The sequence below is a fragment of the Melioribacteraceae bacterium 4301-Me genome (assembly GCA_041538185.1).
Lineage (GTDB): Bacteria > Bacteroidota > Ignavibacteria > Ignavibacteriales > Melioribacteraceae > Pyranulibacter > Pyranulibacter aquaticus.
In genome coordinates, this window is sequence record JBGORM010000004.1 from 1 (window position 1) to 57671 (window position 57671).

The window sequence follows — 57671 nt, forward strand, 5'->3', positions numbered from 1 at the left end:
CAATAAAAAAATCTATAGAATATAAAAGAACATCGTAGATGTTCAATTATTGTAGTAGTAGAATGATAAAATCCATAAGGATTTGTACAAGATTTTAAGGGTATTTTTTTCACAATAATAAGACCTCTACAAGGTTAATAATAATAAAATTTGCAGAATGGTAAAAGAACATCGTAGATGTTCAATTATTGTAGAATGGTAATATCACCCAAAATTTACGAATCCTCGTAGAATAAATGATGTCATTTTATTATTAATGATTTAGGCGAGATTCAAAATAAATCCTCTACAAGGTCCATTAATACCTTGCAGAGGTTTCAGTTATTGCGGAATTTTCTGTATAGTTGCTATTGAATTGTCTTCTCTTTTTTAATGTGTTTTTCTATTTTTAAGTGTTAACAAATAATTTAACAAGAGTTAGACATGAATACAAAACTACTTTCTTTTCTATTATTACTTTTTTTTAGCAATAGTTTATTCTCACAAAAAGAACTGTCATTTGATTTTGACTATGCTAAATTTAATTACAATAGGGATACAGTTTATATGGAGTTTTACTACAGCTTAAATCCACGAGATATGGTTTTGAAAAAAGCGCAATCAGGTTATTTGTTCGATGCTATTGTACACATTGAAATTAAGAATTTAGGTACAAATGAATATTTATTAAATAAGGACTGGTCAATTAAATCAGTTGTGGAAGATACAACTACTAATTATTTGTCAAAAAATTTAATGGGTTTATTCGGGATATTAATTCCAAGGGGTAAGTATTCAGTAGTAGTTTCTGCTAAAGACAAGGAGAACGAGTCATTAAATAAAATTATAAATGAAGTTGTGGTTGTAGAACCATATAGTAGTGAAAAATATTCAATAAGTGATATTGAATTAGCAAGCAACATCAAAACAGATGGTGCTGATCCAAATTCGCTTTTTTATAAAAATACTTATGAAGTTATACCCAACCCAACTATGGTATTTACGAACCACTCACCTGTAATGTTTTATTATGATGAGCTGTACAATTTAAAGTTAACTAAGCCAGAGCAAAAGTTTAGATTGGATAAATTCTTAGTTAATAGTTTGGGCAAAACGATATATCAATCATTTAAATATGTTAATCAAAGTGATAAGTCAGTAGTTGATGTAGGTGTAATTAACCTTTCAAAATATCCTACTGATTCATATACATTATTATTAAGTTTAGTTGACACAGTTACAAATCAAGCCTTTGTTTCATCGAAAAGATTTTATTTATACAATCCTAATGTTGTTGATACAACACAAAGAATGTATGCTGGTGAATCCTACATATCAAGTGAATTTGCTGTTATGACTGCCCAAGAATGTGATAAGATGTTTGATGAGGCCAAATATATAGCTACAAAAAAAGAAATTGAACAGTACTCTAAAATCGATTCTCTTAACGGTAAAAGAGAGTTTTTATTTAAATTTTGGAAAGTTAGAGATACAAATCCAGAAACCCCTCAAAATGAATTTAAAGAAGAATATATGAGAAGAGTTGAATATGCAAATAAACATTTTGGTTACGCAAATAGAGAGGGTTATAAATCTGATAGAGGCAGAGTATATTTGTTATATGGAGAGCCTGACCAAAAAGATTTCTTCCCCAATGAACCTAATGTGAAACCTTATGAGACTTGGTATTATAACTCAATTGAAGGTGGTGTAATTTTCAATTTTGGTGATTTAACGGGATTTAATAATTATCAACTATTAAACTCTACAAAGAAAGGGGAAATCCAGGACCCAAACTGGATGCAACAATTAACCGTACATTAAATATTAAATGCATATTAGAGATAAAATTGAATTTTTTCTTTTCTTATCATTATCAAAATTTTTTTCAATTCTTAAGTTAAAAAGAACGAGAAAATTTGCTAAACTTTTTGCACTTTTTGTCTATTACTGTGTACCTATAAGAAAAAAGATAGTTTTTTCTAATCTTCAAAAAGCCTTTCCTTCCCTTTCAGCAAAAGAGATTAGCATGATTGCAAAAAAAAATTATTTTAACATAATATTAACTTTTTTTGAGTTGATGTACTTCCCGTACATGAAAAAAGAAGAGTTGCTCACCTTAGCAGAATGTGATGAACTTAAATTGGTAATAGAAAAATACAATGAAAGGAAAGGATTGATTTTAATTACTGGTCACTATGGCAGCTGGGAAATTGGGGCAGCTTGGGTCGGTGCAAAAACGAATATTCCAATGTACGTAATGGCAAAGCCTCAGAGAAATAGATATGTTACAGAATGGATAAATAAAGCTAGAGAAAAATTTGGGAATAAAGTAGTTCCTTTAGGGGTTTCGGTAAGAGAAATTTACTCTGTAATTAAAAACGGTGGTTTAATTGGCGTGGTGGGTGACCAAAGAGGACCGAAAGAAGGATTAAGAGTTAATTTCTTAGGCAATGAAACTGCGGTTTACTCCGGTACTGCTCAAATAGCAATTAAAACAAATTGTCCTATTTTAGTAGGTTTAATAGAACGAAAGGCAGATTTGAATTACAAAATCTTTTTATACGAGATAAATCCATTATCTTTGCAAGGTGAAAGAACTGACGATAAAGTTAAAATGCTAAATCAAAAGTATTTTAATTTGCTTGAAAAACATGTTAAGGAACACCCTGAGCAATGGTTCTGGATGCACAAAATTTGGAAATATTAAAATGATTAAAAGAATTTTGGTAATTCAGACTGCCTTTTTGGGTGATGCTATTTTAACTTTACCATTAATCCAAAAAATTGCAGAAAAATATCCAAATTCTAATATTGATGTTGTTGCTATCCCATCTACTGAAATTATTTTCAGAAGTAGTCCTTTTGTTAAATCTGTTATTGTGCTGGATAAAAAGGGAGAACATAAATCAATTTTTGGCATCATTAATTTTGCACACAAACTAAAAGCAGAGAAATACGAAATTGTCTACTCACCGCATAGGTCGTTTAGAACCTCTCTTATAGTATTTTTTTCCGGTATTAGAAATTCAGTTGGATTTGATACTGCATCTTTAAGCTTCGTTTATAAAAACAGAGTAAAGTATGATTACAATAGTCACGAAGTAAAAAGAAATTTGAATCTTCTTAATAATGAAAGTGATGATTGGAAAATTTTACCAATAGTTAACATAAGACAAGACGTTAAAGTAAAAATAAAAGAAATTATTTTATCAAAGACTAACAAACAAATTGCATGTGTGGCACCAGGTTCTGTCTGGAAAACAAAAATTTATCCCGAAAAATATTTTTATGAAATAATTAGTTTTTTAACCAACAAAAATTTTTTTGTTTTCCTGATAGGAAGTAATGAAGATGAGGTGCTGTGCAAAAATTTGGAAAGAAAATTTGACGAAAATGTTTTTTCTGTAGCCGGTTTACTTAATGTTGTAGAAACAATAGAACTTTTAAGAAATTCAAGAATATTGATTTGCAACGACAGCGCCCCAACTCATATGGGAGTTGCAGCGGATATTTCTGTACTTACATTATATTGCTCTACAATTAAAGAATTTGGTTTTTATCCATACAATCAAAAAGGTCAATGGCTTAGTTATGATAATTTGCAATGTAAACCTTGCGGCATACATGGAAGGGAAAAATGCCCGATCGAGACTTTTGATTGTGGTTATAATTTAAAACCTTCAGCCGTAATCGATAAAATTAGCATTATGCTCAATGTGTAATTTATTTTGTTAAATAGCTATATTTGTATTAAAACATATTTACTAAGTATGAGTATATTGAACCTAAGAGAAATTAAAAAGGCTGCTGTATATGTAACGCCTAATTTTTCTTCACTTACCACTAAAAGATATAAAGTGAGTTTATTGAGGCTGTTTGCTTATTTGGTCGTATATAGTTTATTAGTTATGTTCATTTTTTTTATGATACTGTTTTTGACCCCACTTAAAAATACCTTATATATGTTTGACAGCAGCCAATTGAAGACCGAAAAAGCTCGAATTGAAGAATTAGAAAAACAGATAACATTTCTTACGCGTCAATTAGAGTCAATGGCATCTGAAAATCAAAAGTTAAAATATGCAATTATGTTAGGGAAAGCCGATACGTTAGACTCTACTTCAGCAATTTATGATTCATTGCGAAGTTATCATAATCAAAAATTAAAAATAGGGGGTAATCTATACGAAGCTTTCATCACATTAATGAATAAAATTTTTCACAGCACAAACTTAGATAGTCAAGAAGTTTTTTTGAACCCAGCTACGGGAATAATTATTCAATATTTTGATCCTGATAAAGGTCATTTTGGAATTGATTATGGTTTGAAAATTGGAACGCCTATATATGCATCGATAGGCGGTTTGATTATTTTTGCTGATTATTTGACAACTGATGGTTATGTTATAATGATTCAACATAAAAACGGCTACATTACAATTTACAAACATTGTTCATTATTGCTAAAAAGAACACGAGAATTTGTTAATCAAGGGGAATTAATAGCTTTGAGTGGTAATTCTGGTAGCAATACTACTGGTCCCCATTTACATTTTGAAATTTGGAAAGACGGTAAACCAATTGACCCACTTTCAGTTATAACAAAGTAAGGAGAGCTTTAAATGGCACAAAAACATGAAATTAACTCACCTGAAGATGTTAGTATTTTAAGTCACGGAGTAAAAATTGAAGGTAATTTATCAAGCGAGGGAAATGTAAGGATTGATGGCGTTATCCTAGGTAATGTAACTGTAAACGGGAATTTAACAATTGGAGAAACATCCGAAATAAAAGGAGAAATTAAAGCAAAAAATATAACCAACAGTGGTAAACTTGAAGGTACGGTAAGTGCTTTAAATAAACTTAAGTTGGAATCTAAATCTGTTCTTAAAGGCGATATCATTTGTCGCACTCTTGTAATAGAAGAAGGTGCTTTCTTTTTCGGTAATAGTAAGATGAATCGTGATGAAAAAGCAGATGATGAAAAATAAATGTATGATGAGGAGAAACCGATTAAAAAATTTTCCGATGTTTATAAGCAATTGGGGCCTTATTTAGGCTTAGGGACTCAATTAGCCGCTACTATAATTTTAATGTTCTTTCTCGGCAGATGGCTTGATGAAAAGTTTAATACATCACCAATACTGATGATTGTATTTTCTTTTTTAGGTGGATTTGCAGGCATTTATAATTTTGTTAAAACCGTTCTAAAATTAAACGAAAAAAATAAGCTTGAGAAATGAAATTCTAAGTATTCTGCTTTTGAGCGGGATGTTATTAGTAGTAATTTTGTCACTCTTTGCTTTCAAATTAATTAATTCTATTCAATTATTTTCAATTCTACTGGCTTTATTTTACTGCATTATTAACTTTGTTATTGCATTCATTTTACTTAAGTATTTTTTCAAAAGCAATAACAAGTCCTTTTTAATAAGCAGCTTGACAGGTATGTTTTTTAGAATATTCTTAATGATTGTCTTAGTAGTTTTGTCAATAAAATTCTTGAAAATTGACGAATATGCCTTTATATTTGGGTTCTTTTTATTTTATATAATTTTTTTAGTCTTAGAAGTTGTTATTATACAAAGGCAAAGAAGAGCATTATAAGTATAATAAAATAAATGTATTACGAAGCAATAAATAAAACAGCTGAAGCTGTACAAAATACTGCGGAAAGTAGCCGTGGTGCTGGCTGGATAATGCATCATATTCTTGATGCAAGGGATCTGGATCTGTCGCCATTTGGAGTTGTTCATTTGCCTCAAATTAACTTACTTGGGCTTGATATCTCGATAACGAAGCATGTTGTTTTCATGTGGCTTGCAACAATTATTTTAATTATTGTTTTTATCATTACAGCTAAGTCATATAAGAAATCTTTAGTGCCTAAGGGGTTAACCAATTTATTAGAAGTTGTTGTTGTATTTGTGCGAGACGAAATAGCCAAACCAACTATTGGATCCGGGTATCAGAAATTTCTTCCTTATTTATTAAGCATCTTCTTTTTTATACTCACTTGTAATTTACTTGGGTTAATTCCATACGGTTCTACAGCCACAAGCAACATTGCAGTAACGGCCACGTTAGCAACAATTTCATTTCTATTTATTCAAATAGGTGGGATGATGAAAAATGGTGTGATTGGATATTTTAAAGGTCTTATCCCGCATGGTATACCATTTTGGCTTATACCAATAATGGCAGTGGTAGAGTTACTTGGATTGTTTACAAAGCCGTTTGCTTTGGCAGTACGTCTTTTTGCAAACATGACGGCTGGCCACACGGTTATTATGGCATTGATAGGTTTAATTTTTATTTTGCATACATACTTTGTTGCACCGGTATCGGTGTCTTTTGCTTTATTTATTAGTCTGCTTGAAATTTTAGTTGCGTTAATTCAAGCATATATTTTTACAATGCTGTCTTCCTTGTTTATAGGAATGGCAGTTCACCAAGAACATTAACTAACAAAATAACTATAGGAGGAATTAGATGGAATTTGCATATTTAGCAGCTGGCTTTGGAGCCGGATTAACAATTATTGGTGGTGCATATGGAATTGGCAAACTTGCAAGTTCTGCTATGGAAGCAAGTGGCCGCCAGCCAGAAGCAGCAGGTGATATTAGAACTTCGATGATTATCGCAGCAGCTTTAATCGAAGGTATTTCACTGTTTGCTCTTGTTATATGTATCCTTTTAGCTCTTAAATAATAATTTTTTTAAGGTAGCTTAAAAATGTACTTTATGAGTATTCTTACAGCGGTATATTTTTTTAGCGGGGGTGAGTCGATGGGCAGTCCCTTGGATATTAATCCTGGAGTAATATTTTGGACTACGGTAACATTTATTTTATTGTTTTTTGTCCTCAAAAAATTTGCTTGGAAACCTATCTTAAACTCACTTGAAGTAAGAGAAAAGTTCATTAAAGATTCTTTAGAAGCAGCTGAGAAAGCAAAGCAAGAAGCAGAAAAGCTTATAAAAGAAAATAAAGTAAATTTATCGAAGGCTGAACAAGAAGCACAAAAAATAATTGAGGAAAGTCGCGCTAATGCCGAGAAACTTCGTAATCAAATACTTGAGGAAAGCAAGCAGCATGCTAAGAAATTAGTGGCCGATGCACAAGCAGAAATTGAAAGGAAAAATCAAGAGGCTTTCGTAAGCTTAAAAAATCAAGTTGCTGAAATTGCTATAAATGCTGCAGAAAAAATTATCCGCGAAAATCTTGATAAGGAAAAGCAACTTAAAATTGTTCAAAAATATTTAGAGGAATTACCTAAAAATTAGTTATGGGCTCATTTAGAATTGCCGATAGGTATGCAAAATCGTTGATGAAACTTGCCGACGAAAAAAAATCGCTGGCTGTTATTTCTGACGACGCTGATTTGATTTATAATACATTAAAGAGTTCAAGGGATTTAAGAGTTGCACTAAAAAGCCCGGTTGTCAATCAAATAACAAAAGCTAATATCCTGTCTGAAATTTTTAAAGACAAAGTAAGTACCGATTCATTAAATTTTATGAGATTTATAGTAGATAAAAATAGGGAGGAATTTTTATTTGATATTTTTGCCAGGTTTACTGAATTAAGAGATGCAAGGATGGGTATTCTTAGGGCAAAAGTAACTTCTGCTGTAGAATTGTCAGAATCAATTAAAATGGAAATTAAAACAAGAATTGAAAATTTTACGAAAAAGGCAGTTAATTTAGATTTTGATGTGGATAAAAATTTAATCGGTGGTTTTTGGATTAAAATTAACGATACAATTTATGATGCTTCTATTATTCATAGATTAAGTTTGTTAAGAAAAGCTTTCCTTGAACAAATAATTGTGACAAATAATTAATCAAGAAAAAATTTAGGAACTAAAATGGCTGAAGTTAGACCAGACGAAATATCAGCAATATTAAGAAAACAATTGGCTGGTTTTGACAACGAAGTAGATATTTATGATGTCGGTACAGTTCTTCAAGTTGGAGATGGCATAGCAAGAGTTTATGGATTGTCGAAAGTAATGGCAAGTGAATTAGTGGAGTTTCCTAATAACGTTATGGGTATGGTCTTAAACCTTGAAGAAGATAGTGTTGGCTGCGTGCTTTTTGGAGAGAGTTCACTAATTAAAGAAGGAGATATAGTTAAAAGGACTAATAGAGTAGCCTCTTTTCCTGTAGGTGAGAAACTACTTGGGAGAGTTGTCAATCCTTTGGGTGAACCGGTAGACGGTAAAGGCCCAATTCTACACGAAAAATATATGCCCATTGAAAGAAAGGCTTTGGGTGTTATTTCACGTCAACCAGTAAAAGAACCATTGCAAACAGGAATTACTGCGATTGATGCTATGATACCAATCGGAAGAGGGCAAAGAGAATTAATAATTGGAGACCGCCAGACAGGAAAAACTGCAATCGCAGTTGATACAATTATAAATCAAAAATATACCCATAGTGAAGAAGCTAAAAAATATGGTATAAAGCCTGTTTATTGTATTTACGTTGCAATTGGTCAAAAGAATTCGACAGTAGCACAAGTAGTAGCAAAATTGGAAGAAAACGGAGCAATGGAATATACAACTGTTATTAGTGCACCGGCTTCTGTACCAGCACCTCTTCAATACATAGCGCCTTATGCTGGAGCAACTTTGGGAGAATACTTTAGAGATTCTGGCCGCCATGCATTAGTAATTTATGACGACCTTTCCAAACAAGCTGCTGCTTACAGAGAACTTTCGCTTTTATTGAGAAGGCCACCAGGTAGAGAAGCATATCCCGGTGATGTCTTTTATTTACATTCAAGATTACTTGAAAGAGCTTCCAAACTTAATGATGAATTAGGCGGTGGTAGTTTAACAGCATTGCCTATCATTGAAACACAGCAAGGTGATGTTTCAGCTTATATACCCACAAATGTAATCTCGATAACAGATGGGCAGATTTATCTGGAGCCGGGTTTGTTTAATGCCGGTGTTAGACCTGCTATTAACGTAGGGATTTCTGTTTCCCGTGTGGGTGGTAATGCCCAAATAAAAGCAATGAAAAAAGTCGCCGGCTCATTAAAATTAGATTTAGCTCAATACAGAGAATTAGAAGCATTTGCTAAGTTCGGTTCCGACCTTGACAAGGCAACTCAAAGAACCTTAGCCAAGGGTGCTAGACTGGTTGAATTGTTAAAGCAAGGTCAATATTCGCCAGTTCCGGTAGAAAAACAAGTTGTTAGCGTTTTTATTGGGACGAACAATTACCTTGAAACAATTGATGTAAAAGACGTAAAAAAATTTGAAAAAGAATTCTTAGAATACGTTGATTTGAAATATCCCGAAATCTTTGAGGATATTAGAACAACAAAAGCATTAAATGATAATACTATTGAAAAAATTAAAAAGGCAGTTGAAGAGTTTTTAGAAAGATTTAAAGGAACAAGTTAATTTTTATCCAAAGCTAATATGGCTACTTTAAGAGATATAAAAAGAAGAATAACAGGCGTGAGCAATATTCAACAAATTACTCGCGCGATGAAAATGATAGCTGCTGTTCAATTGCGCAAGGCTCAAGAAAATATTATTAATGCGCGTCCATATGCAAGAAAAATTAATGAGGTAATCAATCATCTTTTATCCGTCGAGAAAAATGTTAGTAATGAGTTACTTCAACAGAGAAAGTACGAAAGAGTTGCAATTGTAGTTATAACATCCGATAGAGGCATGTGCGGTGCTTTTAATATGAATGTTATTCGTACTGTTGAAGAATTAGTTTCAAAAGAATACAAAGAATTTTACAACAATAAAAATCTAGAACTTTACTGCGTGGGTAAAAAAGGCTTCGACTATTTTTCCAAAAGAAACTATCTAATTAGTGAATCTTATTTGGGGTTGTTTTCTCATCTAAATTTTGAATCAGCTGTGAAAATTGTTCATGATCTTAAATTAAAATATCTCAATCACCAATTTGATAATGTTATTCTAGTGTTCAATGAATTTAAGTCGGTAATACAACAAAACATTCTAATAGAACAATTGCTGCCTATAAAACCCGGTCATTCAATTAATAACCAAAAATTTGTCGATTATATTTATGAGCCTAATAAAATTGAGATTATCAATTCTTTACTGCCCAAAAAACTTAACATTCAACTTTGGCGTGCGTTGTTAGAATCTTTTGCTGCAGAATTAGGGGCAAGGATGACTGCAATGGATATGGCAACAGAAAATGCTAAAGAATTAATTAGAACTCTTAGACTCACATACAATAAAGAGCGTCAGGCTTCAATAACTAAAGAGATTATCGAGATTGTTTCGGGTGCAAATGCTATGAAAGAAAGTTAATAGTTTGTTTGAAATTTCAATTAATATCATTATCTTTCTCTCCATCTTATATGTTAGAAGAATTAACTGAAAAATTTGAAAAAGCGTTAAAAAAAATAACGGGACAAGGCAGATTAACCGAGTCCAACATTGCGGATACTTTACGCGAAATAAGACGTGTTCTTTTAGATGCTGATGTAAATTACAAAGTAGCTAAGCAGTTTATTGAAGATGTAAAATCAAAAGCACTTGGCACTGAAGTATTAACTTCTGTTACACCTGGTCAATTAATTACAAAAATAATTTATGATGAATTGACTCTTTTAATGGGCGGCAAAGGCAGTGAATTACTGTTAAACCCGTCTGGCATTACAATTATAATGGTGATTGGACTTCAGGGCTCAGGGAAAACAACTTTTTGCGGTAAACTTGCAAAATACTTAAAAGATAAAAAACGTAAAGTGCTTTTAACTGCAGCTGATATTTACAGACCAGCTGCAATTGAACAACTAAACTTGCTTGGCAAACAAGTTGACGTGCCTGTTTTTTCAATTGAAGGTGAAACTGATGCAGTTAAAATTGCAGCAGATTCGATTGCCCATGCTAAGGAAAATGGTTTGAACACTGTAATTATTGATACTGCAGGAAGACTTCATGTCGATGAAAATATGATGAATGAAGTAGCTGCTATTAAGGAAAAAGTTAAGCCTCACGAGACCTTATTTGTAGTTGATTCTATGACTGGGCAAGATGCTGTAAACTCTGCTAAAGCTTTTAACGAAAAAGTTGAATTTGATGGGATTGTTCTTACTAAACTTGATGGCGATGCTAAAGGTGGCTGCGCCTTGTCTATTAAAGCTGTTGTTCAAAAACCAATTAAGTTTATTAGCGTCGGCGAAAAACTTGATTCACTTGAATTGTTTTACCCTGAAAGACTTGCTTCACGAATATTGGGGAAAGGCGATATAATTTCATTTGTTGAAAAGGCGCAAAAAGAATTTGATGAAAAAGAAGCAGCTGAAATAGAGAGAAAGTTTAAAGCCAATCAATTTGATTTTGATGACTTCTTAAAGCAAATCAAAATGATAAAAAAAATGGGCTCACTTAAATCTATTTTGGCTATGATACCAGGTGCTAATTCAATGTTAAGAAATGCTACTATAGATGATAGTCAAATTATAAAAGTAGAAGCTATTATTCAGTCAATGACAAAAGAAGAAAGGGCAAAACCAAAAATATTAAATGGAAGCAGAAGAAAAAGAATTGCTCGTGGCAGCGGTACTTCAATACAAGATGTTAATAGATTAATAAAGCAATTTTACGAAATGCAAAAAATGGTTAAAATGTTGAGCAGTAATAAATCAATTAAAAATTTATTTGGTAACTTATCAATTAATTGAAATTTTTCTAACATAATATAATAACTAAAAAAAGGAGGTAAATTAAGCTTGGCCGTTAAGTTAAGATTAAGAAGAATGGGGAAGAAGAAGCAGCCCATCTATAAAGTTGTAGCTGCAGATTCGCGTTCCCCGCGAGATGGTAAATTTATAGAGGCAATTGGATTATATAATCCTAGGACAAATCCAGCATTTGTAAACATAAAAGAAGAAAGAGCTCTTTACTGGCTTAGTGTTGGAGCACAACCTACTCAGACTGTTAAAAATTTGCTGAGCTCAGAAGGTATTCTGTTGAAATTGGATCTTCAAAAAAGAGGATTACATGCTGAGAAAATTGAAGCTGAAATTGAAAATTGGAAAAAGATTCGAGAAGCAAAGATGGCTGCTTTATCATCTAAAAAATCTGATAAAAAGAAAGCTAAAGCAGTGGAAACTACTGAATTAAGCCCGAAAGAAGAGAATGTTGAAGCAAATACTACTGCTCAAGAAGAAAATTAGAACAAAAAAGAATATTTTTGCTTGAATTTTAAATTTTGGTTGTGCATAATTACAGTATAATACTCTTTTTATTTCATATTATATAGGTATTTCCATGAAGGAATTTATCGAATTTATTGCAAAGCATCTTGTTGACAATCCGGATGGCGTTTCCATTGAAGAAAATACTCCGGATGAAAAAACTATTGAGCTGACTCTGAAAGTAGGTGCCGATGACGTCGGAAAGGTAATCGGCAAACAGGGTAAAACTGCTCAAGCAATGAGAACTCTTCTTACTGCTATTGCTGCTAAAGATGGTAAAAGAGCGATCTTAAAAATCTTAGACTAATTTGTTTAACTGATTTGTGAATGACTTTTATCTTATAGCAAAGGTAATATCAATTTACAAATCAGATGGTTTTGTGGCAGTAAAACCATACTCTGACTTCAGAGAAAGATATTTTAAGCTCAGTGAAGTTTTTATTGATGTTTTTGGAGCTAAAAGAAAGTTCTTTGTTGAAAAAATAGAGTATCGAGAAAAAAAGTTACTTATTAAGTTCTATAATTTTAATTCGCCTTTTGACGCAGCTTTTTTGAAGGGTAGAAGTATTTTTGTTAAAAAGCAGAACTTAATTGAACTGCCTGTAAATACTTTCTTTGTGCATGATTTAATTGGCAGTAGAGTATTTAGAAATAAATTACTCTTTGGCGAGTTAATTGATGTTTTGCAATTGCCTTCACACTTTGTCTTTGTAATTCGGGATACTCAAAATAGAGAGGCAATGATTCCTTCTTCAAAAGACTATGTGAAAAGTTTTGATGCCAAAAAGAAAAAATTAATTTTGCGAAACGATTGTGACATACTTTATAACGATGTAAAATGATGCGAATTGATATTATTTCTGCCGTGCCGGATTCTCTTTTCAGTCCTTTAAATACAAGTATCTTGAAAAGAGCACAAGATAAAAAAAAAGTTGAAATAATAGTTCATAATCTAAGAGACTATACGCACGATAAACATAAACAAATTGACGATAAGCCTTTTGGCGGTGGACCAGGCATGCTGCTGAAGCCAGAACCGTTCTTTGAATGTATTGAAAAATTAATTTCAGAAAGACGATATGACCACATAATTTTCACTTCACCTAAAGGTGTATTGTATAATCAGAAAATGGCAAATAAGCTTTCCCTTGCTGATAATTTGCTGATGGTTTGTGGTCACTACAAAGGTATTGATGATAGAGTTAGAGAAAAATTTTGTACCGATGAAATTTCAATTGGTAATTATGTGCTTAGCGGTGGCGAATTAGCCTCGCTTGTTATAATAGATTCAATTGTTAGATTGATACCCGGCGTCTTGAACGACAGCGAATCAGCATTAAATGATTCTTTAATGGATGGCGATTTTGTTGAACCGCCATATTATACTCGTCCAGCTGAAATTGCTGGTATGAAAGTTCCAGAAGTCTTACTTTCTGGTAATGAAAAAAAAATAAAGGAATGGAAAGAACAGCAATCAAAATTACTGACTGAAAAGTGGAAAAAAATTAATAACTTGGAGTAAAAAATGAATAAAGTAGATGAAATACTAAACAGCCAAATTAGAAATGACCTGCCGAACTTTAAACCAGGTGATCATATTAGAGTTCAAGTTCGAGTAATTGAAGGTGATAAAGAGAGATTACAGGCATTTGAAGGTGATGTAATTAGCGTAAGAGGAAGCGGTCTTAATAAAACTTTTACTGTTAGAAAAATTTCTAGCGGCGTAGGAGTTGAAAGAATTTTTAATTATAACTCTCCTAAAATTGCTAATATTGAAATACTCAAAGAAGGTAAAGTCCGCAGAGCTAAACTTTATTATTTGAGAAACTTGTCTGGCAAAGCAGCTAGAATTAAAGATAAGAATACTAAATAAAATTTGTCATTTTGGGTCTCTAAAAAGCAATATATTTAATCTTGTTTTTTAAGGAAGTGAGAAAACAGAATATCATTTGTAAGGCAAATTAAATAGACAAGAATCTAAAATTTTTTTAAAAATCTGTTTTATTGGTCTACTTTTTAGGCTGCTCCCTTATTTTATTAATGAATAGATTATTATGGATATATTATTACCACAAAATATTTTTGCAGCTATTTTTGCGTTGTCTTTGCCTGCAGACAATATAAAAAATATTATTGTTAAAGAATCCTCTTTAATTGCAAGGGATTTAGAATTACATGAAGATTACATTGGACTGATGCCATCTTGTGATTTAATAGACCATCGAGACTTATATGTCTCTAGCAAAATTGGTATTTCCTTCGATGGTGAGTTGTCTAACGCTTATTTTTATTTTCTGCCGGAACAAAAGAACTTTGACAAAGTTTTTTTACGGGGCGATATATCAAAAAATGAGGTTATACTTCCAAAAATTTTGTTTAATGAAAGATTTTCTGCTGATGTGGAATTTGTAATCGACAAGGAAGAACTAAAATTGAATGAAAGAAACTACATAATTGTAGGCAACGAAAACCTCTCTCAAAATTTTTTGAAATCAAGAATTAGTTTAGCTGATGAAATAGCAGAATTGTTGAACGCACCTTATACAAATTATCTTTTGACCTCAAAGAACAAGGATCTATTGACTGATTTTACTATTAAGTTAACCGATTTAGATAAAATTGTTGAGGATAATATCAATAAGATACTTAATAAAATTGATTTGGAAATTAATATGGCGGACTATATCCGTGAAAATCTTGGTTCTATATATTTTGAAATCACAGAAACTGAGATAGACTCAATCAATGAGCTAATTAAGTTACTCTTTTATCATGGTTTTGTTGATGATATCTTTGATATAAAATTTGTTTAATGGGTCGCTACCTGTATTTGCTTTACAATTTTTTTGGAAATTTTTTATTTACTCCAATCAAGTCTACTGGCATCCACTATAATTTGATTTAGTTTTGCAGAGTAGCAGACCCATTAATTTAATTTAAGCTAATGAAACATGAGAATAAGAGATTACGTTTGGATTATTGCGAATAGACTCTAACATTTCAGAAGTTGCTGGAGCTCTCAGTTTCATTGTGCAGCATGCAACTAAGCCGCCGTCAAAAATTATATTCTCTACTTCTTCAATGTTTATGTTTCCTTTTCTTAACACATCCATAATTGCAGCTAAGACACCTGGTTTATCATAATGTTTAACCACAAGCTGGTAATGCGAATCTGTTACTTTAGCACGATTTACCCAATGAGCAATTACACCGCTTTTTATGTAGTTTAAAATTATGTTCACTGTTTCTTCTGCAACAGCATTTTGAGCTTGCTCAGTTGATGCGCCGATATGATGAGTAACATAAACATTTTCTAATTCTATTAATTTTGAAGAAACTGTACCCGATTTAGATTCTGGCTCATCAGCAAAAACATCTAAGCCTACTTTTAGATTTTTTTCTTTAACTGCTTTTATTAATGCTTCTTCATCAACTACATCGGCTCTTGAAGTGTTGATAAATATTGCACCGTTTTTCATTAATGAAAACATTTTCTCATTAAATAAATTTTTAGTTTGAGGTGTTAAAGGCAGATGTAAAGTTACAATATCTGCAATAGGTAAAATTTGGTCAAACTCAGAGAAATCTTTCACGCCATAACCCTCAATTCGGGAAATATCTTTGGCATAAATATTCATACCGAATGCCTGCGCCCTTTTTGCAACTTCTTTACCGATATTACCATAACCTACAATTGCCAATGTTTTGCCAAATAATCCTTCTGCCTTTGAGTATTCAGCTTTATTCCATATACCTTTTTTAAAGTCCATCACGTTATGAGGGATTCTTCTGTCAAGTGCTATCATTAATCCTATGGTTAGTTCTGCTACTGCAATTGAGTTTTTGCCAGGGCAGTTTGATACATAAACGCCTTTTTTGTTTGCAGCTGCAATATCAATATTATTAACGCCAGCGCCGGCTCTTACAATAAGGTTCAAATTATTTGCTTTCTCAATGGTTTCTGCATTTACTACAGTTGATCTCACTATTAGGCAGTCGATATCTTTAATTGCATTGGGCAAATCTGCCTCGCCTAATTTAGGGTCATAAATTACTTCTAAACCTGCATCTTCTAATTTTTTTACGTAGTGTTCAGGAAATTTGTCGGCTATTAATATTTTCATTTTCATAACAACTCCTTTTTTATTTAATCATGGGTATTCGGATACCAAATCTGTGTGCATTTTCAATGGCTCTCTGATAGCCAGCATCAGCATGACGAACAATTCCGAGTGCTGGATCGTAAGTTAACACACGTTCTAATCTTTTTTCAGTTTCAGGTGTTCCATCAGCAACTATAACCATACCCGCATGGATTGATTTTCCAATACCAACACCACCGCCGTGATGTACTGACACCCATGTTGCGCCTCCAATAGTATTTAGTAAGGCATTTAATATTGGCCAATCGGCAATTGCATCGCTACCATCTTTCATTGCTTCAGTCTCTCTATTTGGAGAAGCTACCGATCCGCAATCTAAATGATCTCGACCAATTACTATTGGAGCTTTTATTTTTCCTTGAGCAACTAATTGATTAAAGATTTTTCCCATTACAGCTCGTGCACCATAACCTAACCAGCATATTCTTGCAGGTAGCCCTTGGAAGTGAACTTTTTTTTGTGCCATTTCAATCCAATTTACAAGTGCTTTGTCTTCTGGAAAAGTTTCTATAACTGCTCTGTCGGTTTCATAAATATCATTTGGGTCGCCCGATAATGCTGCCCAACGGAACGGTCCTTTTCCATCGCAAAAAAGTGGACGAATATATTCTGGAACAAATCCAGGTATATCGAAAGCATTCAACACTCCATTTTCCTTGGCTTCCCCTCTAATATTGTTACCATAATCAAAAGTAACAGCGCCTCTTTTTTGAAATTCTAACATTGCTTTAACATGTTCCACAATAGTTTTGCAAGCCAAGCGAATATATTTTTCGGGATTAGATTTTCTAAGTTCTAAAGCAGCTTCTAATGGCATTCCCATAGGTACATAGCCGTTCAGAACGTCGTGTGCTGAGGTTTGATCAGTTAGTACATCAGGAATAATATTTCGCTTTAAGATTTCCGGCAAAACTTCACCAGCGTTACCGACAAGTCCTACAGAAACAGCTTTTTGATTTTCTTTTGCCTCGAGTACGATTTTTAATGCTTCGTCTAAGTTTTCTGTCATTATATCTAAGTAGCCGGTATCAAGTCTTTTTTTTATTCGTTTTGGGTCTATTTCTATGCCGAGGAAAGCGGCACCATTCATTGTAGCTGCAAGTGGTTGAGCTCCACCCATTCCACCCAATCCAGATGTAAGCAAGAATTTTCCTTTAAGACTTCCTCCAAAATGTTGGCGTGCACATTCGGCAAATGTTTCGTAAGTACCTTGCAATATTCCTTGCGTTCCAATATAAATCCAACTTCCAGCGGTCATTTGCCCGTACATAGTTAATCCTAAGGCATCGAGCCTTCTGAACTCATCCCAAGTAGCCCAGTCTGGTACAAGCATCGCATTAGAAATTATAACTCTGGGTGCATCTATGTGAGTTTTAAAAACTGCTACTGGCTTGCCAGATTGAACAACTAAAGTTTCGTCATTTTCAAGTTTTTGCAGGGAATTAATAATAGCCTCATAAGCTTCCCAGTTCCTGGCTGCTTTGCCGCCACCGCCATAAACAATTAGTTCTTCTGGTTTTTCTGCTACTTCAGGGTCAAGGTTATTCATTAACATTCTCATAGCAGCCTCTTGTTGCCAGCCTTTGCATGTTAACGTGACTCCATGTGGTGCTCTAATTTCTTTAACTTTCATTTCCATTTTAATCTCTAAAATAGTTTTGTATTAAATTGTTGTATTGAGTGTACATCGATTTGTAAAGCCATTTTTTTAAGAACCAACTTTTATCTATCTGTTTTTTAAGAAACTTAACATTTTCTTGTAATTGAAGTACAAGTCTAGTTTTTTCGTCTTTGGTTAGTTTTATTGGTTCGTCAGTTTTTTTGTTTAGTTTGGCTAATATTGAATTAAATGAATTTACTTCAGCGAAGTATTTGCTATCATTCGATAGCTGTTTAATTATTTGGTTACAAAATGTGGATAATATTTTTTTGTCGTTTTTGTCGAATTCATAAGTGTAATTCTTAAATAAATTCTTTGCCATAGGTTTAATATGTTTTTAGTGATAATAATTTATCTCTCATTTTTTGGTAGCCAGGTTTAATTACATTATAAATATAATGAAGCCTTTCTTTATATGGTATGAAAGAAGATTTCATTGCATTTATATTAAGTTTTTCTACATCGTCAAGATTCAATCCGAACAGTTCTGTTGCTGTCAAATATTCTTTTGTTAAAGTAGTATTGCTCATTAATCTATCATCAGTGTTCAAAAAGACTCTAAATTTTTCTTTATAAAAATGAATAAAAGGATGGTTTTCAATTTTGTCAACGGCACCGGTATGAACATTACTAAGCAAGCAAATTTCAAGTGGTAATCTTGTATTTAAAATGTATTGAGCTAAGTCGCCCAAACCAACAACATTCATATCTTTATCAAAAACGATATCTTCTGTAAGACGAGTAGCATGACCGATTCTATGAGCGCCACAGTATTGTATAGCTTGCCAAATTGATTCTTTACCGAAAGCTTCTCCAGCATGAATTGTAATATTGAAATTTTCTCTTTTTATATATTGAAAAGCCTCAATATGTTTTTTAGGCGGAAACCCCCCCTCTTCGCCAGCTAAGTCAAAACCTACAACTCCTTGATTTCTGTAATTAACAGCTAATTCAGCTATTTCAAGGGAACGATTCATATTTCTCATACCGCAAAGAATTATTCCGTATCCTACGCCGAAGTCTCTTTTTCCTTTTTCAAGCCCTTCAATAACGGCTGATAAAATGTCATCATAATAAAGTCCCTTTTGAGTATGAAAGATTGGAGCGAACCGAGTTTCAACGTAACTTACGCCGTCATTTTTCATATCTTCCATCATCTCATAAGCTACTCTTTCCAATGCTTCTTTGGTCTGCATTACAGCAATTGTATGTTCAAATCCTTGTAAATATTCGACCAAATTACCTTTATTAGCTCCTTGATGAAACCAAGCTCCAAGTTCACCAGCGTCTGTAGTAGGTAATTTTTTATATTTTATATCTTTAGCTAAATCGATAACAGTTTGCGGTCTTAGTCCACCATCTAAATGGTCGTGAAGCAGTACTTTAGGTACTTCGCGGATGATTTCTTCTGTCTTCAAAGGTACCTCTTTTTGTAATCAAAAATATTCTTTTTGATTTCTAAAATCAATTTACATCCAAGCAGCGAATACCAACTTGCATGACTGATAAAATCTTTACCAGGATGATTAATTAGAGCATTGAAATCTGTAGGTGAATAGAATGAAATAAATCTTGACTAAGCAACAAATAAATGGTTATTTTTCTTTAACAAAAAACAAGAAATATTTTATAAATAATAGGAGAATCAATGAAACGTATTTTAGTAGCGGTGAGTTTGTTTTCAATGGTATTAGGATTTACCGCATTTGAGTGCTCTTCACCTGATATAACAGGGGCAAAACTTTACATTTCTCAGAAAAATTACGAAAAAGCAAAAGAAGCTTTGTTAAGGGAAATAAGCAAAAACCCTAAAAGCGATGAAGGCTATTATTTATTAGGATATGTTTATGGCGAGGAAGGGGACTTCACAAAAATGTTGAACGCCTTTGATAGCAGTCTTGCAATAAGTAAAAAGCATGAGAAAGATATTCAGGACCAAAAAAGATATTATTGGGCAATAAGTTTTAATAGGGGTGTAGGCTATTTTAACAAGGCGACTAAAACTACTGCACAGGACAGTGTAAAGTTAAATTACAACAAAGCAGCAGAGGCATTTAATAATGCAATAATGTTAGAGCCTGATTCGAGTGCGGCTTATAAAAATTTAGCTTATGTTTATTTGAATTTAGGGGATTATGATTCCGCTATATCTCCATTAGAAAAATTAATAAAACTTGAAAAATCTGCCGATGGTTATTCATTATTAGGTGAAATTTATAATGAGAAAGGCTCTAATTTGATGAACACATTCAGAACCTCCAAGAATGCAGAAGATAGCATAAAAGCAGTTGAATATTATAACAAAGCTATAACTGTACTTGAGGAGGGTAGAAAATTTTTCCCTGAAAACGCTGATATACTTAGAGATGTATCCAATGCTTATGTGGGGGCTAATAGACTTGAAGATGCTATGAAATCATTTAAGGCTGGGGTAGAAAAGGAGCCAGAAAATAAATTTTATAGATACAACTACGGTGTCCTTTTGCTTAATGCAAAAGATTTTGCTGGAGCAGAAAAACAATTTAAGAAAGCTGTTGAGATAGATTCAAATTATACCAATGCTATTTATAACTTAGCAGTTACTTATGCAAGGTGGGGAGCGGATATAAGAGAGCAAGCAGAGGCAAAGGACCAACAGGATGAATCTTATAAAGAGAAATTTAAACAGGCTTTGCCCTGGATGGAAAAATACCTTAAAATAAATCCTAAAGAACCGGCAGTATGGGAATTACTAGGTAAGATTTATGCTAATTTAGGAATGACCGAAAAATCAAAAGAAGCTTTTGATAATGCCGATAAATACAGATAGGATATAATAATTAATTTTTGTAACCCACAGCCCTTTTGTAAGGGATGTGGGTTTTTTATGAAATAAGGAGATTCTTATGTCAAACGTAAAAGAACCACAACCTCAGCAGATTAATATCGAACTTGGTGAAAAAGAAGCAGAAGGAATTTATTCTAATTTGGCAATTATTACTCATTCCCCCGCAGAATTTATAATTGATTTTACACGGGTTGTGCCTGGAGTACCAAAAGCACGTGTACTATCAAGAATAATTACTACTCCTCAGCATGCAAAGATGCTTATGCGAGCTTTAAAAGACAATATAGATAAATTCGAAGCTCGTTTCGGGGAAATTAAAATCGAAGGTCAACCAACTCCTCAGTTTGGTTTTGTTAATAATCCACCTAAAGAAGAAAAAATAAATTAGCAGCTTTTCTGCATGAGTTAATGCTATGATACGGGTTGCTAACTTAACTTTATAAAAATTACACACCAAACCTCCTCCTTGTAATAAATACTTTAGAAAGGCTGAATTATTAAATTGTAAAAAGAGCCACAGCAATAAAAATTTTATTGAGATAAAATTAATATTTGATTAGTTTATTTAATACAGTTCAAGATAATTTTTAGATTAATTGAGAAAATAAACATTATGTTTATTACCGAAAAATTTTTATTAAAGTGGTGTAAATGAGTAAAAAAAACATTACTGTAATTTTTCTCTCTTTGTTTATATTTAATAATATCTTTTCGCAGCAGCCAAGTATAAAGCTAAGTGTTTTTGCTGACTTATGTAGTATTGACTTTACTGCATTAGCTGCAACTAACAGTTTAAGCGGTCAACCTAGAGTGTTATTTGTGCAAATTTCGCCTAATAACTTGCTCGTTACATTGAAAGGGAAAATTGAATGGCAAAGAGATAAGAACTTTAGTTATGAGCCATTATTTAATTTTACTACTGAAGAGTTTCGTTCGCGTGATTTTTATAATGATGAACTGGGGATAACAATTAAAATAGCTAATTCTTCAGCGAACAGTGCTCTTGCAAATGAGAATATAAAACGGGGAAAACCTTCTGGCAATTACAGGCTGACATTTTCACTTTTTGACAGCAACGGAAATTATCTTTCGGAAGCAAGTACTATCTTGTCTTTTGCTAATCCATCACAAACAATTTCAATAATTTCACCACAGTCGGAAAGCCAACATAATGTTGGGTCTATCATTGCTATGTGGAATGAAGTTCCTTGCGCAGCATACTATACAATAAAAGCAAACGTAAGAACAAGTAAAAGTCAAACTTTAGAAGAAGCGCTAAACTCAGGCAATCCTTTAATAAATGATAAAAATGTAGGAAATGTAACTAGCGTAAATTTAATTGAGTACAAAGACAGAGAATTTTTACCTGGTCAAGAAGTAGTTTTACAAGTTAGTGCTTTTGTCCCAGGTGTCGGCGGTGGCACAAGGTATTACAGTAATATTGTTAATTTTTATTTGACAGAGGGTTCGGCTGTAACAAAAAATTTTGTGGATGAACAATTGGTTAGAATCGCCAATTTTTTGAGTAAATATTTATCTAACGACGTAATTGAAAAACTGAAAAAAGGCGAGATAACTAAGAATGAGTTAAAAATTACTACTGATGATGGCAGAGTATTAAGTTTTGTTGACTTAATGGATATTATCTCTAATCTCGAGAATGACCCACATTCAGTAATCGAAGTTAAATTTATTTCTAAGTAGAGGGAAAATGCTTAGGCGGTCTAAATCATTAGTAATTTGCGGTCTTGCAGCAATATTTATGTTGTTCTTGGGCAGTTATAATAACACAATATTGAATATTAATGATAATGAAAATTCACCTGTAGCATTAGTAAAAAAAATTGTAAAAGATGTTACCTATAGAACTGCAGTTAATAAAGAAGATTGGGAATTAGCTAAGATTGGCCAGCCGTTATTCGATGGTGGAGAAGTTAAGACAGGAGTTAAATCCTTAGCATTAATTCTTTTTACAGATGGGTCTGGCTTGCTTAGAGTTCGTGAAAGTTCAATTCTTCATATTTATGGAAAGACTGAGGATAAATTACTTAGAAAAAATACTTTTCTAGAGAAGGGGTTAATTGGTTTCGATGTTACCAAGCAGAAAGATGACGAATTTAAATTTACAACTCCAACTATTGTTGCTTCTATAAGAGGAACAGCAGGATTTATTTCATACGATAATGAAGATAGTACTACAATAATTTATTTAGATCACGGTATGGTGAACTTTCAACATATTCTTTCGGGTAAGAGCGGCACTATTTCTTCAGGCGTTTCAGCTAAAATCTTTTCAGATGGGAATATAACTTACGATAGCACTTCTACTCAATTAAAAAATACTTATAAATTCACAGAATCAATTAATTCTAAAAAAGTGATTATTAAAAGCAAGTATGGCACTTTTGAAATAAATTATTATTCAAATTAAGGCATGTGAGATAATCGTTGTTTTCTTAGAAAAGGAAACGTAATTAAAGATGATTAGAAAAAATAAACTAAGCCAGATTGTTAGAATTGCCTTTTTAATGTTATTCTGTAGAAGTTTAGTTTTTGCTCAAATTGATGAAATAATTACGTCAGTAACTATTGGAAATGCAATAGAAAAACAGCCGTTAAGTGTGACTATCCAGCTTAGGGATAATCCTAATATTAGTAGTGTATTTATTGCCTACAAGCCTTTTGGTCAAAATGAATTTATAAAGAAAGAGATGTTAATTACAGCAAATAATGCATCAATATTAATATCCGCTGATAATATTAAACCACCTTTCATAGAGTATTATTTTATAGTTGAATTTAAAGATGGCTCAACTAAAACTTATCCGAGCGGAATAAATCAAGGAGAATCACCATTCCAAGTTAACGTAAAAACTATTTCTGTGAAGGACAGCGGTGTAATTATACTAACTCCTAACAATGAAGATGAAATTGTAGTAGATGATTTTATTTTATCTATTTCTTTTATAAAAGCTGCTGATGACGTAGATATTAATGCAACAAAAATTTTTTTGAATAATGTGGATTTCTCATCAAAAGCTGTGAAATATGGCGATTTATTATTGTTTAATGCAAATGACTTGCTAAGTGCAATTAATTTTGGTAATAACATTATTAGAATTGAAATATATAACAAAGAGGGTAAGTTATATGACGAGTTAACAAGAAATTTTAAAATTGTTTCTAAAGAGCAGATACAAAGCGCTGCTAACAATTTGAGCTATAGTGGCACTCTTAGGATTGAAGGAAGGAACGAAGTATTTAATGATATATCAAAAGGCTACGAAAATTTTTCTGCCGACTTATATGGTTATTATGGTAATTGGAGCATTAATGGTAATGTCTATATTACAAATGAGGAGAAAAAATTTTTGCAGCCGCTAAACAGATTTTACTTTGGGATTCGCGCAAATGATTTCTTAAAAATTCAGCTTGGCGATGTTTACCCAAAATTCCCAACACTAATTCTTGATGGTAAAAGAATAAGAGGATTTAGCGGTGAGCTTAATTTAGGCTTCTTTAATATTCAAACTACCTTTGGAGAAATAACAAGAGCAATTGAAGGTAGTATACTTCAAAAATATACTTCGATTAATGTACCATTAGAATCAAATATAATTGCAATTAACGAAAGTAAATATGGCGCTTCATTTGCTAAAGTTAATTTAGGGACTTACAGCAGAAGTCTTTTTGCAATTCGACCTTCATTTGATTTTGGTGAAAATTTTCAATGGGGTTTTTCATATTTACACAGTAAAGATGACCCAACTTCGATTGAATTTGGTGCTAGACCCAAGGAAAATGCTGTGTTTGGGTCAGATTTAAATTTATTTTTAGACAACCAGAACTTTATTATCTCAGCGCAGGCAGCATTAAGTATAATTAACAATGATATTTCTACAGGAACTTTAAGTGATGCTCAAATTGATTCTGTTTTTGGTGCCAATAGTTTTTTCGATATCAACCCTAATTTGATTAAAGATATCAAAAATATTTTAGGACGTTTTATTACAGTTAATCAATATATTGGTCCATTAAATCCAGCAGAACTTTCCTCATTAGGTGCCGAGGTTTCAACAACTCTTAATTATTTTGCTAATACTCTAAAATGGAGTTACATATATCGCGGTAACGATTACGTTTCGTTTGGGCAAAATTTTCTTCGTACTGACGTAAAGGGCATTAATTTGTTTGATAGAGTACGATTGTTTGATAATCAACTTTTTGTATCAATAGGGTACGAGAATTTAAGTGACAATTTACAAAAGACTAAAGTGGCCACGACCAATTATATTACTTATAGCAGTTCTATTTCTTATTTCCCTCACTATGATTTGCCGAATATATCAGTTAGCTTTTTTAGATATAAAAATAATAATGGGTTGAATATAAATGATACTGTATACGGTAAATATGCAGTTGATGATATAACGAATCGTTTTTCTCTTTCAGCAGGGTTTAACTTTAAATGGAAAGTTAGGCATAACGCTTCATTTAGTTTATCTACTTCAAATAGAGAAGATAACAGCATCACAAATGCCGATGCTAAATACACATCCGCAGGATTTACAATTAATAGCTCTTGGCTAACTGAATTTAGTTCTACAATTAATGTTTTTTATTATACAAGTAAAGTTGCCCATAACAATTTTAACTATGTCACTCTGTCTTTAGGAGGTAAATACCGAATAATAAATAACAAACTTGAGCTTATTGCAACTTTAAGTCCAAGTTTTGGTGATTTTAAAAGACAAGCTTTAGATTTTTCTGCGACATACAATGTTATTCCCAATGTTGATTTTATTTTTCAGATGAGGTATTATAAAGTTGCAGGTCAATCGGCAAATACTATAGTAGGACTTACTTCACGGTTGACCATATAAGCATTGAAAATATTATTGATTAGGTTCAGTGAAAAAATTTTTGCTTTCAGATTTATTCATTTCTGTATTAACTGCAATTTTTGTAGTGTTTATTACCCAGCCGCAGTTTTTTCAAGTTTCTCTTTTAAAGGGTCTTGAATTAAAGACAATCGATGCTCGTTTTAAAGCAAGAGGCAGTATACAAATTGATTCCCCTAAAGTAATTATAGTGCAAATTTCAGATGAATCTTTTGAACAAATTTTACCACCAGATAATAAATGGCCTTGGCCTAGAAATCTTTTTTCTAAGCTTGTAGATAATTTAACTGCTGCAGGTGCAAAAGCTATAGGCATTGATGTAATCATGTCTTCGGGTGATAGAATCTCCGCTTTTAACGATTCATTGTTAATGTGCTCAATAAGAAAATCGGGTAAAGTTGTAGTTGCTGGTAAAATTAATGTTGAAGATGAGTCGTTAAAATTAGCATCATTGAAGAATCAAATGAAAAATAGAACAGCAAAACAGCGCTCTTTGAATTTACAGATGACTCAGGATTTTTCTAACGTAAAATTTAATTTTCATAATATATTTTTTGATGCTGATAAATTTGTAGGGTTAGTCCAAATACCAAGCGATGATGATGCAATTAAAAGAAGATACACACCTTTTATAAATTTTGGGTTGAATGATTCACTTTCACAAAAAATCCCTTCCTTTAGTTTTGCCTTGCTGAACAAATATTTTGGGAAGAATAGTTCTTATACTGCAAAAGATAGTGGAGATTACTTTGTGTATTTAGGACGCAAAATACCTAAGTACGATTCTGAATCGTTCTTAATTAATTATTATGGTGGTGCTCAATCTTTTCAATATTATAATTTTTTTGAAGTTATTGATGATAGCACAATAAAAGTAAAAGATGAGGTTGACTATAATACTGAACTAAATCAGTGGGATACTTATTTGCAGGAAGGAATTTTTAAAAACAAAATTGTTCTTGTTGGCTCAACAATGCCGGAAGATAAAGATATTTTTCCAACTTCGTTATCTATTAACGATAAAGAGGGCAGTAACCTTTTATGGGGCGTAGCAATTCATGCCACAGTAATAGAAAACATATTAAATAATAATTTTCTTTACAAACAATCTCAAACCAGCGAGGTAGCTGCTGCTGTATTATTAACCTTGCTTGTTTTCTGCTTTTCATCACTTACGAAAAAACTTAAAATTAAGCTGGGAATGTTATTAGAACTCGTCAGCATTATTTTTATTATACTGATTATCTATTCTATTTACTTATTAAGCGTTTATTTTTTTGTAAATAAAAATTATGTAATAAATGTTGTTACCCCTACCGTTGCTGTATTATTAGGTTATTTTACAAGCACAGTTAATAATTTTATAAAAGAGAGACAGAAAAACATGTTAATTAAAAACATGTTTAGTCAATATGTAAATAAATCTGTAGTTAATGAATTAATAGCTCACCCGGAAAGGTTAAAATTAGGCGGGGAAAGAAAAACCTTAACAATATTGTTTTGTGATATGGTTGGATTTACAACGATTTCCGAAAAGAAAGAACCCGAAGAATTGGTTGCACTGATGAACGTATTTCTTAATGAGATGTCAGAAATAATAATAAGTAATGATGGAACTGTTGATAAATTTTTGGGTGATGCTATAATGGCATTTTGGGGTGCACCAGTTCAAGTTAATGACCATGCATATAAGGCTTGTAAGACTGCACTTTTAATGCAGCAAAAATTAGATGGGTTTAAGCTGCTAAAAAGTAGCATTCCAGAAATTCAAATTAGAATAGGAATAAATACAGGCGAGGTAATCATAGGTAATATTGGCGGTGCAAAAAGATTTGATTATACTGTAATGGGGGATAATGTAAATTTAGCGTCAAGGTTAGAGAGTGCAAATAAAGAATATGGCACCTCTATAATGATTAGTGAAAACACTTATGAGCTTGTAAAAGATAAAATTGCGGTTCGTGAACTTGACTTGGTAAAAGTTAAAGGAAGAAAAAGCCCCACTAAAATTTATGAGATTATAGGTGAATTGGATAATCCACTTTCTGATGAAAAGTTAAAAAAACTTGAATGTTATTTTGAGGGTATGAAATACTATCGCAGTCATAATTTTAGTGAAGCCGTTAATTACTTTGAAAAATGTGTTAGTCAAACAAACGATCCTCCCTCTAAAGTTTACATTGAACGTTGTAAGCTATTTTTATCTAACCCTCCCGATTCTAATTGGGATGGCGTATTTGTCTTACAAAATAAATAGAATACTTTGAACCCAATTTATACGTTAGAAAAAATTAATATTGAATAAACATACTGAATACAAATAATAAACCCATTTGCTATCTCATCTTTCTTTTGCTAAGTGATTGTGTAAATACCAACTGAAATAAGCAGGCTTAACTTTTCAGAGACTTTAGACTCTTTGTTTATGATAATGACATTTTTTTTGTCACTTTAAGGAATGAAGCAGTCTTACACGTATAAGATTGCTTTAGTTTCCCGATTAAAAATCAAGTTCGTTTACAGTTACTGTCTCATTATTATTATTATAGACTTCTGGAATATTCACTTTGTCATTACCGTATAAACCTACCTGTCCGCAGACAAGCGAGAATCTATTATTTTTGTTTTAGATTCCACTTTCGTGGGAGAATGACAATAAGTGTATAAATAATTTTTCAGAAGTCTCTATAAGGTAATAAGGTCAGTTTTAGGGTTAGTCAGAGTTACTAAGATTTAGAAGAAAAAGACAAGGTTAAGAAACCTTATTTTTGAGTTTGCCCTTTAGATTTTACGACCTTAGTAACAAGTCAAATTCTTGGACCACTTTAAGCTAATTATCTTATTAAAAACTTAATTTCGGAGAGATTGGATAAGAACAATTTCGATATAGTTAATTTGTTTTTGGGGTTTTGAAAGTTTTGTATTTAGCAAAATAAGCTAATAAGGTTAAGTATTCTATAGTGTAGTTCTTACTAAGAAGTGGATAAATAAGGTATTAAATTAAACTCTTAGCAGTGATTAAAATAACGAAAAAAAATCATAGTATAATCTTTTGAACAAATAAAATGAAGCGGAGTAATCTATTAAAAAATAAGGGTATTACTTTTGCACTCTGTATATGTTAAAAAGTGCGGCTAATAAAAAAATGAAATTAGCAAACCAAGCGGTAAAAAATGGGTTCATTACACCGTTTTTTCCAAAAGCTTCACTTATCTTTGCAAAAACTAAGTAAATAAAAGTAATAGTTAAGTTTATTCCGAATTGAAGAGCGATTCCACCTTTTCTTTTATTCGTTGAAATTGGTATACCAAATAAAACCACAACTAGACTGGCAAATGCAAATGCTATTCTTGAATGATAATCAATCAGTATTTGTGTGGGGTCATTCCCGGTTTTTAACTGCTCGTTTGCGAAGTTTTTCAATTCGCTCAAAGTCATTTCTTCCGGCTTTTGCTGTTTTTTTATAACATCTTCTGGTTTGAAATGTAAATCGTTCATTTGAAGGCTTGTAAATTTTTTATATGTTTCGTTTGTATCAGTAAAAATACGTTCCGTACCGCTAAATAAATTCCACACTTTTTTAGTGGAATCATATTCCATTCTAAATGCGTCAATTCGTGAAGTCATTTTTGTAGTATTTTGAGGGTCGAAGTTTTGAATGCTTATTTGATATGCCTGGTTATTGTCAACATCATAGTGGTTAATGTTTACTATTCTGGTTCTAGTATCCTGGAAAAAAATATTACTCCCAATAAAAACCAGCCCTTTTTTCATATAGGTTTGTTCAATTTGTACTTTTCTTTTATTTGCTTCGGGGACTATATATCCGCCGAAATAAACTGCAATCAGACTAATCATCAATGAGGTAACAACAAATGGCGTCATGTAGCGGTAGAGACTAACTCCGCTAGATTTAATGGCAGTTAGTTCATTTAAATTTGCCATCCTGCTGGATGTAAATAAAGCTGCTAAAAGTACTGCAATTGGTAAAATTAAACGAATAATTTCGGGTAAGAAAACTGCATAATATTTTACAACTATAAATGTTGGGACTTTTTGATCGATAAAATCATCTAGATTTTCCATAAGGTCAATTACTATAAACAGCAAAGAAAATGTAACTATTCCAAAAAGTATTATTCGGAGGAACTGTTTTATTAGATATTTATCAAGAATTTTCAATTTCATTTTGAGCAAATCGCCAATTTTTTGGTACAAGCTTTGTAAGAAAATTAAAGTTCAGCTCGACTCTTTCTCTAGCAGTTTTTATTGTTAAATATATACCGAATAATAAAAACACAACATTTGCCGACCACATACCCCAGAAAGGTGATAATAAATCTCTGTCAGCTAATTTTTCACCACCAATTAGAAAAGCCCAATAGATTAAGAAAAAAATTAAGCTGATACCCGATGCTATTCCAAAACCCCCCTTTCTAATCATTGTACCAATTGGTGCGCCAATCAATACAAAAACAATACAAGCAAAAGGAATTGAATATTTTTTATGTATTTCTACCCAATAGCTGTCCATTTGTCGATTTAAATATTCAATATTATTCAGCATAGAGTTAATTCTGTTTTTATCTGCTTGTAAATTTTGGAAAGCTAATGAATATTTTTCGATGTTAATTTTGTTTGAGTTATTATTGGACAATTTATTTTCTAACATCTCATTTATTGCTTTTTTTAATTCTGTTAATCTTCTTTGCTTAATACTATTTAAACTATCAACTAATATTAGCATATCATGCGCACCTAATTCCCTATCATATCTTGGTCCGCCTGGAGTAGATTGTTCAAAAGTAAATTGGTCTGCCGGCAGGGCAATTTTATCTCTAATAAACTTTAGTCGTTTGTAGTTCTCTGGGTAAAAATTATCCGATTGATGAATCTCTCCATTATAAAGATCCATTATAATTTTTTTTTGACTCGGTATAAAATAAATTTTACCGTATTTGGCCGTTACAATATTTGTCTTTGATTGTGATGAAAAATCATAAATCGTAATATCCTTAATTTCATTTTGCTGCTGATTAACATCACGTACTAAAATTGAATAAGATGGAATTTCTTGTGAAAAAACACCCGGCACTAAAGATAATGTAGGTTTTTTTCTTGATATATCTTCCATTAACAACCTTGCAGCGTGGTTAGCGTCTGGATAAACGTGATTATTAAACTGAATTAACAGATATCCTATTATAATACTTACTAAAATTGGTGTTAACATCATTTTATAAAGACTTACACCAGATGCTTTCATTATTGCTATTTCATTGTTCTGAGCCATGCTGCCAAAAGCCATTAGGGTGGCAACTAAAATCGACATTGGTATAACTAATACAACCATCCATGCAAGGTTGTAAACAATTAATTTAACAATGACAACTAAACTGAGGCCTTTACCAATAAGTCTATCCGCAAATTTCATTAAGAACTGAAGAAGAAATACAGCGAACAATGTAAACACTGCAAAGAAAAAAGGTCCAACATGATTTTTTAAGATGTACTTAAACAGTATCATAATTTATTTTGGTTATTGCAATTAAATTATTATGCATCGTTAGCTAAAATCATATTACAAACATAATATAGCTTTTAAGTATGGTCAATTCCAAATATAAAACTTGAATACTGTGCAATATACATGTAAATTAGTAATCATAAAACCTAATTCATCTTGCCAATAATAGAAAGGGGACAAAGTGGAAGAAGTCATCAATTATATTAACTCTAACTTTAATAATTATTTGACGGAACTAAAAGAATATTTACGAATTAAAAGTGTAAGTGCGCTTGAATCTTATAAAGATGAGGTGGCAAAATGTGCCGAATTTGCAGCACAAAAATTAAAAGATGCTGGAATGAAGCGAGTAGAAATTTTTAAAACAGATGGAAATCCAATTGTATATGGAGAATGGTTAGAAGCTCAGGGTAAACCAACTGTCTTAATTTATGGTCATTATGATGTTCAGCCGGTTGACCCAATTGAACTGTGGAAAAGCGACCCATTTGAAGCCGAGATTAGAGATGGTAAAATTTATGCTCGTGGGGCTAATGATAATAAAGGACAACATTTTGTGCATATTAAAAGTGTAGAAGCTTTTTATAAGGTTACTGGTAAACTGCCAGTTAATGTGAAATTTATTCTCGAAGGCGAGGAAGAAGTAGGCAGCGTGAGTATAACAAAATTTATTAAAGAGCATAAAGATTTACTTAAATGTGATGCTGTTTTAATTTCTGATACAAGCATGTACGCAGAAGATGTACCTACAATATCTTATGGACTTAGAGGCTTATGTTATTTGGAAGTGCAAGTTACCGGTCCATCTAAAGACTTACACAGCGGCAGTTTTGGAGGTGCAGTTGCAAATCCAATAAACGAATTAGCAAAAATTATCGCAAAACTTCATGACAAAAACGGTAAGATTACAATCCCTGGCTTTTATAAAAATGTTATGAAATTAACCGCACAGGAGAAAGAAAATTTAAAGAAACTAAGATTTTCTGATAAAGAACTTGCTAAACAAGTTGGTGTAAAAGAACTATCTGGGGAAAAGGGCTATTCAACTTTAGAAAGATTATGGTCGCGTCCAACTCTTGATTGTAATGGAATTGTTGGTGGATTTATTGAAGATGGTGCTAAAACTATTATACCATCAAAAGCCTCTGCTAAAATTAGTATGAGATTAGTGCCAAATCAAAATCCAAAAGAAATTCAGAGGGAATTTATTAAATATGTTAAGTCATTGGCGCCTAAATCAATTACTGTTGATTTCAAGATTCATCATTATGGTTATCCTGTGGTAATCGATTTAAATACTAAAGCAATTAAAGCAGCATCAAATGCACTCTCAAAAGCATTTGGTAAGAAAACTGTCTATACACGTGAGGGCGGCTCAATTCCAATTGTAGTTGATTTTGTAAAGGAACTTAAATCGCCAGTAGTATTAATGGGTTTGGGTTTGGATACGGATGATATTCATTCACCAAATGAACATTTCCATATAAAAAATTTTGAAAGAGGAATTCTAAGCTCTGCATATTTCTTTGGTGAATTTGGAGGGTAGTTTTTAACTTAAAAAATGTTAGAGAGCTTGCTATGAAAAAAAATAGAATTTTGTTTTTGGTGCCTCTAATATTTTATTCAATTTATGGCTGCGGGGGTGGAGGAACCGGAGAAGGTGATGCAGCTAAAAATCCTGCTAAAGATAAAGCTATACAACAATATAACATTGGCGTTCAAAAAGAACAGACAAAAAATAGGTTCCCTTGCGATACAATTGCATTAAAAGAATATATCCTCCAGAACTACGAAGCCGGGACCTACTTAGTGGATTTTGATCGAACTTATACATTTAATATCCCTAAATCAGCAGTGATTTATTATAGAGATGGCGCGAACCAGTATATATTTGCTGTGATTGCAAAATCTAAACCAGGAGAGCGACATATAGAGACTAAAAATATCGTAGGCTTTGAATCAAGTTACATAAATCTTGATAGTACAAAATTGGGCACTGCCTTTTTTTATTTGACTTTGTTTGAATGCATAGATGGTGAAATTCATAGAATTTGGGAATCTGAAGTGCCAATTCATGGCGGATTTAACAGTATGTCTATTAAAACTTGGACCCCGCAGAACATTAAGTATGTTCAGTTGAATTATGAAGATGGAATAATCTCTGGCCACCGAAATTATAATTTCTTTTTGGTCGATGGTATTAGAAAACCGCCACATTTATTGGAAACTTACGTCGGCATTGTGCATAAAAGAACAATGGCTGATATTAACCATGACAAATATCCAGACTACTATGAATACATTTTCAGCAGTAAAGGATATTTGCCTGATTCGTTAACTGCTATTCGAGTTGTTGATTCAATACCTTTTTACTGGAGCACTAAACGACAACTTTATATTACCAATAGAAATCCAAGATGGTTTAGAAAATATTAATCAATCTTTACTTTGTTATGTACCAAGAAAAAAATAATAATGAAAGTATTGCTATGAGAAATGAAATGAATTTTAATATCGAGACAGAATATAATACCTTAAAGAAAGGTGTTGGCATAAGAGACATATCAAATTCATTAATTATAAAGCTAACTGGAAAGGATGCGTTAGATTACATTAATCGTATTTCTACAAATTACGTAAAAGATCTTCCACTAATGAGTTCAATTAATACAATATTTACTAACGAGAAAGGAAGATTTATCGATTCGACAGTTTTATTGAATATGGGTGACTATTATTTATTGATTGGGAATAGCGATAATGATAAAAAACTAAACGTGTGGATTGATAGGTACATAATTACAGAGGATTTAACAACAGAAATAGTTACTGATAAATATTTTATAGCTCAATTGTATGGCGCACAAACTTTATCTTTTTTGTCAATGATTTGTGGACAGGAAATTAAAGATTTACCTGATAAAAATATTAATTTCTATCAAACTGACAGCGTTGGTTTTTATTTATTTAAATACTTTATCAAAAAAGATTTTTATTCTTACTGCTTACTTACTGAAAAGAGCAATGAGAAAACATTAATCGATCACCTTTTTGAAAATAAAAGTGCATTTGATTTAAGGATAATAAGTGAAGAAACATTTAATATATTTAGAATTGAGGAAGGTTTGCCCTCTTACCCAAATGAAATTAATGATAAATATAACCCTCATGAAAATGGCCTTATTGATTTCGTGAGTTTTTCTAAGGGATGTTACATTGGTCAAGAAGTTATTGCTAGGTTAGATACTTATGATAAAGTTCAAAGAGAGTTAAAAGGAATTATATTTGAGGAAAATTATAATTTTGAATTACCAGAAACTCTGTTTGATGAGAACGATAATGAAGTTGGGGAACTTACAAGTGTAGCTGATTCGTTTTTACTGAATAAAAAAATTGGGTTGGCTTATATAAAAAAAAGATTTTTACAGGATAATTCACAAGCAGAACTAAAAACGTTATCAAGCAAAAAAATAATAATTAAAATAATTAAGCTTCCTTTTTCAAATGAAAATTTATACTAAGACAGGTGATAGTGGTTTGACTTCGTTGTTTGGCGGTCAGCGAGTTTGGAAAAGCGACCCGCGAATAGAAGCCTACGGAACTATAGATGAGTTAAATACATTCTTAGGGCTGGCCTTATGTGAATTGAATGAAAGGGAACTAATTGATGTTATTAAAAGTATACAGCATGAATTATTTATTGCTGGTTCGGATTTAGCAACTCCATTAGAAAAAGACAGCAAAGTAAATGTGCCGAGAGTTACTGCTGAAATGTCAACTCGGCTTGAAAAATTAATTGATGAATACGATTCAAAAGTTCCGCCGCTAAATAAGTTTATATTGCCGGGCGGCACAAAAGCAGCTGCTGTTTTACATATAGCCAGAACTATATGCAGAAGAGCCGAAAGAAAAGTGGTTGAATCAAGTTTTGACTTTGACATTGGTGAGAATATTAAGATATATTTAAATCGTCTTTCCGATCTTTTGTTTGTTCTTGCTCGATATGTTAATAAAATAAACGATACTCCCGATATTTTTTGGGAAAAATGAACAGATATAAGTCCTGTAATTTTGGGGGTGACTTTGGTTTCGACGAAGTTATTAGTTCTTTGAATTGCATGCCGTGTTATCCGTAGACACGTTAAACGACGGTAAAAAAATAAACGGCGAATATAATTACGCCCTTGCTGCTTAATTAAAAAGCAGCCGCTCTGTTTAATCTTTCATACCGGGTTAAATGAGAGCGCCGATTAGGTATGATAGCCGATTCGAGCTTCCGGGTAGAAAAGGCGAATCTTTTACCGGAATAGTTTCGATAGTAACCTGCCTATCGGTTTTATCGAAGCGAAACTTAATGATAGGCTAAGCATGTAGTAATTCACTGAAAAATAACTTCGGACGCGGGTTCGACTCCCGCCACCTCCACACTTCAAATTAATTAAGCGCTTGACCACTATCCTTAAAGCCAGCTTCGATAAAATTAAGTCAAAAAGATTATTAGAACGAAAAGTAAAAGAACCGCTAACTAATATTTTATTGTTTCAAACTACAGAATTAGAATTAAAGGTCTCATGAGTGACAAAGCAAAGTTATACTTTAAAAGCAAGCAGAGTAATGACTATTACTCTCTTCTAAAATTATTTATGATTTCAAAATTATTTTGAACATAGCCGAACCATGCAGCGGTCAAATTTAATTTTTAGCTAATTTTATTGCATTCAGCTTATTATTGAATTAAATTTGTTCTCATCATGAAAAAATTTTCGTTTGTAAAACTTCAGGCGAGCGGTAACGATTTTGTTCTTTTTGATAAAAAATTAAATCCGGAGTTGTCTTTAAATTCACAGATTATAAGTCAAATTTGCAGCAGAAGATTTGGTGTAGGAGCTGATGGGGTTCTTGTTTTTTTGGCAAAGGAGAATTACGATTTTGCTTTAGAATATTATAATGCTGATGGCTCAAGCGGTGTTTTATGTGCTAATGGTGCAAGATGTGCTATTAAATATGCAAGTTTGATGAATTTATTAAAAAATGACAGCGCTAAATTTACAGTTAATGGATTTGATTATTCCGGTAGCGTTGTAGATGATAGAGTGAAATTTAATCTGAATAAACCGAGCAAAATAAAATTAGATTTTAAAATAAAGGCAGCTGGACAGCTAATTAACGCTTGTTTTGTTGACACGGGCGCACCACATGTTGTGATTGATATTAAAGATGTGCTTGAAAGTAAAGAAAATCTTCGTTCTTTTTATAGAACCATTGATAATTTTCCTGCTTTTCAAATAGGAAGAGAAATTAGGTATTCGAGGGATTTTAGTCCAAATGGTACAAATGTTAACTTTTTCACTGTAGCTGATGGTTTAATTTATATTAGAACTTATGAACGTGGCGTAGAAGATGAAACTTTATCGTGTGGAACTGGCTCGGTTGCAACGGCAATAATTGGCTATTTAAAATATAACTTAGCTCCACCAATTAAATTGAAAGTTAAAAGCAACGATTTGCTGGAAGTAGATTTTAGTCTAACAAATGAAAAACAAATAAATAATGTTTCTTTAACAGGTCCAGCAGTCTTAATATTTAATGGCGAATTAACAATTTAGAAAGAGGAAATATGGCTAAAGTAATATTCTCAATACGTTATAATATTATTCCGCAAAAACGTGAGGAATATTTAGATGTTGTAAAAGAACTGAAAAGTATCATTAAAGCAGAAGGTCTCGAAAGCTATTCTGTATATGAACATAAAAGTAAAGCTAATTCTTTTGAAGAAATTTATGTCTTCAGCAGTCAAGAAGCATACGAGAATTTTGACGATAATGCCGACGAGAGGATTGATATCCTAATGACCAAATTATCTGATATGATTAAAGAGCAGTCAACACAATATTCCACGCTAATTGAGGTAACAAATTAAAATTAGCCAATACTTATATTATTTTTTTATCAAATTTAATTTGCTGCCCAGTAATAATAAGTCTCAATGGAAAGGATAGGCAATGTATGAATATGTTGGTGCGATTCATATCCATTCAACTTTTTCTGATGGTTCAGGTGATGTGAAATCAATAGCGCAAATAGCTGATGAAGTAGGATTAGATTATATACTTCTTACAGACCATAACACTTTGCGGGCATTAAATGAAGGCTTTGAGGGATGGTATGGGAAAACACTTTTGTTAGTTGGCTGTGAGATTAACGATAAGGAAAATAAAAATCATTATTTAGCTTTTAGGATTAATAAAACGTACTCAACTCGGCTGGCAGCATTTGAATATGTGAGAAAAATAAAAGAGGAAGGCGGAATAGGATTTATTGCCCATCCTCACGAAAAAAGATCCTCGATGAAAGAACACCCGCCTTATCCTTGGACAGAATGGTCTTCAGAAGATTTTACAGGGATTGAAATTTGGAACCATATGTCGGAATGGATGGAAGGCTTGACTGAAGAGAACAAATACAATTATTTCATGCATCCATTGAAATCAATTAAAGCACCTAACGAACAAACGTTAAGAGTTTGGGATAGACTGAATCAAAAACGCAGAGTTGTAGGTATTGGTGGTGTCGATGCCCACGCACACAAAGTAAATTTACTTGGTTTTTTTGAAGTTGAAGTTTTTGCTTATAAAGTACTGTTTAAGTCTATTAGAACGCACATTTTAATTGATAAAAAGATTGAAATCCCTAAGAATACCAGAGACATTCAAACTGCAAAACATTTAATCTACAATGCTCTAGAAAAAGGGAATTGTTTTGTCTCTAACTTCTATCATGGCGATGCTTCAGGTTTTCGCTTTTTTGCTGAAAAAGGGAAAAAAGTTTACCAGATGGGTGAAAATATACCTTTAGGTAAAGTCAGTTTAAGAGTATTATTGCCCAATATTTTTGGCACAATTAAACTCCTGAGAAATGGTGATGTAATCGATAGTTTAAATGACTTTGAGGCTAAATTTAACATTAAAGAAAAAGGTGCATACAGAGTTGAAGTTTATCTTAATGACAACGCGTGGATTTTTTCAAATCATATTAGAATTGGTTTATAAGATTTATTAAATTTTGCTTCATTTTTTCCAAATTTATTATAGGTGATTAAGTGTTAGAAAAGAAAAAAAGGATTACTAAAAAAGAAATTAAACAAGATAAGCTGGTAACTACATACTATAAAGTAGTTGAATTTTATCAGCAAAACCAGCTTAAAATATTCATTACAGGCGGTATCATTATACTATTGATTGCTGCCTTAGTACTATATAACAATAAACAGAAGAAAGATGATCTTCTTGCCTCAGCGTTGTTGGCTAAGGTAATTCCTTTATATGACTCAGGCGATTATACAAAAGCAATAGATGGTGACAAAACACAGAACATAATTGGTCTTAAAGAGATTGTTAAGAACTATGGTAGTACAGAAACTGGAGAGACTGCAAAAATATATTTAGGGAATTGCTATTACTATACTGGTAAATCAGACTTAGCGTTTACTACATTTGACGATTACGGTGGAGATAATCCTATCTTAAAAGCAGCTGCGCTAGCTGGTAAAGCTTCCTGTTTAGAAGATAAAAAAGAATTTGAAAAAGCAGCTAAACTTTTAGCAGACGCTGAAAAAATTTCTAAAATTAACCCGGCAAATTCGGAATATTTATTAAGAGCTTCCGAAGATTTCATTAAAGTAAACCAAAAAGAAAAAGCGAAAGAACTGTTAACCAAAATTAAAAACGAATACAAAAATACAACCGCAGCTCAACAAGTAGAAAAGTACATGGTTCAGATTGAAAGTTAAGAATTCACAGTATTTTAACTAAAAACCTAAAAAAGCCTTAATTTCTTTTCCTTGATTTTATAGTAAGGCGTCTCTATATTTTCATACAAAGTAAACTAATAAAAGGAACTATGGCAGATACATCAGATTTTAGAAATGGATTAATCATAAAATTTAAAAATGATCCTTACGTTATAGTAGAATTTCAACACGTCAAACCTGGTAAAGGCGGCGCATTTGTAAGAACAACCCTTAAAAATCTTAAAACAGGAAAAGTTTTGGACAATACTTTTCGTTCTGGCGAGTCAGTAGAAATTATTCGTGTCGAAAGAAGAAAGTATCAATACCTTTATCGAGAACCTGCTGGATTTGTATTAATGGACAACGATACATTTGAACAAATTACTGTGCCGGAAAAATATTTTTCGGAAACAAAAGATTTTTTAAAAGAAGGTGAAGAAGTTGAACTTCTTGTTGATGATTCTGACCAAATAATTTCTGTTGATATACCAATTTTTGTTCAATTAAAGGTAGTACAGACCGAGCCAGGCTTAAGGGGCGACACAGCAACCAACGTTCTGAAGCCAGCTATTTTAGAGACTGGTGCGCAAATAAATGTTCCTCTTTTCGTTAACGAAGGCGATATACTAAAAGTTGATACGCGGACAGGGGAATACGTAGAAAGAGTTAAAAATTAATCTGTAGGCGATATGGATATAAATCTAATTAAACGACTAATTAAAATAGTCGAACAAAGTAATATCACCGAATTTTCCGTGCAAGAAGGTGATTTGAAAGTTAGAATTTCTAAAAACACTAATTCTAATTCGCAAGCAAAATATCAAGTTGTTACTGAAGCATTACCTCAAGCAAATCAATTGTCTACTCCTGCAAATGTTGAACTGCAAAAACAAGCATCGACAGAAAAAGAAGTAGAAACAAGTATCAATTTACATGAAATACGCTCGCCAATTGTTGGTACTTTTTATAGAGCTCCTGCACCGGATGCAGACCCGTATGTACAAGTAGGAGATACTGTTTCGCCAGGTACAGTCCTTTGCATTGTAGAAGCAATGAAACTAATGAACGAAATAGAAAGTGATGTTAGCGGTAGAATTGTAAAAATTTTGGTCGAAAATGCTACGCCAGTAGAATACAATCAACCTTTATTTCTTATTGAAAAAATATAAGCGTTTAAACTTGTTCGACTTCTCAAATTTATGGTGGAATTTTGTTTAAGAAAATCTTAATTGCCAACCGCGGTGAAATTGCCTTAAGAATAATTAGAACATGTAAAGAATTGGGCATTTCTACAGTTGCAGTTTATTCTGAAGCTGATAAGGACTCACTTCATGTTGTTTTTGCGGATGAAGCAGTTTGTATCGGTCCACCCCCAAGTGCTTCCAGTTACCTGAAAATTCCAAATTTAATTTCTGCAGCATTAATTACTGGAGCCGATGCAGTTCATCCTGGTTATGGATTCTTAGCAGAGAACGCAAGCTTTGCAGAAATATGTAAGGATTCTAATCTTACTTTTATAGGACCGGAGCCTGATTCTATAAGAAAAATGGGGGATAAAGCTTTTGCAAAAGAGACGATGAAAAAAGTAGGTGTGCCAGTTGTTCCGGGAAGCGATGGAGTAGTTAAAGATATTGAAGAAGCTAAAAAAATTTCTTCTCTTATTGGTTACCCTGTCATGCTAAAAGCTTCCGCAGGCGGCGGCGGTAAAGGAATGAGGATCGTATGGGAAGAAAAAGAATTGCAGAAGGCTTTTCAAACAGCAAGCTCGGAAGCTGAGGCTGCTTTCGGCGACCCTTCTCTTTATGTTGAGAAGTTTATTGAAAATCCACGTCACGTTGAAATTCAAGTAATGGGTGATAAGCATGGAAATATTTATCATTATGGTGAGAGAGATTGCACAGTTCAAAGAAGACATCAAAAGTTAATTGAGGAATCCCCTTCACCTGTTGTCGATGAACAATTAAGAAATAAAATGGGAGAAGCAGCTATACTCGGTTGTCAAGCAGTTAATTACATTGGTGCTGGCACTGTTGAGTTTTTAGTAGATAAACACTTAAACTTTTACTTTATTGAAATGAATACTAGAATTCAAGTTGAACATCCAGTTACAGAAATGGTGCAAAATTTAGATCTTATCAAACAACAAATATTAGTAGCAGCTGGAGAAAAAGTTTCTGAACTGCCTCATCAGCCTGTAGGCCATGCATTCGAGTTTAGAATTAATGCTGAAGATCCAGAAAATAATTTTAGACCATCACCCGGCAAAATCAAGTATTTACATTTCCCGGGCGGCTTCGGTGTTAGAATTGATTCACATATTTACAACGAATATGTTATCCCTCCTTTTTATGATTCATTAATTGCTAAAATGATTGTTTGGGGTACGGATAGAGCTCATGCAATTTCTAGGGCTAAAAGGGCTTTTGAAGAATGTACAATTGAAGGTATTAAAACAACTATCCCTTTCCATAAACAAGTACTTGATAATGAAGTATTCAAAAGTGGTCATTACGATACATCATTTATAGAAAAACATTTTAATAATATTAAGAGGTGATTATGAACATACCAGAACAATTAAAGTATACGAAAGAACACGAATGGATTAAAGTAGAAGATAATATAGGTATAATTGGAATTACCGATTATGCACAGAGCGAACTTGGCGATATTGTATATGTTGATATTAGTTCTGAACTAACAGAAATTGTCAAAGGTAAATCTTTCGGTACTATTGAAGCAGTTAAAACAGTAAGTGAATTATATGCGCCCTGCTCTGGAAAAGTAATTGAAGTTAACTCAAAATTAAACGATGAGCCACAATTAATTAATACTGACCCTTATGGTGAAGGCTGGATCATCAAAATTCAATTAAAAGATAATAGTGAATTAAATGACTTGCTGGACGCAAAGTCCTATGGTGAACAAATAGGCCAATAGCACAAATTTCGTGGTACGGGTTTTATTTAATTTCTAGTTATAAATCGCCCTTAAAGTAAATGGGCGATTTTTGTTATATTCGTAAAAAAACGTTGTTTAAAATGACACATTCACAAAAAATATTAATTCTTGATTTTGGCTCTCAATATACCCAATTGATTGCAAGGAGAATAAGGGAGAACAATGTTTATTCTGAAATTCAACCCCATAATTATCCATTAGAAAAAATTAAGTTGCATAAACCCAAAGGGATTATACTATCAGGAGGTCCGCAAAGTGTATATGACCAAGATGCACCTCAAATTGATAAAAAGTTATTTGAACTCGACATTCCAATACTTGGTATATGTTTTGGGTTACAATTAATAGCTAAAGAGTTAGGCGGAAAAGTTGAACCTGCTATAAATAGAGAGTATGGCAAGACAGAATTTGAAATATTACAAACGAACGAACTTTTTAAGGATGTAAATACAAAGTCAACTGTGTGGATGAGCCATGGTGATTTGGTAACTGAACTACCAGAGGGTTTCATTATAAACGGGCGTTCAGAAAATTCTCCTATTTGTGCGGTTTCTAACTCATCGAAAAAAATTTACGGTTTGCAATTTCACCCAGAAGTTTCTCATACTGAATTTGGTAATAAAATATTAACCAATTTTTTGTTTAACATTTGCAAATGCTCTCCGGATTGGTCACCTAAAAGTTTTATCTCTGCAGAAATTGAAGATATAAGAAAAGAAGTTGGAAAAGATTATGTTATTTGTGCTTTGAGTGGCGGCGTGGATTCTTCTGTGGCAGCAGTTCTTGTAAGCAAGGCCATTGGTGAAAGGTTAATTTGTGTTCATGTAGACACTGGCTTAATGAGAAAAAATGAAAGTCACAACATTATAAAGTTATTTAACGATAATTTGAAATTGAGAATCGTCCATATCGATGCAGCTGAATTATTTTTATCAAGATTAAAAGGAATTGCCGACCCAGAACAAAAAAGAAAGATTATTGGGAATGCATTTATTGAAGTTTTTGAAAAAGAGGCAAAAAAATATCCTGACGTAAAATTTTTAGTACAAGGGACTCTTTATCCAGATGTAATAGAGTCAGTCTCGGTTAAAGGAAAATCAGCTACAATAAAAACTCATCACAATGTAGGCGGATTACCTGAGAAGATGAATTTAAAATTAATTGAACCTTTTCGTGAACTTTTTAAAGATGAAGTAAGAAAAATTGGACGAGAGTTAGGATTGCCGGAAGATTTTATAAACAGACATCCTTTTCCCGGGCCTGGACTTGCAGTAAGAATTTTAGGTGAGGTTACAAAAGAAAAATTGGAAATCTTACGTCAGGTCGATGAAATTTATATCAACGAGATTAAATCAGCTAATATTTATAATCAAATATGGCAAGCTTTTTCGGTGCTTTTGCCGGTGCGTACAGTTGGAGTAATGGGTGATTTCAGAACATACGAAAATGTAATTGCGTTAAGGGCTGTTACCTCTACTGATGGAATGACAGCAGACTGGTACAGATTTGATTATGCCATTTTAGAAAATATCTCAAACAAAATTATTCGTAACGTTAAAGGTGTTAATCGTGTTGTTTATGATATTTCATCTAAACCACCTTCAACAATTGAATGGGAATAACATGAGAAACCGCGCACTTTTGTGATTAATTTTGTAAAGCCTGTGTGAATTAAATATTCATTTATAATTTATTTATCCTTATTGTTCGTAGCTGGCTTAACTAACATTAATGCTGCTTTCCGAGTCAAATATTTCTAAATGAGAAGTTTGAATAAAAATCTACTGATTTCTTTATTTTTTATTATATTGAAATATATTATTCTACTTTAAGTACTAATGAGAGTAAAAGAACTTCCGAGCGACGACCGTCCACGCGAGAAATTAATTTTACGCGGTCCACAAAGCTTAAACGATGCCGAATTGCTGGCAATAATTTTAAGAACAGGCACAAAGGGTAAGTCTGTTATTACACTTGCGTATGAGGTATTGGCTAAATTTGGTAATTTGAATTTGCTTTTTTCTCAGACTCTTGAATCTATAAAGCGTATACCAGGCATTGGGAAAGATAAAGCAGCAACACTAATTGCAGCCTTTGAACTTTCTCGGCGTGTAGATTTTCAAAAGAAGTGGGAATCCAATAAAAAGATAAAATCACCTCAGGATATAGCAGAAATTTTTATCCCAAAATTAAGGGATGAAATGAAAGAGTTTTTTTATGTGGTATGTTTAAACTCTGCAAATTCTATCATTAAATCAGAGAAGATCTCAGAAGGGACATTAAACTCTAGCTTAGTTCACCCACGAGAAGTATTTAAAGTAGCAATAGACAATCGCTCAGCAAATATAATTTTGATTCACAATCATCCCAGTGGTAATTTAGAACCGAGTAATGAAGACATAAAAATCACAAAAAACATAGTTGAAGCCGGGAAAATATTGAATATTGGAGTGTATGACCATTTAATAATTGCAGGGAACAATTATCTCAGTTTTGTTGAAAAAAGATTAATATAAAATTAATTTTTATTAAAATTTTGTTGAAAACAAACGAATTCTCATCGTTTTTGAAAAAAAAGTGTTATATTAAAAGGTATATAATTCATATTAAACAACAACTTAAAGGAGGAATAATATGGTTAAATTAAAAAAAGCACTAAGCTCGGCTGTTGTGATAGCATTGTTTGCCGGAATGGTTGGCTTTGCTGGATGCAGCGGAGTTAGCGAGGAACAAATGGCAGAACTAGAAGCTCTCCGTTCTGAAGTGAAATCCCTTGAGAAAGAAGTTAATTCACTGAAAAGTGAAAAAGCTTCTTTGGAAAGAGAAATTGCCGAAAAAAATGCTAAATTAGATCAATGCGCAAAGCTAAAAGAAGAAACCAAAAGTAATCTTCAAAAAATGGGAATGTAATTAAAAGTTTATTAAAAAATCTAAGGAGGAAATAAATGAAAGTTCTCAAATATCTATCGTTGTCCGCCATCTTATTCCTCGTTATTTCTGCCAATGTTTTTGCGCAAGATCATGAAATGACAAAAGAGGAATGGCAAAACGAAATGAATCGCCTTACCGAGCAGAAGGCTTCACTAACTTCTGAATTAAATTCATTGAAAAACGATGTAGCTAATTTAAAAAGTACAAGAGATGGTTTACAATCTTATGAAGATTGTATTAGTGAACTATATGCCTTAGTTGGTGCAACAAAAGCTGATGTAGATAATTTTAGGAGTCAACTTAATGCACTAAGTCAAAAGATTGATAATAAGGTAGAACCAAAAGAAGATCGTCAGGCTGAGCTTGATGCTATGAAGAAAAATAAAATTAGTGCACTGCCGGAATTTTATGATATGGTACATAATCAACTTCAAAGAAAATTAGATGCTTGGATTGTTGCTCCAAAAGAAATTATGTATACTGTTGTAAAAGGTGATTGCCTATGGAACATTGCAAAGAAAAAAGATATTTATGATAATCCATTTGCATGGCCAAAAATTTATAAGTCAAATAGAGACCAAATTAAGAACCCAGATCTTATATATCCTAAACAAGTATTTAAAATTCCAAATTTAACGGAAGAAGAAAAAGCAAAGTATGATAAAATTAGAAGAAATTACAAACCAGCTCCGCCGGCACAAACTGGGAAGTAATTATTTATGATTATTAGAAGATTTCTATGCAAAGCCCTTTTCATTTTGTGGAAGGGGCTTTTTATTTATTAAGGAGGAATTTAATACGCAGATAGAGAAAACTATTAAATTAGATAATGTCGACTTGGTATCATTGCTTGGATTCAACGATACTAATATTAAGCCAATTGAAGAAAGATTTACTGCTAATATTACTGTACGGGGAGATACAATTTACCTGCAAGGGGTTCAAGAGGAAGTTGAAGCAATAGAAAAAATTTTTAAAGAAATGGTCTTTGTCCTCAACACTTCAGGCAAACTCCAGCCCAATGATGTCGATACCATTATTGATTTAACACTTCAAGGTAAGGAAATAATAAGTAATAATGAGTATGATAATATAATTTTGTACTCAAAAAAAGAGGTTATAAAAGCAAAAACCCCAAATCAAATTAAATATTGGCAAAGCGTAAAAAACAACGATATTTGTTTTGCGATTGGACCAGCTGGCACCGGAAAAACTTATCTTGCTGTTGCTTTTGCAATTGCCGCACTTAAAAAAGGAATTGTCAAAAGAATTATTTTAGCAAGACCAGCAGTAGAAGCAGGGGAAAGTTTGGGCTTTTTACCTGGTGACCTTAAAGAAAAGATTGATCCGTATTTACGGCCTCTTTTTGATGCCTTGCAGGATATGTTACCTGCCGACCAATTAAAGATGTATCTTGAAAAGGGCATAATTGAAATTGTGCCGCTTGCTTATATGAGAGGAAGAACACTTAATAATGCTTATGTAATTTTGGATGAAGCTCAAAATGCAACTCAGATGCAAATGAAAATGTTCCTTACTAGATTAGGACCCAACTCAAAGTCTATAATTACTGGTGATATTACTCAAGTTGATTTGCCATCGTTATCCCAAAGCGGTTTAATTCAAGTAAAAGAAATTTTGAAAGACGTAGAGGGGGTTGCTTTTGTATACTTTGATAAAAATGATGTTGTGCGTCATAAGTTAGTTAAAGATATTATTGATGCCTATGAGAAACACTATAATGGTAATTCAGAAAAGAAAACTAAAAATGGTCAGTAAGAATTGAAAGATATTTTTACTCAAGAACTTAAAGCTTTTTTGCTTTCCTCCCAGTACTTATCCATTTCGGTTAATGTAGTTTCGGTAATTGATTTACCATTTTCTTTAAGCCTTTTCTCTATATAATTAAAACGTTTTATAAACTTTTCGTTACTAAGTCTTATTGCATTTTCTGGATTAATACCAAGAAATCTGGCATAGTTGGTTAATGCAAAAAATAAATCTCCAACTTCTTGTTCTAATTTTGACTTATCATCAGAATCTTCCATACTTTTCATTTCATCAATTTCTTCGATTACTTTTTCCCAAACATCTTTTTTATTATTCCAATCAAAACCCACCTTGGAAGCTTTCTCTTGAAGTCGGTAAGCTCTTGCTAATCCAGGCAAATTTTTAGGTACACCCTCAATAACAGAGTTTCTACCTTCTTGCATTTTTATTTCTTCCCAGTTTTTCGCAACCTCATTAGGATTTTTAACTTTAACCTCTCCAAAAATATGTGGGTGCCTGCGAATCAGTTTTTCTTTGATTGTATCAATTACATCATCTATGTTAAATTTTTTTTGTTCTTCTGCAATAACTGAATGAAAAAGAATGTGGAGAAGCAAATCACCAAGCTCACTTTTCATTTCTTCATAATTTTTTGTATCAATAGCTTCTAATAATTCGTATGTTTCTTCTAATGTAGCCCCTTTAATGGAATCATGAGTTTGTTCTTTATCCCACGGGCATTCTTTTCTCAGGCGCCTCATAATGTTGATCAATTCGTTAAATTTATCGCCGGTCATTTTTTCTCCTTGTTGTAAATAGATAGAGTATAATTTCTTAAAATAATTTTCAAAATATTAAGTGGAAAAATAATAAACATATTTTTATATATGTGCAGATTATTTTTGAGAGATTAACATGGTAGAAGAAAAATTAAAAGAATTGGGTATTGAACTTCAAGAACCGCCGAAACCATTGGCAGCGTATATTCCAGCTAAAAGGATTGATAACTTGGTATATACAGCTGGGCAATTGCCGTTAAAAAATGGAAAACTTCTTCACACTGGGAAAGTAGGTTACGAAGTAACTGAAGAAGATGCTGTTGAATGTGCTAAGCTTAGTGCTCTTAATTGCTTAGCAGCAATTAAATCTGTAATTGGTAGCCTAAATAAAATTGAATCGATAGTTAAAGTTACTGTATTTGTTAGCTCTGCTGTTGGTTATACAGGGCAACCTAAAGTAGCAAACGGAGCCTCAGAATTTTTAAGCAGTGTATTTGGTGAAAGTGGCAAACATGTAAGAAGTGCAGTCGGGGTAAGTGAGTTACCGATGAACGCACCTGTTGAAGTAGAAATGATTGTTAAAGTTGCTCAATGAATGTTTTTAAAATTGACTTGATTTACTGCTTATTTAATCTTAATATTTTATAGTAATTAATTAGCTTAATTGTTAAACTCTCTGTTGAGGTTGACGATGAAAAAATTATCAATACTGCTTTTGTTTGCTGCATTTTCAATTATAAATGCTCAGTTTAAGAACCAAACCAATGATCTTGTCGATATAAGGTCAAGTATGATCAACAATAACACCTCAAATTTATTATTTGGTTTTTTTAATCCGGCGAATTTTCAAATGCACCATTCGTTTAGCATGTCTTACTCAACCTTTGGCGGAGGTGGCTTGGCACTTAGCACTTATACCAATAGCATGTTTTATAAGTTTAATGATAAATTAAATTTACAAGCTGATATTAGTGTTGTTAATTCACCCTATAATACTTTTGGTTCTCAATTTACTAAACAGCTAAATGGAATTTATTTAAGTCGTGCCATGCTTAATTATACCCCAACTAAAAATATGTCTATTTCAATCGAATACAACCATCTACCGTATAATCCTTATTATTATGGTTATGACCCTTTTTTTAGAAGCAATTATTTTTTCAATAACCCGCCTAACGAGAAATAATAAGGGAAATTCTTTAATTTAGATAACCGAGTTTAGCTCGGTTATTTTTTTACTATTCGGCTTGCGTAGTTTGAAAAATCCTCATCAAAAAAATAAAGACAAAGTAGATTTAAGGACATCAACAATTAATTTATTGTTGAACGTGGCTATTTTTGTACTTTTTGCGGTTATTATTTATATGTCTTTTTCTTTATATGTTAAACTTCATGGCACAGCAAAAGACCTTAGTGAAAATTTTGGTAGTCAAACGCCATCAGACATAATTCAAGTGGAAGTATTGAATGGATGTGGAGTTAGTGGTGTTGCCGATAGATTTACTGATTTTTTACGCAACAATAATTTTGATGTTGTTAACGTGGGCAACTATATTGCGTTTGATATAAGTAATTCGTTGGTAATTGACCGAATTGGTAATATGGCAAATGCATATAAAGTTGCTAAGGCTCTTGGTATCAGCAATAATAATGTAATTCAACAATTAAATAAAAATTATTTTTTAGATGTAACTGTAATCATAGGAAGAGATTATTTTAATTTGAACCCATTAAAGTGAGGTGAAATTGGATTCACTAAAATTTTGTTATAAAATAACTGAACTTATTAAATCAAAAAAAGGTTATGATATTAGAATACTTGATTTAAGAAAATTATCTTCAATCGCAGATTATTTTGTTATTTGTTCTGCCGACTCTGAACGCCAAGTTAAAGCCATTGCCGATGAGATTGATAGAAAATTAACTGAACAAGGTATCAAAAATTCCCACAAGGAAGGTTATGAAGCACTTAATTGGGTTTTACTCGATTACTTTGATGTTGTTGTACATATATTTAGAGTCGAAGCTAGAAATTATTATAATTTAGAACGGCTTTGGGGTGATGCACCTGCCATTACTATAAAAGACAATGGATAGTATAATATTTTCTCAAAATCACTGGAGCTATCTTGAAGAACTACTTAACGCAAATATTTAATGAGCTATGTGATAAACTCTCATATCTTAGAAACGTAAATATAACTTTTACTGTACCTGCTAATAGTAATTATGGTGATTATTCCACTAACATTGCAATGACTTTAGCTCGCATACTTAAAAAACAACCATTAGAAATTGCTAAAGAAATTATCTCCAATCTTGAGTATGATAAATCAAAAATAGATAAAGTGGAAATTGCCGGCGCAGGCTTTATAAATTTTTATTTTAACAAAAAATTTGTGCCTAATATAATTATTCAAGTTAATTCTGAAGGAGACAACTTTGGAAGAACTGATAAGCATAAAGGGAAAAGAGCAAATGTGGAATTTATTTCTGCTAATCCTACAGGACCATTAACAGTTGGGCATGGCAGAAATGCAGTGGTGGGTGATACAATTGCAAATTTATTGGAATGGATTGGTTATTATGTCGATAGGGAATATTACTTTAATAATGCAGGCAGACAAATGCGCATCTTGGGTGATTCTGTTAGACTGCGATATTTATCCCTTATACATAAATCAAATCAAAATCTTGAACTCCCTGAAGATTATTATCAAGGAGAATATATAAAAGAAATTGCTCATAAAATTTATGATGAACATGGTGATAAATACAAAGATGAACCTGCCGAGGGGATTTTCAAACAAGTTGCTGAAAAGGAAATTTTTGACAACATTAAAAATACTATGAGCAGATTAGGTATTAAAATGAATGTTTATTACAACGAAAATAGTTTATATGAAACAGGCAGAATTGAAATGCTTTTAAATGTATTTGAATCTAAAAGCCTTTCTTATAAAAAGGATGGTGCAACTTGGCTTAAATTAACCCAATTAGGTAATGAACAAGATAAAGTAATAGTTAAATCAACTGGTGAGCCTACTTATAGATTACCTGATATTGCTTATCATATTACAAAATTTGAACGAGGTTATGATTTAATTGTAGATTTATTTGGTTCCGACCACAATGCAACTTATCCTGATGTATTAGCTGGTTTAAAGGCTTTAGGTTACGATACTCAAAAAGTGAAGGTGCTAATTCATCAGTTTGTTACTATAATGGATAAAGGTGAAGTAGTTAAAATGTCTACTCGTAAAGCGAACTACATAACTTTGGATGAGCTAATTGATGAAGTAGGCAAAGACGTGGTTAGGTACTTTTTCAATATGAGAAGTATTGCAAGCCACTTAAACTTTGATATTAACTTAGCTAAGAAACAGTCAGAAGAAAACCCAGTATTTTATCTACAATATGCTCATGCTAGAATTTGCTCGATAATTAGGATGGCCGAAGAACAAAATTTAGAAAGCTCAGTTAATAATTTGGATTTGTTAGTTAAAGATGAAGAACAAAATCTGCTTAAAAAGATGCATGAATTCCCAGATGAGGTAATTTACAGTGCAGAATTTTTTGAGACTCATAGAATAGCAAATTATTTAGAGCAGTTTGCAGCGTTGTTTCATAAATTTTATACTGAGTGCAGAGTAATTGGCAGTGAAAGAAAACTTGCAGAAGCCCGTTTATCTTTAATTAAAGCTGCAAAAATTATATTAAAAAATGGTCTATCCATTCTTGGCGTTTCTGCGCCAGAACAAATGTAAATTATTGTGCTAATCCAACTGAAACGGCGCAAATTTTTTTAGCACCAGCATTTAATAATTCTCTCCCGCACTCGGTAATTGTGGCTCCAGTGGTTATAACATCATCAACTAATAAAATCGACTTGCCTGCTATTTTATTGTGCTTGTTTGACTTGAAAGCATTTATCACGTTTTTCTTCCGCTCTTCAATACCTAAATTTGTTTGGGAGTCTGTATATCTTATTCTTTTTAATAAATTTTGTTGAACAGGTATGTTTAATCTTTTGCTTATTCCCTTAGAAATGTAATATGATTGATTGTACCCGCGTTCTGCCTTTTTCAGCTTGTGTATTGGTACTGGCAAAATAATTTCTATATTATTTTGATTAATCTGTTCTTTTAAATACTCGCCTATTAACTCACCCAGATAAACACCAATTGAAAATTTTTGATTGTATTTTAATTCATGAATTACTTTTTGAAGGACGCCGTCAGATTCGAAAGCAAATAATGAAGCGAAATCTGATATTACTTTTTCTTCTTGGAATTTTCTTTGGAATTCTGATTCTAATAAATTTTTAGGAACAAATTTTAATAGTGAAAAGCATTCATCACACAAAATTTTATCTGCGGCAGAAAGTTTTTTATTGCACGATAAACAAAATCTAGGCAGAAAAAAGTCAAATATATCATTTAGAACATGGTTATACTTCATTTTATGCAGCAAAAAATTATTTTATACCTTTTTGTATTAGGTGTGCGCCTAATTTTTTATCGTTAATATCTAAGTGATTAAAAAACCACCGCTTTAGTAAGTCTAAATTTTCAAGCAATAAAGGTTCTTCGCCAGACTTATTTTTGTTAGAAGCCGACACAATTTTATTATATATACGATCATGCTCTAATTTATGTGAAATGTAGCCTGGGTAGTTATACGTTTTCATTAAAGTCTCTTCGTGTTCGAAGTGAGTTTCTAAATCTTCAATTAACATATCTAAATAAGTTATCACTTCTTTTTTGTTGTTATTTTGTAAAGCATCAAAAAGTTTATTAATTACATCAACAAATTTTTTGTGTTGTTCGTCAATTGAGCTAACATTAACAAGTTCATTTTTAGTCATTTTTATGAACTGCATTTTTCACCTTTTATTTATTAAATCATGCTTAATCTTTTTCTCATAAACCATTCTACAGCAAATAAAAGAATAACTAAATACAGAATCCATTTGTTGGACCATAAAATAATTTCTTCCGATGAAAGTTTTTCTTTAGTATAGTTTGAAATTATCTTTTTAATGGAGTCAAAGAGACCGTTAACGTTGGAAATATCATAAAATTTACCGTTAGTTTCACTTGCTAATATTTTAAGAAAATTGTCATTTCGTTTTGTATTCATTTTTTCTATGTCGACTTCGCCCACGCTGAATTTTTTAGTATCACTTTTGATTTTTATGTTGTTAAAAGAAGCTTCGGCAGTGTATTCATAATCTCCTGGATTGTCAGGTAAAAAGTTCCCAGTATAAATTCCATTGCCTAAATTGTCTAATGTCAGCTCTGAAACAGTATTTGATTTTATGTTGATTTTTACTTTTGCATTTTCAATCGGTGTAAATGTTTGGTCATATAATTCAGTGGTGAAATCTACAGTTTCACCTAAAGCGTATAACTTTTTAGATGTACGCACAATTAATTGTTTTTCCTTGTTTTGATTGTAAAGCCATTTAATGGATGAATTTAAAAACGAATCAAATATTGTGTACCCTTTTTCAGCTGTTAATAATTTCCATTTCCAAATTTCGCCTGCTAATATTGCAATTGATTTGTGAGAGCCAGTACTTCTTGCAGCAATTAACGGGGCTGAAGTAATAATATTATTTATTTTTGCTGTAGCAAGTACAATGCTGCCAGGCTGCAATAGGAACTCGGAGTTGTTTTTTATCACTGGTGGTAAATTTTCCCATTGTTCTGTATTGCTATCAGCAGAGAACATTGTAGTAAAATTTGACTCGTTTATTTTTGGCTGAACGTTAACAGTTTCATTAGAAGTTTTGCCGATTTTAAATGGCAAAAATTGTTCAAATGATTTAAGCTTTTGTAAATCAGTTGATGAACTAATAACCATAAAGATTGGTTTGTTACTTGTTAAAATTAACTTGCTGACCTGTGAAAAAAATTCGGGTGTTGAATTTTGAGAGGGAAAATTAACAAGTAATATCACATCAGCGCTGTCATTTGGAAATGAATTTTTAGGGTTAATTAGGAATTTTGAGGGCGCTACTTCAATTATAGATTTAATCAAAAAATTTTCATCTAAAGACAGACTTTGGTGAATTATTGATACATCAGCAGAAGGTAAACTGCTGATTAATAGTATTTTAATTTTGTCGTTTAATACGTTCACATAAAAAATGTATTTATTGTTTTCTGTTGAAATTTCACCCGGCAAACCCGCAATTTGCATTGTTAATTTCTTTTCGCCCTCAGATTTAGGTGTGTAATTAAACTTAACAACGTTTACTCCATTTTCGTTTAATGCAATTTCTTTTGATTCTATTAATTGGTTGCCCTCATAAAGTGCTATTTTTGTTTCTTTTGAAGCAAAACCATAGTTAAGAATAGTAGCCTCTAATGTGGTGGTTTTGTTAGCGTATATATATTGATTGAATAAAACATTTTTCACTGAAATATCTTTTTGCTGGATAGTATCGCCAACAGCTACAGTAAAAATTGGAATACCTAACTTTTGCACGGTATAAGTTGGGTCGTTCCCTGCGGTCATTATTCCATCCGAAACTATAACTGCTGAAGAAAAATTGCTGTCTGTTGTTGTTAAAAATGACGCAATGGACGAAAAATTAGTTTCTGCTTCATTAAATTTTAGATATGCAATACTGTCGTTGCTAATTTTTTTAAGGGCTTTTCCAAATGAATATATATCTATGTTATCACTAAGTTCATTAGAAAATTTTTCTATTAATCTTTTTATTTGCTCTGAGCGACTAATACTATCTTTTACCGAAATTGATTTCGAATTATCAATGAACAACGCCGCTTTAGGCTCAATTTTTTCAGAAAGTCTAAAATTAATTTGAGGTTCGAACAGCAGCATGAAAATTAGAATTAAGGTTGTGGAGCGAATTAATATCAAAAAAATCTTTGATACTTTAGAAACAGGGGGTATCGTTACTTTATAATACAATAAAGCTAAAAAAATCAAGATGATTAAAGCTAAAATAACAACAAGTGGACTGCTGTTTATCGATATAGTAAAATTTTGTAAATGCTTTATCAAGTTAGTATAATTAATAAAATTTTGAAATAGACAATTTTAGTTAACTATGAACGGTTACTTAGTATTGTGTAAATTATTCTAATCTGTTAGTGAAGTCAAAAATATTGCTCTATATTCCAATTTTTCATTTCATTAAATGTTTTATAATCTGTTAAGTCAAAGTGAATAGGAGTGATGGAAACATAATTATTTTTTACGGCGAACTGGTCGGTTAGTAAATCATTATCCAGTTCTTTTAGCTTTCCGGTTAACCAATAATATTTTTTCCCATAAGGGTCGATTCTCTGCTCATAAATATCATCCCATTTAGACTTGCCTTGCTTAGTCAATAATACACCTCTGATGTTGTTTTCTGGTACATCAGGTACATTAACATTAAGCAGTGTACCTTTTTGCAAGTGATTTTTTAATGCAAACACTGCTAATTTTTTTGCGATTTTGTTTGCATAATCAAAATTTTTCGGCTCATGGCTGGTAACAGAAATAGCTATTGCAGGAATATCCATAATTGCTGCTTCTCGAGCTGCGGAAATCGTACCAGAATAAATAATGTTAATTGCTGTATTTGGACCATGATTTATTCCAGAGAAAACAATATCGGGTGGACTTGAAAGTATATTTCTAATTCCTATCTTAATGCAATCTGCTGGAGTGCCATCTACAGCGTAACCAAAAAAAGTCCCATTTTTGTAATGCTCTGTTACTCGCAGGGGAATTTTCATTGTTATTGCATGTCCAACAGCGCTTTGTTCTGTAAATGGGGCTACAACTACAACTTCAGCAATATCTCTTAAAGCTTCTGCCAATGATTCAATGCCGCGTGAATTAATGCCGTCGTCGTTCGATATTAATATTTTCAACTTTTTCCTTCTTTATTTTATCTGCAAATATACTCAAATCATCTTTTGTATTGAAGGTATTAAATTGTATTTTGGTATAAATACTTTTGCATGGAACTTCTTATGCTAATTGCTAAAAAAAATGTTTTTTATTTCAGCTTATTAATTTGGACAAAACTTATTATTGCTCAACCGGATTCATTACAAGAAAAAACCGAAGTGTTCTTGATTGATTCTTACATTACTCCTGAACTGCCTCATACTTTTGTTATTTCTTTTTTCACTAGTGACAGCAGTAAATCTTTTGTAGTTCTTAACGGTAGGTATGAGTATGAAGTATCTAAAAATTTTACAATGGACCATAAAACAAAAATTTTAGTGGATAGCTTAAAATTACTCTCACCAACTATAGCATACAAAATTAAATTGATTGATAAAAAGGGCAGAGTTTCTTTTTCGGAAAATTACGAGGTGAAAATCCCATCATCTTCAATACTGAAATCAAAAGACCAACCCAGCATTTTTACTGTTTGTTGTTTTGGAGGGGTAATATTTGGTCTGCCTTCACCAACTTATTTGTTTGAGAACGGTAAGGGATATTTGAGCCTTACAAAAGAAATTCCCCTTTTCTCTTTTTATTCGGTCGGTTATAATTATCCTGTTGGTTACATAAGCGCTGAATACGCTTATGTTTTCAATTACGAGAGGAAAAATTTTGTTAGATTAGGATATAAGCAAATATTTCAAGTTCCCAAAATTCAGTACATTTCGTTTGGCATAAATTACTTTAGTGATTTAACTGGATACAATGGTGTGAGCCCGGAATTTTCTTTGGGCTTACTAAGAATCTATAATGTGTTTACTTTATTTTTGAGGTATAGACATAATTTTTATTTTAAAGATAAAGCGAACAATTTTCATGAATTTACTGTGGGTCTTTACTCCAACTTTTTTTCAATTAATTTTTAGTGAGATACTGTGAATAACAAATTGTTTTTAATTCAGCAAAAAAATGATAAACAAAAGAGAAAATAAACTAAATGACCTAAGCGGTAAAGAGTGGATTAAATTCACTAAATCTTGGTTTATTCATCGACCGCCGCGCAGAAAAGAAGAGGAAATGTTGCATCCAGCAAAGTTCCCGGAATCTTTAATTGAGGAGTTTATTTCTTTTTTTACAAAAAAAGGTGAGTGGGTATTAGATCCTTTTCTTGGTACAGGAAGTACATTATTAGCTGCTGGAAACCTTGGTAGAAATGCAGTAGGTATAGAATTAAAAAAAAATTATTACAAAACATCCTTAAAGAGAATTAAAAAAAACAATTATTCTACAAAATTATTGGCGATTAATGGTGATTCCAGAGAGTTAAAATTTCTTTTAGAGAAGAATAATTTGCGAAATATAAAATTTAACTATGCAATAACATCACCTCCTTATTGGAATCAATTAAACAGAAATTCAATAAGACAAAAAGAAAGAGAGAAAAAAGGTTTGGAAACTAAATATTCTTCCAGTAAAAAAGACATTTCAAACATTGCCACTTATGAAGACTTTATTGAAGTTCAATCAAAGATTTTTGATAACGTATATGATTTAATGGAAGTTGGCGGTTATTTGACTATTATAACCAACAATGTATATACAAATGGCAAGTTGTATCCATTAGCTTTTGATACTGCAATTGCTCTAACCAAAAGGGGTAACAAAAGTTGGGTCTTGAAGGATGAAAAAATTTGGTTGCAGGATGATAAAAAATTAATTGCTTTAGGAATTTACAATGCATGGGTTGGTAACAGACATCATCAGTATTGTTTAATATTTCGTAAAGAAAATGAATAACGAAGAGAACATACTTTCCGTTAGCCAAATAACAGCGCTAATTAAAGCAGTCTTGGAAGAAAATTTTGATGAGATTTTTGTTGTTGGTGAAATCTCAAACTTTAAAGCACATGTTTCTGGGCATTGGTATTTTACTCTAAAAGATTCTAATGCACAGATAAATTGTACTATGTGGCGCAATTTAAATAACTATGTATTCTTCACACCTCAAGATGGCATTAAAGTAATAGTTAAAGGCAGACTCACAGTTTATCCGCCTCGTGGGTCTTATCAAATTGAAGTTCACAGTATGCGGCCTGCTGGTGAAGGAGAATTGCAAGCAGCATTTGAAAAATTAAAACGCAAGCTTGCTGAAGAGGGTCTGTTTGACCAGCAATTCAAAAAACCAATACCAAAATTTCCTCAGAAAATTGGTATTGTTACTGCAATTGATGGAGCTGCTTTTAGAGATAT

General features: G+C 32.2%; 61 protein-coding genes and 1 other RNA gene (1 of these 62 running past the window's edge). 51 read left to right on the top strand and 11 right to left on the bottom strand.

The window, feature by feature from the left end:
• Positions 1-423: 423 nt before the first annotated feature.
• From ABRY23_07730 to ABRY23_07820, 19 genes are all read left to right on the top strand, one after another.
• A complete protein-coding gene (locus ABRY23_07730) occupies positions 424-1803 on the top strand; it encodes a GWxTD domain-containing protein (protein MFA3782935.1) in 1380 nt (459 codons plus the stop codon).
• A gap of 7 nt (positions 1804-1810) precedes the next feature.
• A complete protein-coding gene (locus ABRY23_07735; protein ID MFA3782936.1) occupies positions 1811-2689 on the top strand; it encodes a lysophospholipid acyltransferase family protein in 879 nt (292 codons plus the stop codon).
• Between the two features lies 1 nt (position 2690).
• Positions 2691-3704: a glycosyltransferase family 9 protein gene (locus ABRY23_07740; GenBank protein MFA3782937.1), complete on the top strand. Its 1014-nt coding sequence runs from the start codon at positions 2691-2693 to the stop codon at positions 3702-3704.
• Between the two features lie 57 nt (positions 3705-3761).
• Positions 3762-4592: a peptidoglycan DD-metalloendopeptidase family protein gene (locus ABRY23_07745; GenBank protein ID MFA3782938.1), complete on the top strand. Its 831-nt coding sequence runs from the start codon at positions 3762-3764 to the stop codon at positions 4590-4592.
• Between the two features lie 12 nt (positions 4593-4604).
• Positions 4605-4973, top strand: a complete 369-nt coding sequence (locus ABRY23_07750) for a polymer-forming cytoskeletal protein (protein MFA3782939.1) — start codon at positions 4605-4607, stop codon at positions 4971-4973.
• Complete coding sequence (locus tag ABRY23_07755) at positions 4974-5225, top strand: AtpZ/AtpI family protein (GenBank protein MFA3782940.1); 252 nt, start codon at positions 4974-4976, stop codon at positions 5223-5225.
• 378 nt (positions 5226-5603) lie between these two features.
• Entirely contained in the window at positions 5604-6446 is an 843-nt protein-coding gene (atpB, locus tag ABRY23_07760; protein ID MFA3782941.1) for a F0F1 ATP synthase subunit A, read from the top strand.
• A gap of 28 nt (positions 6447-6474) precedes the next feature.
• Complete coding sequence (atpE, locus tag ABRY23_07765; GenBank protein MFA3782942.1) at positions 6475-6693, top strand: ATP synthase F0 subunit C; 219 nt, start codon at positions 6475-6477, stop codon at positions 6691-6693.
• 78 nt (positions 6694-6771) lie between these two features.
• On the top strand, positions 6772-7266 hold the full coding sequence (atpF, locus tag ABRY23_07770; GenBank protein MFA3782943.1) for a F0F1 ATP synthase subunit B: 495 nt from the start codon (positions 6772-6774) through the stop codon (positions 7264-7266).
• 2 nt (positions 7267-7268) lie between these two features.
• Positions 7269-7826, top strand: coding sequence for an ATP synthase F1 subunit delta (atpH, locus tag ABRY23_07775; GenBank protein ID MFA3782944.1), 558 nt, complete (start codon positions 7269-7271; stop codon positions 7824-7826).
• Between the two features lie 24 nt (positions 7827-7850).
• Positions 7851-9401 carry a F0F1 ATP synthase subunit alpha gene (atpA, locus tag ABRY23_07780; GenBank protein ID MFA3782945.1) on the top strand — a complete coding sequence of 517 codons (1551 nt, stop codon included), beginning with the start codon at positions 7851-7853 and terminating at the stop codon, positions 9399-9401.
• Positions 9402-9419: 18 nt separating this feature from the next.
• The gene (atpG, locus tag ABRY23_07785; protein MFA3782946.1) at positions 9420-10298 is read left to right on the top strand and encodes an ATP synthase F1 subunit gamma; all 879 of its coding nucleotides are present in this window, start codon (positions 9420-9422) and stop codon (positions 10296-10298) included.
• Positions 10299-10348: 50 nt separating this feature from the next.
• Entirely contained in the window at positions 10349-11677 is a 1329-nt protein-coding gene (ffh, locus tag ABRY23_07790) for a signal recognition particle protein (protein ID MFA3782947.1), read from the top strand.
• Positions 11678-11725: 48 nt separating this feature from the next.
• Positions 11726-12172 (top strand): 30S ribosomal protein S16, encoded by a 447-nt coding sequence (rpsP, locus tag ABRY23_07795; GenBank protein MFA3782948.1) that lies wholly within the window; start codon positions 11726-11728, stop codon positions 12170-12172.
• Positions 12173-12266: 94 nt separating this feature from the next.
• Entirely contained in the window at positions 12267-12500 is a 234-nt protein-coding gene (locus ABRY23_07800; GenBank protein MFA3782949.1) for a KH domain-containing protein, read from the top strand.
• Between the two features lie 16 nt (positions 12501-12516).
• Positions 12517-13035, top strand: a complete 519-nt coding sequence (gene rimM / locus ABRY23_07805) for a ribosome maturation factor RimM (GenBank protein MFA3782950.1) — start codon at positions 12517-12519, stop codon at positions 13033-13035.
• Positions 13035-13715, top strand: coding sequence for a tRNA (guanosine(37)-N1)-methyltransferase TrmD (trmD, locus tag ABRY23_07810; protein MFA3782951.1), 681 nt, complete (start codon positions 13035-13037; stop codon positions 13713-13715). The genes rimM and trmD overlap by 1 nt, the downstream gene beginning before the upstream one ends.
• Before the next feature lie 3 nt (positions 13716-13718).
• Complete coding sequence (gene rplS, locus ABRY23_07815; GenBank protein ID MFA3782952.1) at positions 13719-14066, top strand: 50S ribosomal protein L19; 348 nt, start codon at positions 13719-13721, stop codon at positions 14064-14066.
• Between the two features lie 181 nt (positions 14067-14247).
• Positions 14248-15006: a hypothetical protein gene (locus tag ABRY23_07820; protein ID MFA3782953.1), complete on the top strand. Its 759-nt coding sequence runs from the start codon at positions 14248-14250 to the stop codon at positions 15004-15006.
• Positions 15007-15129: 123 nt separating this feature from the next.
• Here ABRY23_07820 and ABRY23_07825 read toward each other — a convergent pair whose 3' ends face one another.
• Genes ABRY23_07825 through ABRY23_07840 form a run of 4 tightly spaced genes read right to left on the bottom strand, consistent with a single transcriptional unit; the run spans position 15130 to position 19434 of the window.
• Positions 15130-16323: an NAD(P)-dependent oxidoreductase gene (locus tag ABRY23_07825; protein ID MFA3782954.1), complete on the bottom strand. Its 1194-nt coding sequence runs from the start codon at positions 16321-16323 to the stop codon at positions 15130-15132.
• A gap of 13 nt (positions 16324-16336) precedes the next feature.
• Positions 16337-17995 carry a urocanate hydratase gene (gene hutU, locus ABRY23_07830; protein ID MFA3782955.1) on the bottom strand — a complete coding sequence of 553 codons (1659 nt, stop codon included), beginning with the start codon at positions 17993-17995 and terminating at the stop codon, positions 16337-16339.
• A 1-nt stretch (position 17996) separates the two neighbouring features.
• On the bottom strand, positions 17997-18338 hold the full coding sequence (locus ABRY23_07835) for a hypothetical protein (protein ID MFA3782956.1): 342 nt from the start codon (positions 18336-18338) through the stop codon (positions 17997-17999).
• A 4-nt stretch (positions 18339-18342) separates the two neighbouring features.
• Entirely contained in the window at positions 18343-19434 is a 1092-nt protein-coding gene (locus ABRY23_07840; protein ID MFA3782957.1) for an adenosine deaminase, read from the bottom strand.
• Positions 19435-19664: 230 nt separating this feature from the next.
• Here ABRY23_07840 and ABRY23_07845 point away from each other — a divergent pair, with 230 nt between their 5' ends.
• The 6 genes from ABRY23_07845 to ABRY23_07870 all read left to right on the top strand — a co-directional run bounded on the left by ABRY23_07845 (position 19665) and on the right by ABRY23_07870 (position 28001).
• Positions 19665-20825 carry a tetratricopeptide repeat protein gene (locus tag ABRY23_07845; protein MFA3782958.1) on the top strand — a complete coding sequence of 387 codons (1161 nt, stop codon included), beginning with the start codon at positions 19665-19667 and terminating at the stop codon, positions 20823-20825.
• A gap of 76 nt (positions 20826-20901) precedes the next feature.
• Positions 20902-21231 (top strand): DUF3467 domain-containing protein, encoded by a 330-nt coding sequence (locus ABRY23_07850; GenBank protein MFA3782959.1) that lies wholly within the window; start codon positions 20902-20904, stop codon positions 21229-21231.
• A gap of 263 nt (positions 21232-21494) precedes the next feature.
• Positions 21495-22547 carry a hypothetical protein gene (locus ABRY23_07855; protein ID MFA3782960.1) on the top strand — a complete coding sequence of 351 codons (1053 nt, stop codon included), beginning with the start codon at positions 21495-21497 and terminating at the stop codon, positions 22545-22547.
• A gap of 7 nt (positions 22548-22554) precedes the next feature.
• The gene (locus tag ABRY23_07860; GenBank protein ID MFA3782961.1) at positions 22555-23274 is read left to right on the top strand and encodes a FecR domain-containing protein; all 720 of its coding nucleotides are present in this window, start codon (positions 22555-22557) and stop codon (positions 23272-23274) included.
• Positions 23275-23323: 49 nt separating this feature from the next.
• Positions 23324-25726: a hypothetical protein gene (locus tag ABRY23_07865; GenBank protein ID MFA3782962.1), complete on the top strand. Its 2403-nt coding sequence runs from the start codon at positions 23324-23326 to the stop codon at positions 25724-25726.
• Positions 25727-25754: 28 nt separating this feature from the next.
• Complete coding sequence (locus ABRY23_07870; protein MFA3782963.1) at positions 25755-28001, top strand: CHASE2 domain-containing protein; 2247 nt, start codon at positions 25755-25757, stop codon at positions 27999-28001.
• 842 nt (positions 28002-28843) lie between these two features.
• Here the strand turns inward: ABRY23_07870 and ABRY23_07875 are convergent.
• Together ABRY23_07875 and ABRY23_07880 are read right to left on the bottom strand one after the other, a co-directional pair.
• Positions 28844-29932, bottom strand: coding sequence for an LptF/LptG family permease (locus ABRY23_07875; protein MFA3782964.1), 1089 nt, complete (start codon positions 29930-29932; stop codon positions 28844-28846).
• On the bottom strand, positions 29913-31271 hold the full coding sequence (locus ABRY23_07880; GenBank protein MFA3782965.1) for an LptF/LptG family permease: 1359 nt from the start codon (positions 31269-31271) through the stop codon (positions 29913-29915). The genes ABRY23_07875 and ABRY23_07880 overlap by 20 nt, the downstream gene beginning before the upstream one ends.
• Positions 31272-31452: 181 nt before the next feature.
• Here ABRY23_07880 and ABRY23_07885 point away from each other — a divergent pair, with 181 nt between their 5' ends.
• The 18 genes from ABRY23_07885 (at position 31453) to ABRY23_07970 (ending at position 46731) form a co-directional block, all read left to right on the top strand.
• The gene (locus ABRY23_07885) at positions 31453-32817 is read left to right on the top strand and encodes a dipeptidase (protein MFA3782966.1); all 1365 of its coding nucleotides are present in this window, start codon (positions 31453-31455) and stop codon (positions 32815-32817) included.
• Positions 32818-32849: 32 nt separating this feature from the next.
• The gene (locus ABRY23_07890) at positions 32850-33707 is read left to right on the top strand and encodes a hypothetical protein (GenBank protein ID MFA3782967.1); all 858 of its coding nucleotides are present in this window, start codon (positions 32850-32852) and stop codon (positions 33705-33707) included.
• A 65-nt stretch (positions 33708-33772) separates the two neighbouring features.
• Positions 33773-34792, top strand: a complete 1020-nt coding sequence (locus ABRY23_07895; protein ID MFA3782968.1) for a folate-binding protein YgfZ — start codon at positions 33773-33775, stop codon at positions 34790-34792.
• The gene (locus ABRY23_07900; GenBank protein ID MFA3782969.1) at positions 34776-35321 is read left to right on the top strand and encodes a cob(I)yrinic acid a,c-diamide adenosyltransferase; all 546 of its coding nucleotides are present in this window, start codon (positions 34776-34778) and stop codon (positions 35319-35321) included. The genes ABRY23_07895 and ABRY23_07900 overlap by 17 nt, the downstream gene beginning before the upstream one ends.
• Before the next feature lie 23 nt (positions 35322-35344).
• Positions 35345-35699, top strand: a transfer-messenger RNA (tmRNA) gene (ssrA, locus tag ABRY23_07905).
• A gap of 323 nt (positions 35700-36022) precedes the next feature.
• Positions 36023-36877, top strand: a complete 855-nt coding sequence (dapF, locus tag ABRY23_07910) for a diaminopimelate epimerase (GenBank protein MFA3782970.1) — start codon at positions 36023-36025, stop codon at positions 36875-36877.
• Between the two features lie 11 nt (positions 36878-36888).
• Complete coding sequence (locus ABRY23_07915; GenBank protein ID MFA3782971.1) at positions 36889-37191, top strand: antibiotic biosynthesis monooxygenase; 303 nt, start codon at positions 36889-36891, stop codon at positions 37189-37191.
• Between the two features lie 82 nt (positions 37192-37273).
• Positions 37274-38320, top strand: a complete 1047-nt coding sequence (locus ABRY23_07920; GenBank protein ID MFA3782972.1) for a PHP domain-containing protein — start codon at positions 37274-37276, stop codon at positions 38318-38320.
• A 50-nt stretch (positions 38321-38370) separates the two neighbouring features.
• Complete coding sequence (locus ABRY23_07925) at positions 38371-39060, top strand: tol-pal system YbgF family protein (protein MFA3782973.1); 690 nt, start codon at positions 38371-38373, stop codon at positions 39058-39060.
• A gap of 110 nt (positions 39061-39170) precedes the next feature.
• Positions 39171-39737 (top strand): elongation factor P, encoded by a 567-nt coding sequence (gene efp, locus ABRY23_07930; protein MFA3782974.1) that lies wholly within the window; start codon positions 39171-39173, stop codon positions 39735-39737.
• A gap of 12 nt (positions 39738-39749) precedes the next feature.
• Positions 39750-40229: an acetyl-CoA carboxylase biotin carboxyl carrier protein gene (gene accB / locus ABRY23_07935; GenBank protein MFA3782975.1), complete on the top strand. Its 480-nt coding sequence runs from the start codon at positions 39750-39752 to the stop codon at positions 40227-40229.
• A gap of 41 nt (positions 40230-40270) precedes the next feature.
• Complete coding sequence (gene accC, locus ABRY23_07940; GenBank protein MFA3782976.1) at positions 40271-41617, top strand: acetyl-CoA carboxylase biotin carboxylase subunit; 1347 nt, start codon at positions 40271-40273, stop codon at positions 41615-41617.
• 2 nt (positions 41618-41619) lie between these two features.
• Complete coding sequence (gene gcvH / locus ABRY23_07945; protein MFA3782977.1) at positions 41620-42000, top strand: glycine cleavage system protein GcvH; 381 nt, start codon at positions 41620-41622, stop codon at positions 41998-42000.
• A gap of 101 nt (positions 42001-42101) precedes the next feature.
• Complete coding sequence (gene guaA, locus ABRY23_07950) at positions 42102-43643, top strand: glutamine-hydrolyzing GMP synthase (protein ID MFA3782978.1); 1542 nt, start codon at positions 42102-42104, stop codon at positions 43641-43643.
• Positions 43644-43859: 216 nt separating this feature from the next.
• On the top strand, positions 43860-44537 hold the full coding sequence (gene radC / locus ABRY23_07955; protein ID MFA3782979.1) for a DNA repair protein RadC: 678 nt from the start codon (positions 43860-43862) through the stop codon (positions 44535-44537).
• Positions 44538-44655: 118 nt separating this feature from the next.
• Positions 44656-44931, top strand: a complete 276-nt coding sequence (locus ABRY23_07960; protein MFA3782980.1) for a hypothetical protein — start codon at positions 44656-44658, stop codon at positions 44929-44931.
• A gap of 35 nt (positions 44932-44966) precedes the next feature.
• Positions 44967-45665 (top strand): LysM peptidoglycan-binding domain-containing protein, encoded by a 699-nt coding sequence (locus tag ABRY23_07965; GenBank protein MFA3782981.1) that lies wholly within the window; start codon positions 44967-44969, stop codon positions 45663-45665.
• Positions 45666-45789: 124 nt separating this feature from the next.
• Positions 45790-46731, top strand: coding sequence for a PhoH family protein (locus ABRY23_07970; GenBank protein ID MFA3782982.1), 942 nt, complete (start codon positions 45790-45792; stop codon positions 46729-46731).
• A gap of 20 nt (positions 46732-46751) precedes the next feature.
• Here ABRY23_07970 and mazG read toward each other — a convergent pair whose 3' ends face one another.
• Positions 46752-47519, bottom strand: a complete 768-nt coding sequence (mazG, locus tag ABRY23_07975) for a nucleoside triphosphate pyrophosphohydrolase (GenBank protein MFA3782983.1) — start codon at positions 47517-47519, stop codon at positions 46752-46754.
• 118 nt (positions 47520-47637) lie between these two features.
• On the opposite strand from mazG, the gene ABRY23_07980 reads away from it, so the two are divergent.
• The 5 genes from ABRY23_07980 to argS all read left to right on the top strand — a co-directional run bounded on the left by ABRY23_07980 (position 47638) and on the right by argS (position 51268).
• A complete protein-coding gene (locus ABRY23_07980) occupies positions 47638-48096 on the top strand; it encodes a RidA family protein (protein ID MFA3782984.1) in 459 nt (152 codons plus the stop codon).
• 96 nt (positions 48097-48192) lie between these two features.
• A complete protein-coding gene (locus ABRY23_07985) occupies positions 48193-48687 on the top strand; it encodes a hypothetical protein (protein ID MFA3782985.1) in 495 nt (164 codons plus the stop codon).
• Positions 48688-48757: 70 nt separating this feature from the next.
• Entirely contained in the window at positions 48758-49240 is a 483-nt protein-coding gene (locus ABRY23_07990) for a LytR C-terminal domain-containing protein (GenBank protein ID MFA3782986.1), read from the top strand.
• Positions 49241-49247: 7 nt separating this feature from the next.
• Positions 49248-49598 (top strand): ribosome silencing factor, encoded by a 351-nt coding sequence (gene rsfS, locus ABRY23_07995; GenBank protein MFA3782987.1) that lies wholly within the window; start codon positions 49248-49250, stop codon positions 49596-49598.
• A 32-nt stretch (positions 49599-49630) separates the two neighbouring features.
• The gene (gene argS, locus ABRY23_08000; GenBank protein ID MFA3782988.1) at positions 49631-51268 is read left to right on the top strand and encodes an arginine--tRNA ligase; all 1638 of its coding nucleotides are present in this window, start codon (positions 49631-49633) and stop codon (positions 51266-51268) included.
• A 1-nt stretch (position 51269) separates the two neighbouring features.
• On the opposite strand, the gene ABRY23_08005 is transcribed toward argS, so the two are convergent.
• From ABRY23_08005 to surE, 4 genes are all read right to left on the bottom strand, one after another.
• The gene (locus ABRY23_08005; GenBank protein MFA3782989.1) at positions 51270-51962 is read right to left on the bottom strand and encodes a ComF family protein; all 693 of its coding nucleotides are present in this window, start codon (positions 51960-51962) and stop codon (positions 51270-51272) included.
• A gap of 16 nt (positions 51963-51978) precedes the next feature.
• Positions 51979-52383, bottom strand: a complete 405-nt coding sequence (locus ABRY23_08010) for a bacteriohemerythrin (protein MFA3782990.1) — start codon at positions 52381-52383, stop codon at positions 51979-51981.
• A gap of 17 nt (positions 52384-52400) precedes the next feature.
• A complete protein-coding gene (locus tag ABRY23_08015; GenBank protein ID MFA3782991.1) occupies positions 52401-54356 on the bottom strand; it encodes a hypothetical protein in 1956 nt (651 codons plus the stop codon).
• 278 nt (positions 54357-54634) lie between these two features.
• Complete coding sequence (surE, locus tag ABRY23_08020; GenBank protein MFA3782992.1) at positions 54635-55399, bottom strand: 5'/3'-nucleotidase SurE; 765 nt, start codon at positions 55397-55399, stop codon at positions 54635-54637.
• Between the two features lie 102 nt (positions 55400-55501).
• On the opposite strand from surE, the gene ABRY23_08025 reads away from it, so the two are divergent.
• The 3 genes in view from ABRY23_08025 to xseA are tightly spaced (at most 43 nt apart) and all read left to right on the top strand, a layout consistent with a single transcriptional unit that may run on beyond the window.
• Entirely contained in the window at positions 55502-56347 is an 846-nt protein-coding gene (locus ABRY23_08025; protein ID MFA3782993.1) for a hypothetical protein, read from the top strand.
• 43 nt (positions 56348-56390) lie between these two features.
• On the top strand, positions 56391-57218 hold the full coding sequence (locus ABRY23_08030) for a DNA methyltransferase (GenBank protein MFA3782994.1): 828 nt from the start codon (positions 56391-56393) through the stop codon (positions 57216-57218).
• Positions 57211-57671 carry the 5' portion of an exodeoxyribonuclease VII large subunit gene (xseA, locus tag ABRY23_08035; protein ID MFA3782995.1) on the top strand. The gene runs 718 nt beyond the window's last position, so the window shows 461 of its 1179 coding nt (coding positions 1-461); it begins with the start codon at positions 57211-57213; its stop codon lies beyond the right edge, outside the window. The genes ABRY23_08030 and xseA overlap by 8 nt, the downstream gene beginning before the upstream one ends.

Bases quoted from the DNA above. Each gene is read 5' to 3' on its own strand.
- ABRY23_08015 (MFA3782991.1), bottom strand. From the start codon at position 54,356: ATGCTGCTGTTCGAACCTCAAATTAATTTTAGACTTTCTGAAAAAATT.
- ABRY23_07920 (MFA3782972.1), top strand. From the start codon at position 37,274: ATGTATGAATATGTTGGTGCGATTCATATCCATTCAACTTTTTCTGAT.
- ABRY23_07865 (MFA3782962.1), top strand. From the start codon at position 23,324: ATGATTAGAAAAAATAAACTAAGCCAGATTGTTAGAATTGCCTTTTTA.
- mazG (MFA3782983.1), bottom strand. From the start codon at position 47,519: ATGACCGGCGATAAATTTAACGAATTGATCAACATTATGAGGCGCCTG.
- ABRY23_07965 (MFA3782981.1), top strand. From the start codon at position 44,967: ATGAAAGTTCTCAAATATCTATCGTTGTCCGCCATCTTATTCCTCGTT.
- guaA (MFA3782978.1), top strand. From the start codon at position 42,102: ATGACACATTCACAAAAAATATTAATTCTTGATTTTGGCTCTCAATAT.
- ABRY23_07900 (MFA3782969.1), top strand. From the start codon at position 34,776: ATGAAAATTTATACTAAGACAGGTGATAGTGGTTTGACTTCGTTGTTT.
- accB (MFA3782975.1), top strand. From the start codon at position 39,750: ATGGATATAAATCTAATTAAACGACTAATTAAAATAGTCGAACAAAGT.
- ABRY23_07735 (MFA3782936.1), top strand. From the start codon at position 1,811: ATGCATATTAGAGATAAAATTGAATTTTTTCTTTTCTTATCATTATCA.
- ABRY23_07820 (MFA3782953.1), top strand. From the start codon at position 14,248: ATGGATATATTATTACCACAAAATATTTTTGCAGCTATTTTTGCGTTG.
- ABRY23_07855 (MFA3782960.1), top strand. From the start codon at position 21,495: ATGAGTAAAAAAAACATTACTGTAATTTTTCTCTCTTTGTTTATATTT.
- atpB (MFA3782941.1), top strand. From the start codon at position 5,604: ATGTATTACGAAGCAATAAATAAAACAGCTGAAGCTGTACAAAATACT.
- ABRY23_07985 (MFA3782985.1), top strand. From the start codon at position 48,193: ATGAAAAAATTATCAATACTGCTTTTGTTTGCTGCATTTTCAATTATA.
- ABRY23_08010 (MFA3782990.1), bottom strand. From the start codon at position 52,383: ATGCAGTTCATAAAAATGACTAAAAATGAACTTGTTAATGTTAGCTCA.
- atpG (MFA3782946.1), top strand. From the start codon at position 9,420: ATGGCTACTTTAAGAGATATAAAAAGAAGAATAACAGGCGTGAGCAAT.
- atpF (MFA3782943.1), top strand. From the start codon at position 6,772: ATGGGCAGTCCCTTGGATATTAATCCTGGAGTAATATTTTGGACTACG.
- ABRY23_07980 (MFA3782984.1), top strand. From the start codon at position 47,638: ATGGTAGAAGAAAAATTAAAAGAATTGGGTATTGAACTTCAAGAACCG.
- ABRY23_08005 (MFA3782989.1), bottom strand. From the start codon at position 51,962: ATGAAGTATAACCATGTTCTAAATGATATATTTGACTTTTTTCTGCCT.
- trmD (MFA3782951.1), top strand. From the start codon at position 13,035: ATGCGAATTGATATTATTTCTGCCGTGCCGGATTCTCTTTTCAGTCCT.
- ABRY23_07960 (MFA3782980.1), top strand. From the start codon at position 44,656: ATGGTTAAATTAAAAAAAGCACTAAGCTCGGCTGTTGTGATAGCATTG.
- ABRY23_07895 (MFA3782968.1), top strand. From the start codon at position 33,773: ATGAATTTTAATATCGAGACAGAATATAATACCTTAAAGAAAGGTGTT.
- gcvH (MFA3782977.1), top strand. From the start codon at position 41,620: ATGAACATACCAGAACAATTAAAGTATACGAAAGAACACGAATGGATT.
- ABRY23_07880 (MFA3782965.1), bottom strand. From the start codon at position 31,271: ATGATACTGTTTAAGTACATCTTAAAAAATCATGTTGGACCTTTTTTC.
- ABRY23_07860 (MFA3782961.1), top strand. From the start codon at position 22,555: ATGCTTAGGCGGTCTAAATCATTAGTAATTTGCGGTCTTGCAGCAATA.
- radC (MFA3782979.1), top strand. From the start codon at position 43,860: ATGAGAGTAAAAGAACTTCCGAGCGACGACCGTCCACGCGAGAAATTA.
- ABRY23_07890 (MFA3782967.1), top strand. From the start codon at position 32,850: ATGAAAAAAAATAGAATTTTGTTTTTGGTGCCTCTAATATTTTATTCA.
- atpH (MFA3782944.1), top strand. From the start codon at position 7,269: ATGGGCTCATTTAGAATTGCCGATAGGTATGCAAAATCGTTGATGAAA.
- ABRY23_07825 (MFA3782954.1), bottom strand. From the start codon at position 16,323: ATGAAAATGAAAATATTAATAGCCGACAAATTTCCTGAACACTACGTA.
- atpA (MFA3782945.1), top strand. From the start codon at position 7,851: ATGGCTGAAGTTAGACCAGACGAAATATCAGCAATATTAAGAAAACAA.
- ABRY23_08025 (MFA3782993.1), top strand. From the start codon at position 55,502: ATGCTAATTGCTAAAAAAAATGTTTTTTATTTCAGCTTATTAATTTGG.
- efp (MFA3782974.1), top strand. From the start codon at position 39,171: ATGGCAGATACATCAGATTTTAGAAATGGATTAATCATAAAATTTAAA.
- atpE (MFA3782942.1), top strand. From the start codon at position 6,475: ATGGAATTTGCATATTTAGCAGCTGGCTTTGGAGCCGGATTAACAATT.
- ABRY23_07845 (MFA3782958.1), top strand. From the start codon at position 19,665: ATGAAACGTATTTTAGTAGCGGTGAGTTTGTTTTCAATGGTATTAGGA.
- ABRY23_08030 (MFA3782994.1), top strand. From the start codon at position 56,391: ATGATAAACAAAAGAGAAAATAAACTAAATGACCTAAGCGGTAAAGAG.
- ABRY23_07740 (MFA3782937.1), top strand. From the start codon at position 2,691: ATGATTAAAAGAATTTTGGTAATTCAGACTGCCTTTTTGGGTGATGCT.
- ABRY23_07875 (MFA3782964.1), bottom strand. From the start codon at position 29,932: ATGAAATTGAAAATTCTTGATAAATATCTAATAAAACAGTTCCTCCGA.
- ABRY23_07750 (MFA3782939.1), top strand. From the start codon at position 4,605: ATGGCACAAAAACATGAAATTAACTCACCTGAAGATGTTAGTATTTTA.
- ABRY23_07835 (MFA3782956.1), bottom strand. From the start codon at position 18,338: ATGGCAAAGAATTTATTTAAGAATTACACTTATGAATTCGACAAAAAC.
- ABRY23_07915 (MFA3782971.1), top strand. From the start codon at position 36,889: ATGGCTAAAGTAATATTCTCAATACGTTATAATATTATTCCGCAAAAA.
- ffh (MFA3782947.1), top strand. From the start codon at position 10,349: ATGTTAGAAGAATTAACTGAAAAATTTGAAAAAGCGTTAAAAAAAATA.
- ABRY23_07850 (MFA3782959.1), top strand. From the start codon at position 20,902: ATGTCAAACGTAAAAGAACCACAACCTCAGCAGATTAATATCGAACTT.
- hutU (MFA3782955.1), bottom strand. From the start codon at position 17,995: ATGGAAATGAAAGTTAAAGAAATTAGAGCACCACATGGAGTCACGTTA.
- rplS (MFA3782952.1), top strand. From the start codon at position 13,719: ATGAATAAAGTAGATGAAATACTAAACAGCCAAATTAGAAATGACCTG.
- ABRY23_07755 (MFA3782940.1), top strand. From the start codon at position 4,974: ATGTATGATGAGGAGAAACCGATTAAAAAATTTTCCGATGTTTATAAG.
- ABRY23_07730 (MFA3782935.1), top strand. From the start codon at position 424: ATGAATACAAAACTACTTTCTTTTCTATTATTACTTTTTTTTAGCAAT.
- ABRY23_07800 (MFA3782949.1), top strand. From the start codon at position 12,267: ATGAAGGAATTTATCGAATTTATTGCAAAGCATCTTGTTGACAATCCG.
- dapF (MFA3782970.1), top strand. From the start codon at position 36,023: ATGAAAAAATTTTCGTTTGTAAAACTTCAGGCGAGCGGTAACGATTTT.